This window comes from Micromonospora sp. WMMA1923, from assembly GCF_049179195.1.
GTDB classification, from domain to species: domain Bacteria; phylum Actinomycetota; class Actinomycetes; order Mycobacteriales; family Micromonosporaceae; genus Micromonospora; species Micromonospora yangpuensis.
Genome location: NZ_JBMHLZ010000001.1, coordinates 3,890,426 through 3,946,344 on the forward strand (window position 1 = coordinate 3,890,426; position 55,919 = coordinate 3,946,344).

Here is a 55,919-nt window from a genome sequence, read left to right on the forward strand (position 1 = left end):
CGGCGCTGGCCGCGGTGCTGATCCACGCCGGGGTGAAACTGCTGCCCCTGCGGGCGGTACCGGCACTGTGGCGCACCGAGCGGGGTGAGGTGGTGATCCTGGTGGTGACCGCACTGGCCATCGGCACCACCGACATGTTCACCGGGGTCCTGGTCGGCCTGGGCCTGGCCATCGTCAAGGCGGCCTGGGAGACCTCACACGTCCGGGTCACCGTCGACGACGCCGGCACCGGTCCGATCGAGGTACGCATCACCGGCAACGCCACGTTCCTGCGGCTGCCCACCATCCTCACCGCACTCAACGAGCTGCCCACCGACCGCACCGTCCGGTTGGACCTACGCGGCCTGCGGCACGCCGACCGCGCCTGTCGTACCGCCCTGGAAGAGTGGGTCGAGACGCACAACGAGGGCACCACCACCCCGGTCCAGATCCTCACCACCGACTGACTCGGGCAGGGCAGGGTGCCGCGGGATGACGCACAATGGTTGCCGGCGGGCCGTACCGGGCACCCTAGGAGTCGACGGGCTGCCGTGCCGTGGAGGTGGTGCAGGTGTCCGAGATGTTGACCTTCGTCGCGGGCTGGGGCTGCGTCGTGCTCGGCCTGTTCGGCACGGTCCAGGCCGTCGGGCTCATCCAGGAGGAACGACGCCAACGGCGTACGTCGACGACCCCGGACCGGTTCAGCGGCCGGGAGATGCTCGCGGCGGCGCTGGCCACCGGGATGATCGGCGTGGCCAACCTGCTCGGCGGCTGGTGGAGCGCGCTGATCCTGCTGGGCGTGACCGTCCTGGTGGTACTCCTGGCCCGCATCCTCACCCGGTCCCGCAACCCCCGCCCCGAATCCAGCTGACCTTCCCGACCGGCGGAGCCGGCTTCGGGTGCGGGTTTTTTCGCATGATCGACTCGGTTGGGCCGATATGGCGGTATCCCGGGCCGGTCGACCCAGCCATTTCAGCCCAACCGAGTCGATCAATGGGGTGCGCCTCGACTCCAGCACACCACGCTGAAAGATCTTGGAAGAATTCGGCCCCCATAGGGGCACATTTCTTCAAGTCTTCACTGTCGTCACCTGCCCGGCCCGCTGGCTTGTCCGACGCGGTCGCCACCTGGAAGCATGATCGTTGCTGAAGTCCAGGAGAGCTGACCCATGGCAACCAGGCCGCCGCACTACCGACGCGTCGCCGACGACATCGAGGGCAAGATCCGATCGGGTGAGTACCCGAGCGGGCACCAACTGCCCTCGGTCTCCGAGATCGGCGAGATCTACCACGTCGCCCGCTCCACCGCGTACCGCGCGGTCAAGGAGCTGCACGAACGCAACCTCGTCTACGGCCAACAGGGCCAGGGCGTCTTCGTCATCGAAGACCTCGACGACGCTCGCCCCCAACAGGACTGAACGAGTGCGTGAACCCCTGATGGGTGCATACGAGATCGCGCAGCGACTGGGTGTCTCGCGTCAGCGCTTTCAGCAGCTCACCCGCTACCCGAGCTTCCCCGAGCCGTACGCGGTGCTGCGGGGCGGCAAGGTGTGGCGTACCGAGGACATCGAGCAGTGGATCCGTGACCACCGGCAACCGGGACCGGCCGACGGCGACGAGCAGCACTGAGCATCACCGGCAGGGGCAGACTGAGCGCCACCGGCCGGGGCAGACTGGGCACCATGGATGTCCACCTTGAGCCCTGGTCGGAGTCCGCGCTCGATCTGCTGCGGCAGATCAACACCCCGCAGATGCGCCGGCACGTCGGCGGACGGCCGCATCGACCACGGCACGCCCATCGAGATCCGGCAGGGCGTCGAGATGGGGCGGCCCTCGACGATGCTGGCGACCGACTGGGGCCACGGGGACCGGATCGACGCCGTGAAGGTGGCCGGGGCGGCGGTCGTCGTCGGACGCGGCGAGTTTCTCATCACCGGCGCCGAGGTGACCGCCACCGCGTGAGATGGGGGCCGGCCGCGCGGTCACGTCGTACCGTGGTCCGATGGCGGCGGGATGTCGCCCAGCGCCGGGACGGTACCGGCCGGCGCGTGTTGTTCGTGGTGGTGGCGGTTTGTCGGGAAACAGGTGGTTGCTGTGGCGTTGGTAGGTAAGGTCATCCGCTTCGACGAGGTACGCGGCTACGGGTTCATCGCCCCGTCGGCCGGGGGCGAGGACGTGTTCGTCCACGCCAACGACTTCGGCGAACGGCGGCACGAGGTCCACCCGGGCACGAGGGTGGAGTACGAGGTCGAGGAGGGTGACCGTGGCCTCAAGGTGGCCACCGTCAGCATCCTCGACGGACCGACGACCCGGGTGGAACGTCCCGCCGGTGAGTGGGCACCCGCGCGGGCCGCCCCAGGCGACGACGACGGCCTCTGCGACGTGCTCTCCTCGCGGGAGTTCATGACCGAGGTGACCGAGTTGCTCATCGAGCGGGCCCCGACGTTGACCGCCGGGCAGATCTCGACCATCCGGCAGGCGTTGACCGAGCGGGCCCGCGCCCACGGCTGGGTCGAGGCCTGAGGCCGATGGCCCACTTCACAGAAGCTGGTCGAACCTGAACGGCCCGTCGCCCGTCAAGCAGGTGACACCACCCGGGTACGCCGCCGTCGACCTGACTGGAAGAAAATATGTCTACATTCACCCCCGAGAACCTTGCTAAACGCCTGGGCGAGAAGCAGGCGGAAAACTACGCCGCACTCAAACCAGTGGACCGCTTGTCGGTACTGAATGATGACGATGTCAAACGCCATCTGGCGCTGACGGAGACCGCCCTCGCGAATTGGAAGAACGCCGACGAGCAGAACATTTCCTCAACTGAAGACGCCTATGACAGAGCTGGTAGGAAACTCGACAGGCACGTGTTCTTGGCGATAGCCACATTAGAACTGCGGGCGAGGCAGGCGGAGATCACCCAGACCCGGCAGGCGGAGATCGCCCAGGCGCGGCACCCAGGCTATCAGGAATCGACCAACAGCAGCGCAGCCCAGCCCGCCCACCCGGGCCCGCCCGCACTCCCCTCCAGCCAACCAAAGCGATAACCCCGCCGGCACAGTCGTCGGTTACGACGACTACGCGGTGCCCCGGGGAGCTGCCGTCACAGCGGCTCCGCCACCCCCAGGGACCGCAGCCGGTCAAGCAGGAGAACTCACCGAGTACGCCACTTCGGTACGCACTACCTCGGAGTGGACGCCGAGAGACGAGCAGGAGCGCAGATGCCACAGAAGAAAGTCAACGTGGCCAACCTCAAAGCCTTCCTCAGCGAGAACGTTGGCCCTCAATTCGATGAGCTCGAACCTGACGAGCAGAAAGGAGTCCTGAAAGACACCGCCGTGATCAATAGCCTTTTGGACTGCATGAAGCCCGGCACAAGCTTGGCAGACGCAGACCAACGAGAGTTGAACCGGCATGTGGGCCTGGCAATCGGCAAAATAAGCCTGGAGAACCGACGCGCCGCAGCCGCCCAATCACGGCATCCGACCTATGAAGATTCAGGTTCCAGCACACAGGACCAGAAACCGCACTCGACGCCCTCCTCCTCACAGTCCCACCGACCCGGTAGAGGGTGATCACAAAGCTTCGTCCGCCCTCGACCCGCTGCGGTCGATCAACACCCCGCCGGTGCGCCGGCACGTCGGCAGAGCCGAGCCCGCCGACGACCGCACCCGTGCCGTCCGACTCCCACCGGCCAGGTTGTGCCTCATCTCACAAAGTTCGATCGAACCTGACAGGGCCGCCGCTCGTCGAGCCCCTGAACGGCGAATCCCGCGAGATGTACGCCGCACCATCGACGCCGACCAGGGAGCACGCATGCCGCAGGAAGAATCACCAGGAATTGCCGACATCCTACCTCTTCTGAACGACAACCAGTACGCCAGATGGCAGAAGCTCTCCGTCAACGAGCAACTCGCGGTGATTTCCGACGCCGAGGTCCAAACTCGCCTGAAGTCCGCCATGACCACAGCGAAAACTGCCGACGAGGCGCCGGGCAGGTCAGCCGGGAGGGATACCGAGGGGGCCGAGACCAAACGAGACTTTTCCAAGGTGAAGCTCAACCTGCAGGTAGGTCGGACCATCGACCAGATCAGGAACAACAGCCAGTTGGCGGAAGTGGCGCAGTTGCGGCATCCCAGCCACCAGGACCCGGGACAGGGCACCGGCAACCTGGGCAGCGACCAGATGGAGGCGCGCAGATCAACAAGCGAAGACATCTCCCTCGTGAGAGCAGGAGCAGAAAAGCCGCAGCAGTCGGAATTCACCCCTGATGACCTCGAAGAAAGACTGTCCACGAAGCACCACATGAAGTGGTTTCAGCTTTCCGACAGCGAACAGGTCCGAGTATTCAAGGACAGTGACGTACAGAAGCATCTTGGGTCCACCTGCGAGGCAGAAAGGAAGCTGGAGTTCGCGAGGAAGCACTACTCCAGGGAGGAAATCGACAGGCACGAGGCCACCGTCGCCCTATTCACGACCCGCCTGAACAGGTGTGCGGGCCTGGCAATCGCTGAGATCAACATAAGCGAACAGAAGAGCGAGTGGGCGGAAATGGCACAGTTGCGGCATTCCAGCCATCAGAGCACGGCACAGGCCACCCCCACCTACAGTCAGGTTGCTGCGCGCGGCCTACCCGCTCAGTCGCCGGCCGGCCCACCCAAGAGGTGACTGTCCCGCAACTCGCCAGGCACCGATCAAGCTCAAGGTGAAACCGCGCCGCCGGCCAGATCTGGCCGGGTGGGACCTCTTCCGGGAGCTACTGACCACCGCTCTCGACTGGATCGGGTGCAGCTGGTGGGCGACGGACGAGTCGACCTGTACGCCGGATTATGAAGTTGACTCACGCCCTGAGCAGGCATTCTGTTCACCAAGTGCCCACTCAGGGCGTCGCCAGGGCGTCAGGGCTTTGAGGGTCACGTTGGGCTGGGATCCACACACCACTTGGACCACTCGGGGTCGATCTTGCGAGCGAGCGACACTCCAAGAGCACCGTACAAACTGGTGATCGTCCTCTTGGCACGGTCGAGTGACTCAGGATTATCAAGATCCAACGCCCGAGTAAGCCGCTCGATCTCTATGAAGCGTGCATGGGCTTCACGCACCAAGACCGACTTGGACAGCACGAGCTCTTCATCGTCAGGGTCGCGGTTGAATACCCATCCCGACCAGAACTTCCACTGCCGGTCGACCATAGGACCATCCCTAACAAACGAAACGGCCTCTTGTGACTCTTTAATGTGCCGCATCATCCTGTGGCAAACAGGACAAAGAGGAACTAGGTTCTCCGGAAGAACCGACCCTCCACGCTCATGCGCGCGCAGGTGCGCCTTCTCCAGCCAACCACTTGCCGAGTTCCAGCGACTACTTAAGCTGGATCCCAGCGAGACGCGTGGCGCTGGCCATGCACACCTGAAACAGAAGGGGTCAGCCCAATTCCCCTCCTTACCCGGGATGCCCGGGAAGACGCTCCTCCAGCGGTCCTCGGTCATCCAGTACTCAACGATCCGGTACAGGCTCGGCGTACCACTACGCGAACGACCCACAACTCATCCTCTCCAGCCACAGGGGCTCTCCAGGGCGGGATGCTACTGAGGGTCACTGACAAACTCGGCGGCTCTGAACGGGTCTCAAAGACGAAAGCGCAGCTCATCGAGTCAAGACCTTTCTACGACCCCCTGCTGGAAGGTGGCATCGATGAACCGGCGAGTCCGTTCCTCGCTGGCCGGCATCAGGTGGGTGTAGACGCGGAGGGTGAAGCCGGGGTCGGCGTGGCCGAGGTACGACGCCAGGGCCTTGATGCTCTCCCCCGCGTCGAGCAGCGACGAGGCGTAGAAGTGGCGGAGCGCGTGCATCCCGGTCGCCCTGGTCGGCACGATGCCGGCCGCCACGACAGCCGGTCGCCAGCTCTTGCCGTCGAAGGTGCGCCGGTTGATCGCGCCGCGCCGGGTGGTGGTGAACAGCAGCGGCACCGTGACCCGTTCATCGCTGGCCGGGTTCTCCCATAGCAGGGTGAGTGACGTCGGGGCGAAGTCGTCGACGTGCTGCCGCAGCACCAGGGCGACGGAGTCGGGCAGCGGCACCCGGCGGTCCCGGTCATTCTTGGGCAACCCGAAGACCAGCCGGGAGCGGACGAGCTTGACCTGACGCGAGACGTGCACCCAACCGGCGTCGAAGTCGATGTCGTCAACGCCGAGCCCAAGGATCTCCCCCTGCCGCAGCCCGCACCCGGCGCCGAGGTCGACCATGGGTCGGTATCGCTGGGCGAGGCCACCGCGGATTGCCGAAACCTGGTCGTACCGCCACGGCACCACCCGGCGCTGAACAGGTCGCGGTGGCTTGACCGACTTTGCCGAACACGGGTTCTTCACGATCCGTTCGTCGTCGACGGCCGCGCCGAGAATGGTCCGCAGGTGCGCGAAGACGACGGACCGAGTCGACGGGGCCAGTCTGCCGACCATCGCAGCGTCCCACTCCCGGATGTGGCCCGGCTTGATCGAGGCCAGTTGCCGAGAGCCGAAGAACGGGAGCAGGTGCTTGCGTACCCGAAACTCCGTGGTCTCCCGGGTCGACTCGTCGAAGGAGCGGGTGCGGAGCCAGGTTTCGGCGTACTCCATGAAGGTCATCCGGCCGGCGAGCGGGTCGACGTAGGAGCCCCGGAGCTTGTCCGTCTCGGTCGAGACGAGGAACGCCTCAGCGTCCCGCTTGGCCCGGTCCGGGAAGGACTTCTTGCGCTCCTTGCCGTCCGGCCCGATGTACCGCACCCGGTAGCGCAGCCCCTTGCCGAACAGATCCGTCTTGACCCGCTCCCGTCGCCCGCCCGGATGGTGTTGGGTCTTGTACCAGCGGTCTTCCACGTGTCCCATCAGGCCGCCGCCTGCTCCCGGAACCAGGCCCGGACCGCTTCCGGCTCGTACCGCAAGTGCCGACCGATGCGAGCCGCCGGCGGACCGTACTTGACCTTGCGCCAGCGGTAGAGCGTTTCCTGCGGCACCCGGAGGTAGTCCGCCACGTCGCCGATCGTCCAGAGCCCTTGGTGCGTCGTCATAGCCCCTCCCCCGTCCTGCCGTCCGTCCCCGTTGTCGTCGCGTCGTCGGGCGTCTCTTGGGCGGCCCGGTCCTTGGGCGAGGAGTTCGGTTCGCCAGCGGGCGCGTTCGCTGATCGAGCGCATGAGCCGGTGGGCGAGAGGTCCCACGTCGGGGTCGTCGGGTCGGGCGAGTTCCCAGGCGTGGCGGACGGGTTCGGTGGTGGCGCCCTGGTCGTCGGCGAGGGTTCCGGCGGTGGTGCTGTCGGTGGTGACGCCGAGCAGGGCGCGGACCCAGGCGCGTACGTCGTGTTTGTGGTCGGAGAGGGTCTTGCCGGACCAGTCGCGGGAGATGAGGACGCGCCGGCCGCCGATGCCGAGGGTGTCGCGCTGGTGGACTTTGCCCTTGCACCGGCCGGGCTTGAGTTTGGCGTTGGCCTTGCGGGGTTGGACGCCGTAGAGCAGCCAGTTGGCGCAGCGGTCGGTGCAGGGGGTGACCCGGAGTTGGTGCCACAGCCGGTCGAGGTGCTTGCGTTGCCGGTCGGTGGCCGCCTTGTGGACGTCGCCGGTGTGTTTGGTGATGTATTTCGTGACGTACCGGATGGTGCGTTCGGCGTCGGTGGTGCCGGGCATGACGCCGCGTGCGTCGACCTGGGTGCCGAAGCGGACCACGTGGACGGGTTCGGGGTCGGGGTCGTCGTCGATGGCGTCGAGGGCTTCGGTCCACGTGGTCAGCGGCTGTCGGGTGTCGGGGTCGACCCACGCCGAGATTCCCTCGTCCCAGACCGGCGGGCGATCGGCGGTGTACCGCTGGACGTCAACGGCGGGCCACCACACCTGATGGTAGGTGGCCGCCGCGACAGTGCGGAGGGTGTCCCGGGGGATGGTGCCCCGGATGGCGAAGTGGGCGTGTGGGGCGAGCCGGCGTTGGGGTTCGACGCAGCCGGCGTACTGGACGTTCCAGCCCTCGCAGCGGCGCAGGTTCTGCCAGAACCGGTCTAGGAGCCGGGGGAAGTGCACGGCGTCCCAGGCGGCGCGGCGGTAGTCGTACCGGTCGGGGTTGACCGGGGTGCCGTCGGGGCGGACCGGGCCGTAGGAGTCGAGGGTGAGGGTCAGCCACATCGAGGGTCGGAAGGTGGAGCCGTCGGCGGCGGTGTAGGTCTTGCCGACGGTGCGCCGTTCGACCTTGCGCCGGGGCAGCTCGGGTGCGTCCTGCCGGCGTTTGGTGGACCGCTTGCGGCGGGGGCCGGGGTCGTCGTCGCCCTGGTCGTCGTCGGCGGTGGCGTGAGGTGGTCCGACTCGGCCGCGTAGGCCCTCGGCGGCGATGGCTTCCTCTACCTCGCGGATGGCGTCGTCGAGGTCGGCGAGCTGGTCCCACTGGGCGGCGCGGTCGGCTTCGTCGCGGGCGAACTCCAGGTGCGCGCGGAAGAGGATCAACGACTTCTGTGCGTCCGTGGCGGGGTCGGGGGCGGGTAGGGGTTCGTCGTCGCGGTGCCAGCCTTCCCGGATCTGGGCTTGGCGCAGCCGGCGGTTCTTCTTGGCGCACGGCGGGCACTTGTCTTCCCGGGTCGCGCCGCAGGGCAGGTCGATGACCTCGGTCAGGCCGGTGGCGAGATCGGTGCGGCGCATGGCGAGCGGGCGAACGCAGACGCCGTACTCAGCGGCGATCTCTTTGAGGACGTCGACGGAGCGTGGGAGTGCCATGCGGGCCGCCCGTGACCCCGGCCGGGGAGGGTCAGCCGGGGTCGGGGCGGGTTCGAGGCCGGGCAGGGTCGCAGCGGTCAGGGTCGAGGCCATGCGCCTCCCCGAGATCCGTTCGGGCCAACAGTGGTGGGATGCTTCGTCCGTGGAGTCGCGTGCCTGGCGGTACAGGTTCGATGAGGTCCCGTGGCACGACATCGATGACTGGTTCCGGCATCTCGCGCAGCGACACCCCACCTTCCAGCACATGGCGGCGGTGGTGGAGAGCGTTCTTTCCTGCGACGGTCCCGTCCGCCTCGCCGCCCTCACCTCCATGCACGACCTGGTCGTGACTCCTCGACCGGCACCCGATCAACCGCCGATCGAAGTGGTGATCGTTCGGTCGCCCTCGTCCGGACGGGTCGAACCGGGCCAAGTTCTGATCGAGTACCGCAGTACCTCCGGGCACGACGACACGGTCACTGGCCCCTCGGAGGAGGCAGTACCGCTGTTCTGGCGCTTCATGACTGAGAAGTTCGACGTTGCGCAAGGCCCGTAGAGCTACGGCGCCCCGCCCACCCAGCCTCATCGGATGATCCCGACGACGTGGGGCCGGTTGGGCTGAATCACACCGCGCGGGGGCAGCACCGCAGCCGGGGCCGGGACGGTGGCCGGGACCGGTGCCAGGACGGCAGGCGAGGTCGGGCGGTGGTCCGGTTCCGGTTCGGTGGTGACCTGCTCCGGTGCCTCACGCAGGTCCACCGAGGGCCGAGCCGAAGCCGGGGCGGGAATCGGTGCCGGCGGTGGGGTGGCAGGGGCGTTGGAGAGGACGACCTTCACCAGGGCGAGGAAGGCCAGGGAGGGTACGGCGGCGACGATCCAGCCCCACACGGACGGTTCGGCTTCGGCGACCTGCGCGGCGAGGGAGAGCAACGCGAACGCGACCAGGAGCGAGGCGACCAGGCCGACCGGACGGCCGGCGCGTCGACGGGCGCGTAGTTCGAGGCCGAGGTAGATGGTCATGAGTTCGACGGCTACGGCGTTGGCCCAGCCGATCCAGTGGGGTTGGCCGTGGGCTACGGACAGGTCGTGGACGTGGGTGAAGGCCGCGGCGCCGGCCATGGTGCCGATGGCGAGCAGGATCACCAGGCGTACAGCCGACTCGGTACGCTCGGTCATCACTGCGCCCCCTTCGGCTTCTCGCGGATGGTCAGGTCGATGCGGATGCGCCGGCCCTCCATGTCGGGGCGACGGTTGATGAGGTAGGCCAGGCCGTGCAGGGCGGCGGCGCTCTGGTCGGCCGGGCCGACGAGTCGGACGTACAGCGGGCGGCGGAGGCGGTTGGTCGAGCAGGTTGCGCAGCGCATCAGGCAGCAACGGCCCGGACGGCTTACGCGGCAGCGGAAGGCGGACCGGTTCGGCGGCGGTTTCCCGGCCGACCTGGGCGAGGATGTCCGCCGCGTCAGCCGGGGCCGGGCACCGCCGCGCCATGTCGCGGATGTCGTCATCGCTGACGTAGGAGAACCGGACCCGCATAGGGTCGGGGGTGCCGTCGAGGATCACGTACCCGACACCCTTCGCCCATCGGGGCATCTGATCCGCGAGAGCGCCCCGGTTGCGGGCACCGTCACCAAGGACCATGTCGACCTGGGACGCCTCGGTCAGCCCCAGCGCGATCCGGGTCGGGAACAGGTCCCGGAACGGCAACACCTCCTTACGTGGGTCCTGCAACGCCGCCACCACCAGCACCCCGACCCCGGCACCCTGCGACAGCAACAACCCCAGCGAGCCCGCGATGCGCTTACGGAGGTCGACGTCTTGCAGGTACGCCGTCAGTGCGGCCATCTCGTCGATGACGACCACGACCAGGGGGTCAACCTCGGTCGGCGTGTGCACCCGAACCGTGCCGGCCAATCGGGTCTGGCGCTCCCGCAGGACGGTCACGGCCTCGTCGAGCAGATCCGCCATGGCCTCGAAGGACTTGCAGGCGAACCGGGCGAACATCGGCCGACCGAGCGCGAACTCCATCCCGCCCTTCGGGTCGATCACCCAGAGCCGCATCAATCCGGAGGCGATCCCGTCGCCAAGGACCCGAACGAGCGACCACAGCACCGAGCCCTTCCCCGACCGGGTCGCCCCGCCCACCAGGACGTGAGTAGCGAGCAGGTGCAGCGACCAGGTACGCAGGTCTTCCCGCCGGGCCAGCGGCAGCGCGGTGAAGTCCGGCACCGCCGGCACCGGGAACGGCGGCACCAGCGTGCGCAGGGCATCGGTACGTACCAACGCCAGGTAGACCACCGTCGGCCGATCCCGGTACCGCACCCGGTCGACCAACCGCAGCACCCAGGCACCCCCCCCCGACCGGTACGGGTCGGAGCGTCGTCGGGACGTTCCGTGTAGACCCGGGCGTACCGCCGGCCGAAGGCGTAGGCCACCGCGCCTGGTTCGACAGCCTGTGGGGCACCATCGCCCGTGAGTACGCCTCGTGACCGCCGCCGACCTGGCGAAGGTGATCAACCGCGCCCGCGTGATCCTGCTCGACTTCGACGGCCCCGTGTGCAGCATCTTCTCCCAACACCCGGCGTCGACCGTCGCCCACGAGTTGCGCCGGCTGCTCGTCGACCAGGCGGTGACCCTGCCGCCCGAGATCCTGGCCGAACGCGACCCGCTCGCCGTGCTCCGCTTCACCGCCACCGTAGGGCGCCCCACCGTCGTCCGCCTGGTCGACAAGGCCCTGACCCACCAGGAAGTCACCGCGGCCCGCACCGCCGAACCCACCACGTACGGCCGGGAAGTCGTCGTCGCCGCTCACCAGACCGGCCGCAGGGTCGCCGTGGTGTCGAACAACTCGGCCGACTCGGTTCACGCCTACCTACACGCCCGTCGACTGATCGGATACGTGCACCCGGTCATCGGCCGACCCGAAGCCGCCCCCGAGCGGATGAAGCCGGACCCGTCCCCGGTGCTGGACGCTGTGCGGGAACTCCGTGCCGATCCAGCGGAATGCGTCCTGGTCGGGGATTCGGTCAGCGACATTGAGGCCGCCCACGCCGCCGGGGTCGCCGCCATCGGGTACGCCAACAAGCCCGGCAAGCGCGAACGGTTCGCCGCCGCAGATGCCGTCATCGACAGCATGGCCGAACTGGTGGCCGCCTTCGCTGTCGACGAGCTGTAGCACTTTCTAAACTGACAGAGCATTACAAACAATTCCATTTGGAAAAAGGGACCGCAGATTACAGAATGAAACGACCATTATCATGATCGAAGCCACATCGCGACCAGCCCGGACCCTGGACCGCCTCACCCCTGCCCAGGCGCACCCTCTCCGCTCTCGCGAGCCAGTCGTAGGATCGAATCATTAGATTCGGGCGAGAAAGAACCAGTTCCGATATGCGCTCATTGTCATCCAACGTGCGCTTATGTGCACGCCCAATAACTACCACACCGACCGCCGTAGTATCCAAATTTGGATAGGAGGATGAAAGGGAATCCCGACCTGTCCTCCTCAGCCAACCTCGCCACCTTTCAATCTGGTCGATACCCTCCCTCAGTTGCCCGGACGGCTCACCCCTACGCCTACCAGTGCCGCGATCCGGGTTGCCGATATTGAACAGATGAGTATCAGGACGTTGCAACTCAATTATGTACCAGGAAAGCCCTCCGCTGTTCAGGCGAGCCACCATAAAGTCAAGCTCGAATTCACGCGCAAACCAGGGGTGGGGCTTGACCCAACAACATCCTAGACCTAGGTCATCTGGAGCGACAAGATGCGGGTGAGAACCAAGAACGCGCTGCATTTCCAACTCACCCTTAGCCGCATTCAGGGTGCGGTTATAAAGCTCAAGCGGGCCGGAGTCTGTTCCTTGGTCGCAGACCCTTACAAAGCCGCTTCTCCGCAACGTTTGATCGTAGCCTCGAACAATTAAATCCCAATCCATTGCTGGCAGCTCTCCTAGCAAAGTAGAAGCTGTTACCGACGCGGCATCTTACAGCAGATACGACCACCGCGAGATAAGGCGAGCGAGCGGCACCGGTCAGGGTGCGGGCTGTCCTTCAAAGCCTCCACACCCCGACCGATCACGAAGGAGAGCGAGATGCCCAACTTTCCCCATAACCGTGCAGCGAGGAACGTGGCACCTCACGAAGGCCGAAAGCCACAGCCTCCGAGAGAGTACGAAGAAAGCACCGAGCGCTATGTGATACACCTTCCCTTCAACGCTTCAACGCTCGACGACGCCATGACTTTTGCGGCGCAGATTGCAGGCGTAATGGCGTTCGCACCCAGCGTTGAGCACACCGAAATTACTATCAGCTTGGAGGATGAGCAAAATCGACATTATCGAATAATCTGCGGCCTCAGAACAGCCGCAGGTTCTCGTTGCGATCGCCGCGAGGGCCACTTGCCCCCCTGCCTCCCCCTATAGCAGTACGAGGAGAGGGAATGCTGCCGGGCTTGATGAGGTCGATTTTGGCTAACGCAACACCCAGTCCAGCCCCATGGATAGCACGGACCGCAAGGTCGAGATTTACCTTACTGAAAAAGAACAGCGAATCAGCGATCCTTCCCGGCCTGTCCGTAGCTATTGCAAAGACGACCTTCCAGCTCTCAAAGTCTCCGACGCGAGGAACTCCCACCAATCGGCCAAGGTGCTGGAGGACGACACCCCGGTATTGCCTATTGTCCCTGAAGAGCCGCGCCGACACCGACCCCTGGGCAAAGAGATGCGAAAGAGTAGGCGACGATCGGTCCATCTTTTTTACACAAATCATTTCTTTACGCTTCGTCAGCAAATCACAGATTTCCACTTTTAGGTTCTTGCCACCTTTGGCGTAGAACAGTGACTTATCTAGCACGACATGATCGTTGCCCGCCAACGCCTCAAGGTTATATTCACCCTCATCCTCCGCCCCCGAAACCCAAGAACGAAGAGAAAGATCGCCAGTCAAATCAGGTATGCTCCGGACGCGTTCTTGCAGATTACTAAGGTGGTCTTTGTCAATACGGTACCAAGCGCCAGAGCAAGGCGCGTACACCTCCTCCCCCAACTCAATCTCAGTCACCACGTAAGGCATGAGCGAGGTCTTGACTGGCTTCTCAATTCCATCAAAATAGGCGTGCACTTGGAGAGACCTCATCGGGTCAGGAATCTCCCACCGCGACATAACCTCCAAGATGACGCTCCTGCTTAACTCACCTTGGACCTGAAGAGATTTCCTTCCCCATTTGAGAAGAAAACGGTCAGGGCTAGCCAAACGATCCGAGTCAGGGTTCATGAAATCTACTCCCTCGCCGCCAGAAAGAAGGAGTTCATCCACCTTCGCTTTAAGCTTCGAGTGGAGTTCACCTCTTGTCCGAGGGACGCGAGTGAAGTAGTCAAGGAAAGGGAACTTCTCCTTGTACTCCCGAGACTCATATGCTGCAACTACCTCATCGAGCTTCTGGGGCAACGACGTATAGCTGAACGATTTCATTGTGAGTCGCAGGGAGTCGCCACCTGCAATTCCGGTACCAATCTCTTCCGGCGGCTTGCCTTCCAGGTACCGCACAAGGTCAACCGTGGGTTCAATGCCAAGACGGTGCAGAGAGCCGGCCGACGGCATCGAAACCACTTGACTACGCCCCGACCCGGCAATCGCGCGCGTATCAACGCCTTTTAGCGCCTCAGCATCAATTACGTTCGCCGCCACCCTCAGGCCAAACCCAGCTTCAATTTTGCTTGAATCAACCGCGTGGCGACCAGTCCCATAGACAAGCAGGAATTTATGCCCATGACGCTTAACTTTGACCACCGCGCCCGTGCTTTGATTCTTAAGCCCTATTATCTCTTTAGCCTTTTGATTAAGCGCTATCAACATCAGGTCTTCCTGCCATTTCGGCACATTCACCTTAGAAGATTTTACGTGTAATCCGATTTCCAAGCCTTCGATCTCCCTGACCGCAACCTCTTTATAATCTTCATCGATTACAGCCCTCAAACCCCACTCACCCTCGTCAAGATCATCGCGAAGCTTGAACAGAACCAGATCCACTCTTCCCCCTAAAGACAAGGAACAGACCAGGTTATCGAACCAAGCGGAGCCGGAATATCCAGATAGCGGCCTTGACAACACAGTGCGGCATCTTCCGGATTTGACAGAGGAAGAGATTAGAATTCAGTCGGATTTGCGACGGGCCGTTGACGTGAGGTGAGCGCGTCAAGCGCACTCACCTCGCGAAGAGGATTCAGCCGGCAAGGTCAGCCAGGTGAGAGTTGCCGAATAGTTCTTTTGTAGATCAAGGCACCGCGCTCCGCGCGGTGCGGGGCGGCAAGCCCGGCCGGCGGTAAGCCGCCGACAGCCACCGGGACACCGCCCCATCAACCAGAGGGACCAGACCCGGCGAGGCCGTGACGGAAGCCGGCCGGTCGGACTGGTCGCGTGGTCGGGGCTTCCGGCTGCCGCACCAGTCCAACCCCGGGACTGGCTTGCCACTGGCTCATCCCATCGCGGCACGCAGCTCCACGGCCAGGACGTGCCCGGCCCTCCCCCGCAGCCACCGGCGCGCCCGCACACGGAACCCGCGCTGGCCCCGCAGAGACCCCACGACGGGAGCAGCACGGCCGACCCGAGGCTAGGCAACTGAGCCGGCGCTCAGGGCGTCTCCAGGGCGTGAGGGCGTCGTCAGGGCGTCAAAAGCCGGCCAATGTTGACCATGAACGACCATCGACGCCCGAACATAGAACCAGCTCAGAGCCTTGATCACGGCTCTGAGCTGGTGGGCGACGGACGAGTCGACCTGTACGCCGGATTCTGTGCGCGACGCGTACCCCTTGCGGGGTCCGCATCGGCGGCGGCCATCCATCTCGGCCTACCGTTGCCGGCAGGCTCCAGCGGCCTACCCGCAGACATCGGGCGGGCAGCCCTCAAGCGTCTGCGCCGGGTCGTCAGCTTGCGATGACGACCCTTGCTTGGCCTTGCTCCGGGTGGGGTTTACCGAGCCACCCCGGTCACCCGGGGTGCTGGTGGGCTCTTACCCCACCGTTTCACCCTTACCGTCCCCGTACGGGGTCGGCGGTCTGTTTTCTGTGGCACTGTCCCGCGGGTCGCCCCGGGTTGCCGTTAACAACCACCCTGCCCTGTGGAGTCCGGACGTTCCTCGGCGACGGGCCGGAGCCCGTCGACGCGACCGCCCGGTCGACTCGTCCGTCGCGTCCTCATCCTAACGACCGGCCGGGCCAGCTTATTGCGGCCCCGCCCCGGCGGGCGCTGAGGCCCGCCGCGCTCAGGTGGCCGGTACGGAGTTGCGCATCATGGTGCCGACGAGCACGGTGGCCTGGCGGCGGCTGAGCAGTCGGCCGAAGACGTCGGTGGCGATCCGGTTGGCCCAGCCGGCCACCACGCTTGGCGGCGGGTTGCGGCGGTCGAGGGCGGTCAGGGCGGTGCGGACCACCTTGGCGGGGGGCATCCGTCGGGTGCCGCCGTCGGCACCGGAGCCGGCGACGTCGAAGAACTCGGTCTCGGTGGCCCCGGGCAGCAGGGTCAGCACGCGCAGTCCGGTGTTGCGCGACTCGTACCAGAGGGCCTCGGTGAAGCTGAGGACGAACGCCTTGGTGGCGCCGTACACGGCCATGGTGGGGTCGGGTTGGTAGGCCGCCACGCTGGCCACGTTCACCAGGAAGCCGTCCCCGCGGCGGCGGAGGCGTTCGATGAAGGTGCGGCTGATCTCCACGACGCTGGTGACGTTGAGGGCGATCTCGGCGGCGAGGCGGTCCGGGGCCTCGGTGTGGAAGAGGCCGTGGGTGCCGAAGCCGGCGTTGTTCACGATGCTGGTGATCTCGATGCCCCGACTGTGCAGCTCCCGGTCGAGCAGGCCACCGATGTCGGGCGTGGTGAGGTCCAGGGCGAGGGCGGTGGCCTCGACCCGGTGTCGGGTGGCGAGTTCGGTGGCGAGGGCGGTGAGCCGGTCCTGGCGGCGGGCGACGAGCACGACGTTGGCACCCCGGGCGGCGAGTTGGCGGGCGAACTCGGCGCCGATGCCGGCGCTGGCGCCGGTGACGAGGACGGTCTGGTTGCGGTAGTCGATGGCGTTCATGGCGGGCCTTCCCCGAGCCGGGCGGTCGGTCACTGTCGAATGACACCGTACGACTTTCTGGCACTGAGTGTCAATGGGACACTTGGGGTCATGGTGGCTAGACTCGTCCGGAGGAGGCGAGAGCATGAGCAGTGAGGGCCTGTGGAGCCGCACCCGGCGTACGGCGATCGCGGAGATCACCGAGGTCGCGATGGAACTCTTCCTGACCAGGGGATTCGAGGCGACCACCTTCGACGACATCGCCGCCGCCTCGGGCGTCTCCCGGCGCTCGGTGCTGCGCTACTTCGGCACCAAGGAGGACATCGTCCTGGGCCGGTTGGCAGGTGAAGGCGCCCACGCCCGAGCCGTGCTGGCCGCGCGGCCCGACGACGAACCCCTCTGGACCGCGCTGCTGAACACGATGGTGACCCTCAACGAGGACTCCGGCGTCGACCAGGAACGGCTGCTCAAGGTCTCCGAGATGATGTACGGCACGCCGTCGCTGCGCGCCCGCAGCGTCGAGAAGCACCTGCGCTGGCAGACCGACCTGCTGCCCGAGGTCACCCGCCGGCTCGGCGGCGACCCCGACGACGACCTGACCGCCCTGCGGGCCGCCGCCGTCGTGGCCGGCGCGGTCGCCTGCCTGGACGCCGCTGGCGAGATGTGGACCCGACAGAAGGGTACGGTCCCCCTCCGCGACCTGCTGACCACCGCCTTCGACTCGCTGCGGGACGCCGCCTGAGGCGCACCGCCCGCGCGGCCTATGCTGTGCCGGCTGTCCGAACAGGATGAGGAACGATGCGACGTCGAATCGGTGGTACGGCACTCGGGCTGCTGGTGGGCGTACTCCTGACTGGTTGTGGTGCGGCGGACGGTGCCGCCGACGACGCGGTCCGGGCCGGCGCGGCGGCCGGGAGCCCCACCCCGGGTGACGCCGCGCCGTTCGTGCCGGAGGCGGGGGTCTGCCACCCGGAGGTGGAGACGATCGGCTACCGGGCGCTCTACACGGTGGTGGACTGCGCGAAGGTGCACAAGACCGAGACCGTGCACGTCGGGGCGTTCACCGGCGAGGATGCCGAGCGCCGGACCACCCCGGCGGTCGGCTCGGATCCGATGCGGGAGGCGTTCGACGCCTGCGACGCCAAGGTGCGGACGTTCGTGGGGGGCGACTGGCGGGACGGGTTGCTGACCGTGCAGGTGGTGGTGCCGGAGCCGAAGGAGTGGGAGGCCGGCAGCCGTTGGTACCGCTGCGACGTCTTCGCCCTGCCCGCGGTGGACGGCAACACCGCCCGGAAGAACCCGGACGACCGGCCGGTGGAGCGGGACGGGTCGCTGCGCGGGATCCTGACCAGGTCGTCGCCGCTGGCGCACGGCTGCTTCACCGGCGGCGAGGACGAGTGGCTGGCGCCGGTGTCGTGCAGCAAGCCGCACCGCTTCGAGTACGTCGGGGTCTGGACCGCGCCGGACGGACCGTACGAGCAGGCCGACCGCGACCCGGACGCCGTCCACGACCGCTGTGGCGCGGTCGTCGTCAAATACACCAGGGGTACGCCGAACGCGAAGCTCACCCGGGCATCCGGTACGACGTTCCGACTGCCCTCGCCACAGGCGTGGGAACGGGGTGACCGGGGCATCCGCTGCTTCCACTGGTCCGCCGACCGGGACCGGACCCGCTCCCTGAAGGGCTGACCGGGTCCGGCGTACTAGCCTTCCGGACCATGGATGTGCCCGACGCCGGACTGCTGCTCGACGGCCTGCTGCTGGTCGTGGCCGGGTTGGCGGCGGGGACCGTCAACGCGGTGGCCGGCGGCGGCTCGCTGCTGACGTTCCCGGCGTTGCTCGCGGTCGGGCTGCCGCCGGTGGCGGCGAACGTCAGCAACTCGGTGGCGGTCTGCCCCGGATACCTGGCGGCGGTGGCGGGCAGCCGGACAGATCTGCCGCCCCGGCGGGACTGGCTGCCGCTGCTGCCCACCGCGGTCGTCGGCACGCTGGGCGGGTGCCTGCTGCTGTTGGGTACGCCGGCTCGGGCGTTCGAGCTGGTCGTACCCTTTCTGGTGCTGGCGGCGACGGCGGTGCTGGCCTTCCAGGGGCCGTTGCGGCGGCTGGTCGGGCACCCCCGCGACCTGGGGCCGCGTCGCCGGACGGTGACGCTGCACCTGATGGTCGCGGTCGGCGCGGTGTACGGCGGGTACTTCGGCGCGGCGCTCGGGGTGATGCTGGTGGCCGGGCTGGCCCTGGTGCTGGACGCCACGATGGCCCGGGTGAGCGCGCTGAAGAACCTGCTCTCGGCGGTGATGGGGCTGACCACGATCACGGTCTTCGCGCTGTTCGGGCCGGTGAACTGGGCAGCCGTCGCGCTGGTCGCCCCGGCCACGCTGGTCGGTGGGTACGCGGGGGCGCGGTTGGCGCGACGGCTGCCGTCGGCGGTGCTCCGGGTCGTGATCGTGATCTTCGGTACGGCGATCGGCGGCTACCTGTTGTTCCGCGCGTTGCGCTGATCCTCCCCGGCCGCGGTGCGCGCCGCCGGCGGTGCCGGCGTGTCCGCCGTCGGCGGTGCTGTGCGCGGTGCTGGGGTGTTTGGAAGGGACCCTTCCTCTACAGAATCCGTTAACAGGGGGCCCTTCCTTACCTCCGACTCGGTGAAGTAGTCGTCGGGGAGGGTGTGGTCGCCGGTGTCGGTGCGGCCGGCGGCGCGTAGGGCCAGGGTGAGCAGGGCGGCCACGGCCAGGTTGACCCCGACGGCGACGATGCCCACGTAGATGGTCCGCCGGGTGTCGAGGCCGAAGTCGGCAAGCGGGAAGGCCGACCCGCCGAAGTGCCGGCGGCCGGTCGCCGCGTTGGGGATCTGGTAGAGCATCCACATGCCCAGGCCCATGCCGGCGGCCCAGCCGGCGATCAGCGCGCCCTTGTGGAACCAGCGGGTGTAGAGGCCCAGGGCCACCGCCGGCAGGGTCTGCAGGATGATCACGCCGCCGATGAGCTGCAGGTCGATGGAGAACTGCGGGTCGAGGAAGACGATGCAGGCCACTGCGCCGACCTTCACCACCAGCGAGGTGATCTTGGAGACGTTCGCCTCCTGGGCGGCGGTGGCGGCGGGGCGCAGGTACTCCTTGTAGATGTTGCGGGTGAACAGGTTCGCCGCCGCGATCGACATGATCGCCGCCGGGACCAGCGCGCCGATGCCGATGGCGGCGTAGGCCACCCCGGCGAACCAGTCCGGGAACTGCTGGTCGAACAGGACCGGTACCACGGTGTTGTTGTCCACGCTGCCCTCGGTGGCCCCGGGCAGCGGCGTCACCCCGGCCGCGATGGCCATGAACCCCAACAGCGCGATCAACCCCAACAGCAGCGAGTACGCCGGCAGCGCGGACATGTTCCGCTTGACCACGTCCCGGCTGCGGCTGGCCAGTACGCCGGTGATGCTGTGCGGGTAGAGGAAGAGGGCGAGCGCGGAGCCGAACGCCAGGGTGACGTACTGCAGCTGGTTGTCGGCGGTGAGCAGGATGCCGTCGTTGGGGTTCGGAGTCGCGGCGAACTTCGCGTCGGCCGCGTCGAAGATCGCACCCCACCCGCCGAGCTGGTACGGCAACCAGATCACCGCCACCAGGATCACGACGTAGATCAGGGTGTCCTTGACGAAGGCGATCAGCGCCGGGGCGCGCAACCCCGACTGGTACGTGTACGCGGCCAGAATGGCGAACGCGACGATGATCGGCAGGTGCCGGGCGAGGGTGCTCTCCCCGGTCACGCCCATCGTCTTGAGCACCGCCTCGATGCCGACGAGCTGCAACGCGATGTACGGCATGGTGGCGACGATGCCGGTGATCGCGATCAGCAGCGCCAGTACCGGCGAGTCGAACCGCTTACGGACGAAGTCGGCGGGGGTGACGAAGCCGTGCCGGTGCGAGACCGACCAGAGCCGACAGAGCACCAGGAAGACCAGCGGATACACCACGATGGTGTACGGCACGGCGAAGAACCCGGCCGCCCCCGCGCCGAACATCAGCGCCGGCACCGCCACGAAGGTGTACGCGGTGTAGAGGTCCCCGCCCACCAGGAACCAGGTGATCCAGCCGCCGAAGCTGCGCCCGCCCAGCCCCCACTCGTCGAGGTGCGCCATGTCCTTCGGCGCGCGCCACCGGGCGGCCACGAACCCCATCCCGCTGACCAGCCCGAACAGCGCCGTGAAGACGATGATCTCGGTGAGGTGTTCCCGCCACATCAGTTGTCACCCGGCTTACGGGTCATCCGGTAGACCAGCGAGGTGGTGCCGACCCCGAGCAGGATGAAGGCCAGTTGCAGCCAGTAGAAGCGGGGGAACCCGAACAGGCGCGGCTGGTCGGCGTTGAACAGCACCGGCAGCAGCGGAACCAGGATCGGGACGAAGAGCAGCCAGTTCCACCGGCTGTGGTCCCTGGCCCGGGATCGGCGGGCCGACCGGGTTCGGGGTTCCGGCTCCGGCGCTTCGGACATCTGACACTCCTCCGGTGGGTGGCGAATCGGACCGCCGGAGGCTACGACCGGGTGACCGCCGTCACGTTACATCGGAGGGTGATGGTGCGCTCAACGGAGCGCATTCTGCGCCGAACGGCATCCGTCGATCTCTACCCGGTCAGGCACGGGCCCGGGTGGCTGGCTTGCCGACCCGGGCCCGGCTGCGTCCCGTGCTTGTTTGGAAGGGGCCCTTCCTATACAGAAAGCGTTAAGAGGGGGCCCTTCCTTACCGGTGGGCGGGGCGGACGGCTACGCCGCTACCGGGTCCGCGCCCCCGCTGCCGACCATCACCGACTCGACCGGCTCTGCCTCGACCGGGCCGGCACCCCACCACTGGCGACAGGTGCGGTCCTGCTGGTGGGGGCGTTTTCCACCGGTGACGTCCCGGATCGCAGCGCCGCTGCCGCACTCGACTTCACCGTATGGCTGGCGGCCAGCTGATCCGCCCGCTCGTTGATGGACCGCTGCCTCACCTTCAACCTGTACATCGGAAGCGGCGTCTCGGTGACGCTCTCCGGACGAAGCGCGACCGCAGCCGCGTGCAGGACTTCGGTCAGATGTTTCAGCTGTGACTTCGCCACGTCCCGCACCACTGCGGCGGCCTGTGGTCTGTCCGCGGCCAGCCACTCCTTCTCACACTCCCGGAGGAACTTGATGGCCTCCACGTGGAAGACCGACGTCCGGGCCAACACCGCTACGGCTGCTCCTCGGTCCTCGACCAGGTCGATCTCCTCCAGGCGCGCCTTGGCCGCTCGTTGACTGTCGGCGGCCATTTCCACGTACCTGCCGGCGTTGTAGGCACTTGTCCGGTGATTCTCGGCCGCTGTGTAGCGGAGCTCACCGAAACGCCTGTTGAAGCCTTGCAGTGCCTCCCACGCGTAGGAGAGCTCCTCCTGCTCGAACTCCTCGAACAACGTGCCCGCCCGATCGATGTTCGGCATGTCCTGCCCTTCGCTCCTGGGGTCGCACCTGCACGACCGTCTGAGCCAACGACGACTCCCGCGTCCGCCAGTTCAACCCTGACCTGGGAAAACACGGTTCGCCGATCGGCGGTTACCCTCGGCGACCGGCCCCGGTCGGGCGCGTTACGACGTCCAGAGCAGGGCGCGGCCGAGCTGGGGCTGGAGGCCCTTGGGGTGCAGGCGGAACGTCGGGGACGTACCGATCAACACCACCGGGTTGCCGGCGGCGGCGAGCCCCCGGACGATGCTGGCCTGGCCGGCGGCGGCCGACCGGCCGATCCCGCCGTCCCGGGCCCACCAGCCGGCCAGCAGCGGATCGGCCGCGTACGACTGCTCCACCACCGCGTTGCCACCGAGGTTGGTGAACCAGACCGGCTGGCTGACGAACGAGTGCGGGATCGCGCTCGTGCTCACCGGGCCACCGTGGTTGACCACGTTGACCACCCCGCTGGCCAGGCTCGGGCCGGCGGTGGCGGTGGCCGACAGCAGACCGGTGTCGGTGCTGACCCGGGCCCCGGCGGTGCCCAGGCCGACCAGGCCGCCGCCGCGGGCCAGGAAGGCGTCCAGAGCGGTACGGTTCTCCGTGGTCAGGGTCGCCACGTTGAGGGTGCCGGCGACCAGCAGCACGTCCACCTCGGCGGTGAGCGTGCCGGCCAGCGTCGCGGCGGTCACCGGGCGGGCCTCGAAACCCAGCGCGCCGAGGGTGTCGCGGGCCTCGACGCCGCCGAGGTAGCCGACGACGACCTTGTCCAGCCGGGTGCCCCGCCAGCCCTTCGGCGCGGCACCGAAGGTGACCCCGTGGGCGCGTACCGCCTCCCGGGCGAGCTTGCGGTTGGCCGGGGTGCCGGGCACGACCACCGAGCCGTCGGCCAGGCGGTGCACGGCCACGCCCCGGTCGAGCAGCCAATTGACCACCCTGAGGTCGACCGCGTCGCGCAGGTCCAGCCGCAGGTCACCGTTGCCGCCGGGCAGGTCGCCGGTGGCGACGCCGTCGTACACCCGGTCCAGCTTGACGTTCGGCAACTTCTTGTCCCAGAGGGTGTCCACGGTGGCGCCCCAGGTCAGACCCTGACTCCAGGCCGCCGGCCCGGCGTACAGGTCGTCGACCCGGTCGGTGAGATCGATGCCCGGCTCCAGCAGCGAGTTGACCAGTCCGCGCTTGGGCTGGTGCAGGTCGACGACGTACGAGCCGGCCGGGTAGGACTTTCCATTGACCTTGAACGACTTCTTGGCCTGCCACACCCGGCCGCCACTACCGATCAGCAGGTCGACCAGGCGGGCCGCCGCCGGCTCCGAACGCTGGGCGGTGCCGACCGGGATCACGTACGCCCGGGGAAAGGTCGTGTTGTAGTTGTCCTCCGGGCCCCAGCCGGGCACGAACCCGTCGGGGATGTCGCGCAGCGGCTCACCCTGCCAGCCACGCCGGTACACCTCGGCCTGGTCGTGCAGCAGTTGGGCCCGGTTGTCCTGGATGTAGCGCAGCGAGGTACGGATCGCCACCTCGTGCACGTCGGTGTTGATCGCGGAACGGCGGACCCGCTCGGCCGGCGACAGGTTGCTGCCACGCGGGTTCAACGGGGCCTCGATGGTGTACGGGATGCTGCTCTGCAGCAGCGCGAACGACGGCACGTAGATCGGCGGGAAGTCGTCCCACACGCCCGGCTCGTCGTCGCGGAACGGGATCCGGGCCCGCTGGGTCTCGGCGTACCCGAGGTCGCGCAGATCGGACTCGATGGCCAGGGCGTTCGGCAGGGCATGCTTGATGAAAAGGTCGTACTCGTTGTTGACGTTGTGCGGCGGGGTGCTCGGGTGCAACAGCGTAGGGCTGACGTACCCGTGCAGGTCGAGGGTGATGATCGGCTTGCTGTCGATGGTCAGCTCGCGGATCAGGTTGGTCTCCGGCTGCGACACGTTGGTCAGGTCGCGGTTGAGGTCGTACCCGTTGCCGTTGGCCCGGGTGCCGGCGACCCGGCCGTCCGGGTTGGCGGTGACGTTGAAGACCAGCCGGTTGCGCTCCAACAGCCGTGCCACCTCGGGGCTGCGGTCGGTGGCCAGGTCTTCGATGACCCGCAGCGCGGCGTCGGTGCCCTCCCACTCGTTGCCGTGGATGTTGGCGTTGACGAAGAGCGGGGTCTTGTAGCCGGTGAGCAGCTTGCGGTCGCGTTGGGCCTTGACCGGTTCGTCCTCGATGAGCCGCTTCCAGGTCTCCTGCTGCTGGGCCTCCTTGCGGCTCTCCGGCGCGGTCACGGTGACCGCGTACAGGTCGTACCCGCCGGAGGACTTCCCGGCGACCCGGGCGGAGACCCGGTTGCTTGATCGCTGCAGGGCATTGAGCTTCGGGGCGATGTCGTCGTAGGCGACGGTGCCGATCGGCAGCGAGGCATCGGCCGGGTTGTCCGGCCAGACCGGCAGGACGTTCTGCTGCGGATAGCCGCGTACCGCGGAGACCTTGACCGGGCGCGGCGGGACCTCGGGCAACGCGGCGGTCGCCGCGGACGGCGCGGTCGCTGCGGACGGTGCGGTCGCTGCGGACGGTGCGGTCGCTGCGGACGGTGCGGTCGCTGCGGCCGGTGCGGTCGCTGCGGCCGGCGCGGCGGTCGCCGCGGGCGGGGCCAGGCCGAGGGTGGCGACCAGGACGGCACCCACCGCCGCCCCGGTCAGCCGCCGCAGCCGGGCCACCGTGGACGGCCTCGGGTCGGGTGTCGTCGACGGAAGCGGACCGGCCGTTGCCGAACTGGACGGATCCCTCCGACTGAACGAGGCCTGGCTGGATGAGATCGGGCCGGACGGATCCGGGCTGGACGGGGTCGGGCCGGACGGATTCGGGCTGGGCAACAAGGAGTGTTCTCCTGTCGGGGGCAGCGCGCAGGCGGGCGTACCCGGGGGGCCGGAGACCCACGGGAGGATAGAGACGGCGACGGCGTGCGCGCGGAGGGAGGATGACCCGGCGTCAGAGGGAGCGTCGACAGGCGGCGCTGGCGACGCGCAGGAGGTCGATGTGACCCCGCTTCGTCAGGTGAACGCTGCGCACGAGTTCGATCCTCGGCCGGACCGGGGCTGACTGTCAACGGTTTCCGGCCGGCAATCCCCTCCGAAGTGGTAGGGATTACCGGCCGGGGCGTTTGGAAGGGACCCTTCCTATACAGAAAGCGTTAAGAGGGGGCCCTTCCTTACAGGTGGGCGGTGTCGTTCACGGTGCGGACGGCCACGCCGCCGTCGGGGTACAGGTCCACGATGGAGATGCCCGCCGCGTCCAGGAAGAGCCGGTGCAGGAACGCGTCGTCGGCCGCCAGGGCGTCGCGCAGCGCCAGCTTGATCGGCGAGACGTGCGAGACCACCACCACGGTCTCCTTCGGGTACGCCGCACGCAGCGCCTCGACCGCCCGGCGCACCCGCAGGCCGACGTCGGTGAAGGATTCCCCGTCCGGCGGCGCGACCCGGGTCGAGGCGAGCCAGGCGTCCAGCTCCCCCGGCCAGCCCGCCCGCACCTCGGCGAAGGTACGCCCCTCCCAGGCACCGAAGTCGCACTCGATGAGGTCGGGCTCGGTGCGTACCGGTGGGTCACCGACGGCGGCGGCGATGGCCTGCGCGGTCGCCGTACACCTCGACAGCGGGGAGCTGACCACGGCCGCGACCGTCGGGGCGAGGGCGGCCACCCGCTTGGCGGTGGCCTCGATCTGGGCCCGGCCCCGCACGGAGAGCGCCACGTCACCGCGACCGGAGTAGCGGCGTTGCTCGGTGAACTCGGTCTCGCCGTGCCGGACCAGAATCAGCCGGGTGGCGGTGTCGCTCGGCCGGGGCTCCCACGAGCCCTTCGCCCCGCCGGTGGCGCTCGACGCGCCCTCGCCGGCAGCCGGTGCCCCCGTGGTCCCGCCGGTGGCCGATTCGGCGGCCCCACCGGTGGCCGGTCCGGCGGTAGCGGTGGTGGTGGCCGGTTCGGCGGTATGGGTGCGGCCGGTGGTCGGGTCGGTGGTACGGGCGGTGGCCGGGTCGGTGCCGGCGGTCCGGGCGGTCGTGGCGCGGGCGGCGGCCTCCCGGGCCTGCTGGCGGGCGGCGGAGTCCGGGGCGGCGACCTCACGCGGCGGCTCGACGATCCGGGGGGCCGCGACGGTCGGGCGGGCCGGCGTCCGGCCGGCGGCCACGTCCATCGCGGCGTTGGCCAGGGCGTCGGCGTGCTTGTTGCGTTCCCGGGGGATCCAGCTGAACCGGACCGCGTCGAAGCGGCCGACCAGCGCCGCCGCCTGCGCGGCCAGCGGGCGCAGCCCCGGGTGCTTGATCTGCCAGCGGCCACACATCTGCTCGACCACCAGCTTGGAGTCCATCCGCGCGTCGACCTCGGCGGCACCGGCGTCGGCGGCGGCCTCCAACCCGGCGATCAGTCCCCGGTACTCGGCGACGTTGTTGGTGGCCACCCCGATCGACTCGGCGCGCTCGGCGAGCACCTCGCCGGTGGCCGCGTCGCGGACCACCGCGCCGTACCCGGCCGGGCCGGGGTTGCCCCGGGAACCACCGTCGGCCTCGATGACGACCTTGCGTCCCGCCACCGGACTACAGCCCGGACTCGTTGGTACGGACCATGATGCGCCGGCAGTCCTCGCAGCGCACCACCTCTTCCGGGTCGGACTTGCGGATCCGGGCCAGGTCCATGCCGGAGAGCTCCAACCGGCAGCCGCCGCAACGGCCGGCGGTCAGCAGCGCCGCGCCCAGCCCGGTGTCGGCCCGGATCTTGTCGTAGAGGGTCACCAGCTCCGCCGGCAGGTCGGCGGCGAGCGGCTGACGGGACGTCCGCTTGTACTCCTCCTCCTTGGCGATCTCGGCGAGGGTGTCGTCCCGACGCTGCTCGGTGGCCGCCCGACGCTCACGCGCCTCGGTCAGTCGCCGTTGGATCCCGTCCAGTACGCCCTGGGCGTCCTCGCGCTGCTGCATCAGCTCCAGCTCGGCGTCCTCCAGGTCGGACTGCCGCCGGTTCAGCGAGACCAGCTCGTGCTGCAACGCCTCCAGCTCCCGGGCCGGGCCGGTACCGGCGGCGAGCCGGTCCTCGTCCTTGGTCTTGCGGGCGCGTACCTGGTCGACATCCTTCTCCAGGCGGGCGATGTCACGATCCAGATCGTCCACGGTGACCTGGGCCCGGACCCGCTCGTCCTCCAGCGCGGACAGCTCCCGGGCCAGCGCGTCCAGCTCGGCGTGCTCGGGCAGCGTCCGGCGACGGTGCGCGAGCTGGGCCAGGTTCGTGTCGATCGCCTGAAGATCGAGCAGGCGACGCTGGACCTTGGGGTCTGCCTTCACGGGCGGGGCTCCTTGTCGTCCACGAGGTGCGGGTGGTGGTGTGCGGTGGAGCTGGCGGCGTGCACCGTCCACGGGTCGGTGGCCAGGTCGGAGACGTACCCCTCGACCCCGAGGGTGGCCCGCAGGTGGGCCGCCACGTCGTCCAGCCAGGGGCGTTCGGTAGCCCAGTGTGCGGCGTCGAGCAGGGCCGGACCACCGGCGGCCAGCTGCTCGCCGACCGGGTGGTGCCGCAGATCGGAGGTGAGGTACGCATCCACCCCGGCGGCCGTGGCCGCGGCCAGGAAGCTGTCCCCGGACCCACCGCTGACCGCCAGGGTACGGATCAACCGCTCCGGGTCACCGGCGGCACGTACCCCCCAGGCGGTCGGCGGGAGCACGGCAGCGGCGTGCCGGGTCAGCTCGGCGAGCGTCATCGGCCGGGGCAGCTCACCGATCCGGCCGATCCCCCGGCCCCCGGCGGGACTTCCCGAGCCACCGGCTGGGGTGCCGCCCCCGGCGGAGCCGACCGGGCCGGCGGGGCCAGCGGGGCCAGCGGGGCGAGCGGGGCCAGCGGGGCCAGCGGGGCCGCTGGTCGCGGCAGAGCCGACCGGGCCGCTGGTCGCGGCGGAACCGACCGGGCCGCTGGTCGCGGCGGGGCTGCCGGGGGTGGGTGGGTCCAGGGGGCGCAGGCCGGTCAGCCCGAACCGGGCCGCGAGTGCGTCGGAGACGCCCGGGTTGGCGACGTCGGCGTTGGTGTGCGCCACGTACAGGGCCACGTCGGCGCGGATCAGCTGGTGCACGATCCGCCCCTTCCAGGTGGTCGGCGCCACCGAGGAGACCCCGCGCAGCAGCAGCGGATGGTGGGCGACGATCAGGTCCGCACCGGCGTCGAGGGCCTCGGCGACCGTCTCCGGCACCACGTCGACCACGTACGCCACCCGGCGTACCGGGCTGGCCGGCTCACCCAGCACCAGGCCGACCCGGTCCCACTCCTGCGCCCAGGACTGCGGATACCAACGGTCCAGCTCGGCGACCACGTCAGCCACGGTGACAGCCTGGTCCGCACCCGAGTCGCCTGGACGGTCACTCAGGGTGCTCTGGTCGCCGGTCCGCGGTGCACTTGTGCTCACGGCGGGTCAGCTTACCGGCGTACCCCCGCCCGCCCGGCCACCCGGCCCGCCCCGCCCCGCCCCGGTCAGGCGAGGCGAGCTCCCGTCCGGGCGAGCTGTACCGGCCAGGCCGGCTGCCCCGGGCGGGCCGTCAGCCACCAGAGCGCCCCGGGCGGGCAGACCGGCCGCGCCCGTAAACCACCAGCCCGGGGTGGACAGGACCCGGGCGGTCCGCCGGCCGCCAGACCCGCCAGGCAGACCGGGCGAACCCGACCAGCCAGAGCCGGGCGGGCAGAACCGGGCGGGCAGACCCGGGCGGGCCGTGAGCCTTCAGACTTGGGCGGGCGGGCCGTGAGCGGCCTTGATCGACTCGGTTGGGGCGATATTGCGGTATCAACCGGCCCCGGACACCGCCATTCCAGCCCAACCGAGTCGATCAACCCACGACCACCCCCAAAACGCGCTCCCCCAACGACCACAGCGACGACCGTGGCAACGACAGCAGCGACAGCAGCGACGACGAAACGTGGCAACGACAGCAGCGACGACGACAGTGGCGACGACAGCAGCGGGGGCAGGGTTCAGCGCAGTGGAAGGCGGTGCTCAGTGTAGGGCGGCCAGGGGGGCCTGCCAGGGGAAGGCGTGCAGGTGGGCCTCGCTCTTCCCGGGCGGATACAGCGGGAAGACGTGGTCGCCGAAGAGCACCGTGATGCCCCACCGGTCGAGCCGGGCCAGCGCCTCCTGGAAGGCCGGATGGACCGCCATCGCCGAGTTGGTGAACGGTACCGCCACGATCGGTAGCCCTCGGCCCTGCGCCTCCACCAGCAATCCCAGCACGAGGGTGTCGGTGATGCCGGCCGCCCACTTGGTGACCGTGTTCACCGTCGCGGGACAGACGATCATGGCGTCCGCCGGGGGCAGCAGGTCCGGGTCGCCCGGGTGCTTGTAGCGGCTGCGGACCGGGTGACCGGTCTGCCGGGCCAGGGTCTCGTGGTCGATGAACTTCTGCCCGTCCGGGGTGGTGACCACGCAGACGTCCCAGCCGTCGGCCTGGGCGGCGGCAACGAGCTGGCCCACCTGCCGGGCCAGGGGCGAGCCGCAGGTCAGCACGTAGAGCACCGAACGCCGGTGCGCCGGCCGGGCCCGGTCGCCGGGCCGCGCCAGCGCGCTCGACCGGACCGGCTCCCCCGACCCGCCGGACGCTCCGGAGCCCAGCGCCGCATCCGAGCCCAGCGCCGCATCCGAGCCCAGCGCCGCATCCGAGCCCAGCGCCACATCGGAACCGAGGGCCACATCGGAGCCCCGCGCCGCCCCGAAGCCCAGGGCCTCCGCACCCAGCACTGCCCCGAAGCCAAGAGCCATATCGGAGTCAAGAGCCGTGTCGGAGCCCCGGGCCGCCCCGGAGCCCCGGGCCGTTCCGGAGCCCCGGGCCGTTCCGGAGCCGGGGGCGCCCGGTGGGGTCGGGACGGTCACACGCCCACCCCCATCTGCTCGGCCAGTTCGGCGAGGTGGCTGGTCGGTGCGCCCCGGGTACGGCGTAGGACGTCGGCCATCACCTCGTGGGCGATCGGCCGGCAGCGGATCTCCGACGGGGAGAGCCGGTCGGCGCGCAGCAGCATCTCCCCGGCCGGGCCGACCTCGCCTACCTGTGCGTAGGCGCGGGCCAGGTCGAGCAGGTGGTGGGCGCGGCGCTCGGGCAGCAGCGCGTTGAACGCCGGCTCCGGCAGCCGCTGGTGGATCAGTACCGCCCGGCCCCCGTCACCCAGCTCCACCGCCGCGGCGGCCCGGTGCAGCTCGATGTTGGTCGGGCCGAACGACGTCCAGTAGTGGTTGTGGTCGCCGCCCAGCTCGGTGGCGGCCTCCTGGGCACCGGTGAGCAGGTCGTCGACGGTGGCCGAGTCACCGAGCCGGGCGGCGGCCATCACGGCCTGCAGCAGCAGGGTGCCGAACACCGACAGGTTCTCCGGGGTGACCTTCCCGGTGTCGGGGGCGAGCAGGTTGGCGATGTTGACGTTGAGTTCCAGGGCGGGCCGGGGCCGGCCCATGGCGACCAGCGCGTTGCAGACCCGGGAGGTCGCAATGCCGGCGAGCAGGGGGTCGTTGGCGCGCTGGGCCACCGCCGTGGCCCGGTCGGCGGCCAGCCAGGCCAGCTCGCCCTCGCCGATCCTGCGCAGCACCGAGGAGGCGATCTGGTACGCCTGGCCGAGCAGGTGGGCCGCCTCCTGGGCCTGGTCACCGGTGCACCCGGCATCGGCGGCCTGGGCGTCCCGCAGGAGTTTCGGCAGCGCCCGGGTGAGCAGTCCGTAGCGGCCGTACTGGTAGGTGAGCCAGGCGTGGTTGACCGCCTTGGTCATGTCGGCAAGCGGCGGTGGGCAGGGCGCCCCGGCGAAGTACGCGCTCATCGCGTCGTACCGTTCCAGGGCGGCCCGGATCTCCTCCACCTCGACCTGGTCGATGAAGCTCATCCCGTCGGTACGGCGCTCCGGGTCCTTGCCGAGCAGCAGCTGCACGTCGATCTCGAGGATGTCGGCGATCTCGTGCAGGACGGAGAACTTGTCCAGCCGGCGGACGCCCCGCTCGACCTTGTCCACCCAGCTCTTGGACTTGCCCAACCGGTCGGCGAACACCTGCTGCGACAGTTTGCGTCGGCTGCGCCAGTAGGCAACTCGTCGGCCAATAGGCAACTCGTCCATATCGGTCCTTTCCGGGCTCCGGTAGGGGCGGAGCTGGTCGTCTGCGGCGGCTCGCGCCATCCGCCTTGTGCAGGTATTCGCTGGTCGCACTGCCTGTACGTCACCCTGCCAGGCGGTCCTCATAACTTCGTGCAAGTTGCATCAGCCGTTCGTCGACTTAACGACGTCGGTTCAGGCGCAGTCACGGGCGCCCTATATGTGACCTGGCACCCAGACGGACGAAACGAGGGGAGATCGGCCATGTGGCGGAACGTGAAACCGCACGTCGCGCAGCTGTCGCCGTTGGAACGGGTCCGGTTGCGGAGGGTCGCCGTGCGGTACGCCCTGCACGGCTGGGAGGTGACGCCCGGGGCCTGTCTGGCCCGCAGCCGCTTCGTCTGCGGGCGGGCCGGCTGTCCCACGGTCGGCTGCCATCCGGCCCTGGAGAACTGGGAACGCGCCGCCAGTGCCGATCCGGCCCGGGTGGCCACCTGGTGGCACACCCGGCCACACGGGGTGCTGCTGCCCACCGGCCGGGCCTTCGACGTGCTGGATGTCCCCACCAACCTCGGCCGGTACGTCCTGGACACCGCCGGCTCACACCCGGCCGGTCCGGGCGTACGCGGTCCGGTGGTGGTGACCCCGACCGGCCGGTGGATGTTCCTGGTCCGTCCCGGTGACCCGCTGCGCCCGGAGTTGGAGCACTGCTTCCACGTGATCCGGCACGGCCTCGGCTCCTGGATCCCGGCCCCGCCGACCCGGCTGCCCGAGGGGCCGGTCCGCTGGGCGGTCGCCCCGGAACAGGCCCGCTGGCGGTTGCCCGACTCGTACCTGGTGCAGAACACGCTGATCGACGCGCTGCGCGCCACCGGCGTCACGTTCGGAGCCGAACTCCTGTCCAGCCATCTGCCCCTCCCCCGCCGCGCCACCTGATTCCGCACACCGCACAGGCTGTCCCGCCGAAGGGGCCGTACCGTCGGACAACGTCGCACTTCCGGACCGATCCGGCCGCCCCGCCACCGCCGGACCGCCGGAAAGCACCCGGCCCGCCACCGCCGGACCGCCTGGCAGCCCCCGCCCCGGCGATGCCGGGCCGCCGCACCGGCACGTCTCACCCGGCCAGCGGGAGGTCGGTGGAGTGCAGGCAGCGGCCGTCGTCGGTGACCACCGCGTGCCGGTACCCGGCGAGGCGGTCCAGCCAGCCGATCCCGGCCGGCCCCATGGCGACGGCGGCGGTGGCGTACGCGTCGGCCGGGCCGAGGTCCGCACCGACCACGGTGACCGACCGCAGCCCCCCGGCCGGCCGGCCGGTGCGGGGGTCGCGCACGTGGGGGCCGCGTTCGTAGCAGCCGGAGGTGGCCACCGCCAGGTCGGTGCCGGTCAGCACCAGGCAGGTCGCCGTGGCGTCCCACGGGTGCCGGATGCCGATCCGCCACGGCCGGCCCGCCGACGAGTGGCCCCGGACCCGCAGGTCACCGCCGGCGTTCAGGCAGTGGTTCGACGCGCCGGCGGCGAGCAGCCGGTCCGAGGCGACCTGCACCGCCCAGCCCTTGACGTAGCCGGAGGGGTCCAGCCCGCCGGTGGCGTACGCGTCGAAGAAACCGTCGGTGTCGCGCCACAGGTCGGCGCAGCACGCCAGCACCTCCCGCAGCTGCGGTGACGCCTCGGGCAGCGGCAACTCCCCCCGGTCCACCCGGCACACCTCGCTGTCCGGGCGGTACGTGCTGAACCGGGCGTCGACCGCGCGCAGCCAGTCGAAGACCTCCTCGGCCAGCGCGTGCAGCTCGGTCGGGGGCAGGTCGTCGGCGAGGTCCAGGCTGATCGCCGTACCCATGATCTGCTCGACCCGCCGCAGTCCGGGCCGGACCGCCGACCCGCGCAGCCCGGCCGGCACGGACCCGGCGGGCGGGCCGGCCGACGCGGACCCGGCGGGCGGGCCGGCCGGTGCTCCGGCGGGCATGTCAGCGGGCCCGGTCGAGGGCGGCCTGCAGCGACTGCCGGTACGACCCGCTGGTGGCGGTGGCCCCGGAGACGGTGTCCACCTCGGCGCTCTGCCGCTGCACCACCTGCCCGGAGGTGCCGCTGTACCGGCCGTCCACCTCGCTGCTGCGGCGGTCCGACTGGGCGGTCTCCCGGGGCAGCTCCAGCGCGGTGGCGTCGACGATCCGGCGGCCGTCGAGGGTGATCCGCACCTGCACGTTGCCGTACTCGTTCTCCACCACCGGCCCGGTCACCGTCCGGCGGGTCGGCTTCGGCGCGGCGCTGGTGGTACGCGGCGCGTCCGGGGTACGCGGCGCCGCCCGGGTGGTCGGCGGGCGGGTCGTCGTCCGGGGAGCGGCGGAGTCCTCGGCGGTCGTCCGGCTGGGATTGGGGCTCTTCCGCGTCCGGCTCGGCGTGGGGGTGACCGGTGGCGTGGCGGTGGGTCCGGTGCCCGAGGGGACCACCGGCGGCCGGTCGACCGGCAGGTCCCGGGCCGCCACCGTGGTGTCCGGGGCACCCTTGAGGACCACCAGGGCGGTGGTGCCGGCGGCCAGGCCGGTGATCGCGAGCAGGGCCCGACGCATGGCAGCCTTCCTACAGTTCGAACGTGGCGAGGTGGATCTGTCGGCGGGGCACCCCGGCGGAGCGCAACGCCCGGACGGAGTGCGCGACCAGCCCGGCGGGTCCACAGAGGTAGACGTCGCGTTCGGTGAGGTCCGGCACCAGCCGGCGCAGCCCGGCGGCGCTCATCAGCTGCCGGGGGCCGGGATCGTCGCGGGAGCCGATGACGTACCAGATCGAGGTCTGCCGGGCCTGGGCCAGCCAGTCCAGTTCCCGGTGCAGCAGCACGTCGTCGGGGGTCCGGGCCCGGTAGATCAGCGCGGCACCGGGCGGCAGCTCCTCCAGCATGGCGCGGATCGGGGTGATCCCACTGCCACCGGCGATCAGCAGGGCCCGGTCGGTCCGGCGGTGCGCGGCGGTGAACGTGCCGGCCGGCCCGCTCACCCAGACCCGGGTGCCCGCGTCCAGGTTCCGCAGGTCGCGGGTGTGCGTGCCGACGACCTTGACGGTGATCCGCAGCCAGCGGCCGTTGGCGGCGGCGGAGACCGAGAACGGGTGCGACTGCCCCCAGCAGCCCCGGGTGAGGAATCGCCAGCGGAGGAACTGCCCGCCGAGCAGGTCCACCTGGCCGAGCCGCTCGCCGGTCAGGTAGATCGAGACGGTCTGCGGGTTCTCCGCGACCACGTCGGCCACCCGCAGCCGGTGCCGCAGGTTGAACCGGAGCGGGCCGAGCACCCGCCCGACCAGCAGGGCCGCCAGCACCGCCGCGTACATGCCGAGCCACCAGGTACGCGCCGGGCCGGGCGGGAAGAGTTGCGCGCCGTTGCTGAACTGGTGACCGAAGCCGAGCAGCAGCACCAGGTAGCTGGCCAGGTGCAGGCGGTGCCAGAGTTCGTAGGGCAGCGCCCGGCGGACGGCCCGGACACCGGTGAGACCGAGCAGCACGATGATCCCGGCGGCGGTGAACGCCGACACCATGTCCTCGTAGTCGCGCAGCAGCAACCCGACCTGGGTGAGCACCGGGTGGCCAGCGGAGCGGGCGTAGCCGACCACGATCAGCGCCAGGTGGGCCAGCACCGCGACCAGCAGCGTGGCCCCGACGTCGCGGTGCCAACGGACCAGCCGCTCGGTGCCGACCCACCGTTCCAGGACCCCGAGCCGGCTCATCAGCAGCACCTGCACCAGCAGCAGGTAGCCGGCGACCAGCCCGGCGATCCGGCCGGCCGCGGTGAGGGTCGCGGCGGTGCTGTCCAACGACCCGGCGGGGGTGTCCCGCCACCACGGCGACACGCTGACCACCAGCCCGGCGGTGGCGGCCACGACCAGCAGCCGCCGGCCGCCGGGTCCGCGTCGGGGCGGTGCCGGCGGGGGTAGCGGTGCCGACCGGCCGCCGGCCCGGGTGGCGGTCCCGGGTCGGCGGCCGGCGGCATGGGTGCCGGGGTACGTCACGCGTACAGCTTCATCGGGGTGTACGTGCGCCGGGGGAAGATCCGGTCGACCTCGGCGTTGGTCAGCCCGAACCGGCCCTGCGCCACCGAGCCGTAGACGTCGAACATGTTGTTGTACTCGGGCACGTCCCCGGAGTCCAGGTCGGATAGCCCGTTCCAGCGGCCCAGCAGCGAGCCGGCCAGCTTGCGCCCGGACAGGACGGTGACCACGCCACCATGGCCGTGGTCGGTGCCACCGCCGTTGGAGGCGACCCGCCGGCCGAACTCGCTGGAGACCATGACGGTCACGTCGGCGGCCCGGTCACCGAGGTCGGTGAAGAACGCCGCCATCGCCCCGGCCAGCTCGGTGAGCCGCCGGTGCAGCTGGCCGCCCTCCCGGGTGCCCTGGTTTTCGTGGGTGTCGTACCCGCCCATGCCGACGGTGGCGACCCGCACGTTCGCCCCGCCCTTGATCAGCTGGGCGAGCTGCTGGAAGGCGCTGCCGACTCCGTCGGTGTACTCGACGCCCCCGGCCGGCTCGTACGGCTTCGCGGCGAGTTTCTGCGCGGTGCCCAACGCGCCCAGGCCGGACCGGACGGCCTCCTGCACCGGGTGGTTGATGCCGGTGAAGAGGCCCCTGATCGCCTTCTCGGTGGCCTCCCGGTACCGGTCGTCGCCGTTGAGCCGCAGCGACCCGACACTGTTGAGCGACAACGCGCCGTTGGTGCCTACCAGCGACCGGGGCAGGGTGCTGCCGATGCCGACGCTGCGGAAGGCGGTGCCCTTGCCCAGGGCGTCGACCAAACTGTCCAGCCAGCCCCGGCCGCCGGTCTCACCGGGCAGGCCGCCCAGGTTGCAGGCGTCGGCGGCCTGGAAGTGGCTGCGGGACAGCCGCTCGTCGGAGACCGCCGGGACGAACCCGAGCTGCCCGGCCCTGAGCCACTTCTCCAGCGGCCGGAAGGCGCTGGTCAGCTTGAAGTCCCGGCCCAGGGCCAGCGAGTCCGCGCCGAGCAGCAGGTCGGGACGGGCCTTGGCGAGCACCGGCTCGTCGGCCGGGGCGACCAGGCTCAACCCGTCCAGCCCGCCGTAGAGGAAGACGTGGATCAGGGTGCCGGTCTTCGTCGCCGCGAACGACGCCGAGGTGGTGACGAACTGGGCGGTGGCCAGCGCGGTGGCGGTGGCGGCGGCACCGGCCACGAAGGTACGCCGGGTGACCCCGCGACCGTCCTGCTGGGCCTCCTCCAGCTCCTCCAACCGGCGGTACCGGTCGGCCTCGGCGGCGTTCTCGGCGGCGACGATGTCGGCCTCGGCCCGCAGCAGCGCCTCGGCCGGGTCGTCCGCCAGTCGCCGTACGTCGGGGCACTCGGGATGCAGGGGGTACGGGTGCACGGTCATCTCCATCGCTGGCTTCACCGGAGGTGGTGCTGGGGGGAGGCGAGGATCGCCCGCGCGACGGCGACGACGGCACCGCCGAGCGTGGCGTCGACCTTCGCGCCGGCCGGGACCCCGGCGATGTCGAGGATCAGCTCCCGCTCCCGGGTGGTCAGTTTCTGCTGCACCAGCCGCCTGGCCAGCGCGTCCACGTACGCCCCGGCGGTGCCCGGCGGGTCGGCGACCAGCCGTTCGGCGGCGGTGTACGTGAACTGGGTGCGCCTGCCGGTGAGCAGGTCGCCGGCCTCGTTCCAGCCGTTGACCATGGTGCCGGCCGAGGTCCAGGCGAGGTAGACGTCCGGGTAGCCGTCCGGGGTGGGCTGTCCCATCGGGTGGTGGCCCAGCTCGCGCAGCTTGTCGTGGACCTGCCGCAGCCCCTGGGCGTACGGGGTGCGCCGGTTGTCCCGGTTGTCGTGCCCCGGCGAGGCGTCGGGGGCGACGCCGAGGACCCGGTAGGTGGCGACCAGGTACTCCAGCGGCCGGCGGACCTTCTGGCCGACGGCCGCCCAGAACTCCGAGGAGCTGAAGAGCGTCATCAGCACCGGCCGGATCCGGCCCCGGTTCGCCGTGTACGTCTTGGCCAGCCGGTCCACCAGGGACTTCGGCGGGGTGTCGGAGACGAACCGGACGGCCAGGTTCTGCGCCACGTACTTCGCCGTCGACGGGTGCAGGGCCAGGTAGGTGAGGTACGCGTCGATCGCCGCCTCGGCCTTCTTCGGATCGGCGGAGTCGTTGGCGTGGCTGAAGCCGAGGATCTTGACCTTGCCGACGTAGTGCCGGTCCGGGCGGAAGACGTACTCGCCGTCGTCGACGCCGCGGCCGGTCTGCAGGAGGGCCGCCTGCCGGACGTCCTTCTCGCGGTAGCCGCCGTCCACGCCTACCGAGTACAGCTCCAGGTTCTCCCGGGCGAGGTTCTCGTTCACCGCGTCGGCCCGGGAGTCGTTCTGGTTGAGGTAGAGCAGCAACGCCGGGTGCCGGTTGGCGGCTACCAGCATCTCCGGGTAGCTGCCCAGGGCGTGCGCCCGGACCACGTCGCGGTCGAAGGCCGTCCGGTACGGCCCACCGCCGTCGAAGTCGGCGGCGACGTGCAGGAAGTCGTTCCAGAAGTCGACCATCACCTCGAAGAGCTGCCGGTCGGACCAGATCTGCCGGGCGATGGTGGCGTCCACCACCTCCTTCTCCGGTTGGGCGCCCCGCTGGTCGAGCTGCTCCCGCTGGTCGCGCAGCTGCCGGCTGTTCAGCTTCAGCGTCGGCAGGTCGGCGAGCTTCAGTTCACCCCGGGTCGGGGCGATCTTCGCCGGTTCGAGCTGGGTCCGGATCCAGGCGTCGATGCCGACCTTGCGGATCTCGGCGACCAGTCGGGGTGTCGCGCCGAAGGTGGCCCGCCGAGCCAGGTGCAGGACCGGATCCTTGGCCAGCACCGTCTTGACCGTGACCTTGGTCGCCTCGGCGGCGGCGGCCGGCCCGGAGTAGGACCGGCCACCGGTCGGGGTGTTGCGGCGCAGCTCCTTCCCGGCGCGCGAGCCCATGTAGCTCTCGTTCTGCTCGGTGTAGGTGCGTACCGTGCTGGCCTGCTGGCCGCTGGGGCGGGCCGGGGTGCCGTCGGTGACCGTGGGACCGGTGGCGTCGCCGGCGACCGTCGGCCCGGCGTCGCCGAACAGGCCGCGTACCTGGGGGCTCAGGCCGAGCGCCACCCCGCCGGCGACCACGGCGGCGGTCCCGCCGAAGGCGGCCAGGGCCCGGCGGCGACCGACCGGGCGTTGCGGCTCGTCGTCGTCGAGGTACGGCAGCCCGACGCCGTCGGACCTCAACGGGGTCGGCTGGCCGAGGCCCTGGGGGCCGATCCACTGCGGGCCGGTCCACCGCGGTTCGGGTTGGACGGTCGGGCCGGGTTGGTGGGCGGGGGGTGGCTCGTTCTGGTCGGCCATGTACCGATCCGATTCCTGGTGAGGCGCCGACACGGTCACGACCGGGTGGGGCGACGATGTGGATGAGGACTGACCTGGGCGGTTGATACGGGAAGGTAGCCAAAGCCCTCCGGCCCCTTCAAGATGCGGCTCCGCCGGCGAGTGGGACACTTAAGACAGCGCTCATCGACAATCCCAGGGCCGACAATTCCCCGGCATCCACGCTCACCGCCCCGAGCAGGGCGGACACCGCCCGGGGTGGACCGCAGGCGGCGATACCGGTCACGCGGATGATCAGCGGGTCGTTCACCGGCACAGGGAAAATTAAGGTGCCGATAAATCTGGGCTGAGTTGTTCCCGAGTCGACCCGCGGATCCGTTTCGCCCCGCTTTGCCGATCCGGGGAGGAAAAGTAGCAGCAGCAGGAACGCATTGGCCGCCACCGCAGCGGGTAAGCCGCCGAACCGCTGAACCGCATGAGGGGAAGGCAGCGCCATGCTCAGCAAAGAGGATCAGCGCAGGTTCGACGAGATCACCCGACAGTTGCGGGAGAGCGATCCGGAGTTCTTCAGCCGGTTGGCCCGGCGTACCCGTTCCCGGGTCCGCCGCGGCCGGTACCTGCTGCTGTTGACCATCGTGTTGTGGGCCTCGCTGCCGGCCGTCACGGTGCTGGCCGGCCGCCCCACCGGCGCCGTCTTCGCCGTCGTGCTGCTGGCCAACGCCGGACTCCTGTGGCGGTACCGGCACCGGCTGCTCTGAGCCGGCCAGCCCGGTCGGTAGTGGTCAGTCGGCCGGGTCGGTGCGACCGAGTTCCCGGTACGCCCGGCGGAGCCGTTCCAGCAGGCCGGGACCGCCGATGGCGGCGGCCGGCGGGCCCAGCTGACGCAGCACCAGCTCCGGCTCGGTGGCCAGGGTCGGTGGCCGGTCCGGCAACGGCACCGGGGGCAGCCAGAACCGGTCCACACTGTCCGCCAGCGACACCGACGGCTGCCCGGCGAGCGCCCGGTACGCCCCGACCGCCGGCACCGCGCCCCCACCTGCCGCCGCACCCGCCACCACCGCGCCGGCCCCGGCTCCTGCCGTGCCGGTGCCGGGGTCCGTGGGTTGTCGGCGGGCCCGTAGCCGGGTCAGCAGGTCCGCGCGGCTGCGACCCCGCCAGTGCAGCAGCTCGAACGGGTCGGCGTCGAAGGTCTCGGCGAGCAGGTAGCAGCTGGCCGCGAGATGTTTGCAGGGCACCGCGAAGTCCGGGCAGGAGCAGTCCAGCTCCAGCTCGGCCAGCCGCCGGGGAAACAGCGGCGTGCCCGCCGTGGTGAACAGTTCCTCCAGCTCCGCCGGCAGGTCACCGGCGAGCAGCCGGGCGCTGAAGAACGCCTGCCCGGCCAGGTCGGCCTCGATCCGGTCCCACTGCGCCGCGGAGAACGGCGTCACCGCGATCCGTACCCGGTACGGCCGGGGTCGGGAGCCCTGCACGGTAGCGGTGACCACGCCCGGCGTCACGGCCAGGGTGAGCACCTGACCGGCGCGGGCGTAGGCGCGTCCCCGGGTCAGCCGGGTGCCCAGCGCGAACGACTCCAGCACCTCCAGGAAGCGTCGGGACCACCAGGAGACCCCGATCGCGCCCCGGGTGCTGCGGGCCCGCAATCCCCCGTCGACCCGGCGGGGCGGGCCGAAGTCGGCGTACCGGTCGGTCACTCGACCACCGCCTGGTCGCCCAGGGTGAACAGCTCCCGCAGCTGCCCGGTGGACAGCTCGGTGACCCACTGCTCGCCGCTGCCCACCACCTGCGCCGCCAGGTCGCGCTTCTGGCGGATCATCTCGGCCACCTTCTCCTCCACGGTGCCGGCGCAGACGAACTTGCGGACCTGCACCCGGCGGCGCTGGCCGATACGGAACGCCCGGTCGGTGGCCTGGTCCTCCACCGCCGGGTTCCACCACCTGTCGACGTGCACCACGTGGTTGGCGGCGGTCAGGGTGAGCCCGGTGCCGCCGGCCTTGAGCGACAGGACGAACAGCGCCGGCCCGTCGGCGGACTGGAAGCGGGTGACCATGCTGTCCCGGTCGGCCTTGCCGACCCCGCCGTGCAGGAAGAGCACCTCCCGGCCGAAGCGGGCCGACAGGTGGGCCCGGAGCATCCCGCCGAACTCGGCGTACTGGGTGAAGAGCAGTGCCTTCTCGCCGGCCGCCAGCACCTCGTCGAGGATCTCCTCCAGCCGGGCCAGCTTGCCGGAGCGGCCGGGCAGGGCGGAGCCGTCGCGCAGCAGCTGGGCCGGATGGTTGCAGATCTGCTTGAGCCGGGTCATGGTGGCCAGTACCAGGCCCCGCCGTTCCATCCCGTCGCTGGTTTCGATCTTGGCGAGCATCTCGTCGACCACCACCCGGTACAGCGATGCCTGCTCGGCGGTCAGGTTGCAGACCACCTCCATCTCCAGCTTCTCCGGCAGGTCGGAGATGATCGACGAGTCGGTCTTGAGCCGGCGCAGCACGAACGGGCCGGTCATCCGGCGCAGCCGGGCAGCCGTCTCGGTGTCGCCGTGCCGCTCGATCGGGACCGCGTACGACTGCCGGAAGCTGGCCGCCGGACCGAGCAGGCCGGGATTGGCGAACTGCATGATCGACCAGAGGTCGGCGAGCCGGTTCTCCACAGGCGTGCCGGTGACCGCCACCCGGTGCCGGGCGGGCAACGTCCGGACCGCCTCGGCCTGCCGGGTCGCCGCGTTCTTGATCGCCTGCGCCTCGTCCACCACCACCCGGTGCCAGTCGGTCCCGGCCAGCTCCACGGCGTCGCGGGCCGCCACCGAGTAGGTGGTCAGGACCAGGTCCGCACCCTGCACGGCCTCGGCGAACGCCGCGCCACGCGCCCGCTCGGCCCCGTGGTGCACGTGTACGCGCAGCTTGGGGGTGAACGTCGCCGCCTCCCGTTGCCAGTTGCCGACCAGCGACATCGGGCAGACCAGCAGGGTCGGCCCGGTGCCCGGCGGGTCGTGCGCGAGCAGGGCGAGCAGCTGCACCGTCTTGCCCAGCCCCATGTCGTCGGCGAGGATCCCGCCCAACCCCAGCGACTGCAGGAACGCCAACCAGGCCAGACCCCTACGCTGGTACGGACGCAGCGTCCCGACGAAGCCCGGTGGCGCGTCCAGCGGGGTCAGTCGCTGCTCGGCCCGACCGGTGAGCAGATCGCCCAACGCCCCGTCGGCGGTGATCTCCAGCACCGGCAGCGCATCAGTCTCGTCGGCGTCGGCCAGCCCGAGGCGCAGCAGGTCGGCGACGGTCAGCTCACCACGGGACCGGAGCAGTCGCAGCCCGGTGGCGAGCCGTTTCTGGTCCAACTCGACCCACTGGCCGCGCAGCCGTACCAGCGGGGTCTTCAGCTCCGCCAGCGCCGCCAACTCGTCGGCGCTGAGCAGCTCGTCGCCGAGGGCGACCTCCCAGCGGTAGTCGACCAGGGCGTCCAGTCCGACGCCCCCGCCGGCCCCGGCGACCGTACCCGGCGCGGTCCGCCCGCCCGCCCGCAGGCGGGCGCCGAGGCGGGCCGACGGGCGACGCCACCAGCCCGGCAGCAGCACCCCGAAACCGGCCGCGTGCAGCACCGGCGCACCCTCGCGCAGGAACCGGTGCGCCCCCTCGGTGTCCAGGTCCAACCCCTGCGGGGCAGCGGTACGCAACGCGCCGTCCAGCTCCGGCCAGAGCCGACTGGCCCGACCCAGCTCGGCCAGCAGCAGCTCCTCGACCTGCTGGTCCGGCCGGATCCCCAGCTCACCGGCCGCCTCGGAGCCGGCCGCCCAGATCTGCCCGGCCCCGACGTGCAGCCCGGGCCGGTCGGCACTCTGCAGACCGAACTCGACCCGCCACGTCCCGTCCGCGACCAGCATCGCCGCCTGCCCGACCTGCTCGTCTCGCTCGGACTGCCCGTCCTGCTCGGCCGCCCCGGCCAGCGCGGTGGTCTGCCCGTCCTGCTCGGTCAGGTCGGAGAGCGCGCCGGCCAGCAGTTCCAGCGGCACCTCGGGGGCCGGCTCGACCAACCGGAAGCTGGCCCGCACCGCGCCACCGGCGGCGTCGCGCTGCCAGGCGTCCAACTCGGTACGCAGGGTGTCCAGGGCGGCCGGGTCGGCGGTGAACCCACCGTCGGGACCGGTCAACGCGGCGAGCCAGGCCGGTGCCGCGCCTCCGCGCGGGCCCCCCGAGGCCAACCCGGCCCGCTGCAACCCGGCCCGGTGCAACGCCGCGCGGGTGGCGGCGTCGGTCAACTCGTCCAACACCTCGGCGACCAGCACCGACCCCTCGTCCGCCCGCACCGGCACCGTGGTCCCCGCCGGCGCAGTGGTCCCCGCCGGCGCAGTCGTCCTTGCCGGCACGGTCGTCCCCGCCGGCACAGTCGTCCCCGCCGGCACAGTCGTCCCCGGCGGCACGGTGGGGTCCGCCGGCACGGTGGGTCGCCGGTCGGGCCGGGATCCGGCCGGCAGCGCGGATCGGACGACCGGAGGCAGCGCGAGCGCCAGCGACCGGGCCCAGGCGGCGTCCGCGCCGGTGAGCAGCGGTCGCCACACCGCCCGGCCCGCTGTCTTCCTGCCGCGCGCCCCTGTTCGCCCGGCCCGCCCGGCCGCCCCCGGTCCGGCGACGGTTGGACCGACGGCGGCTGACCCGCCGGCAGCTGGGCCGACGGCAGCTGGGCCGACGGCAGCTGGGCCGACGGCAGCTGGGCCGACGGCGTCGGCGGGTGTGCTGGCCACGCCGGGCAGGACCCGCCCCCGGCCGACCAACTCCTCGGCGAACCGGGCAGCCGACACCAGCCAGCGCAGTCCGGCCCCGGCCACCCAGGGCCGCTGCCCTACCAGCGGCTCGGCGAGCACAGTCAGCAGCAGGTGGTGGGCGGCGTCCGGGGCGTACCGCAGGGCGGGTGCCCGCCAGGCGGCGAGGGTGACCGGACCGCGCGCCGGATCCCCGGCGTCGGCCCGGACCAACTCCGGCGACTCCAGCGGCGAGCCGGCCCGGGTCGGCAACGCGCACAGTACGGTCGTCGCCTCGACGGTCCCTGGTGGACCCACCGACTCGGTGGCGGCACCGGACGAGCCCTGGTCGGTGGACGAGCCCGGCTCAGCGGCGGCACCGGACGAGCCCTGGTCGGCGGCGGCAGCGCCGAGCACGCCGGCCAGCGTGGCGTGGTCGGCGGCGAACGGGTGCGGACGTTCCCGGGGCGGCCGACCGGGACGACGTGGCGCACGGGCCGGTCGGTTGCTGTCCTCCGCCCAGACGGCGAGCCCGGAACCCGGCAACCACACCCCGTGGACGACCAGCACCGGACCCCCTCCACACGACGAGAGGAGAGGATAACCGCCGGCCCGGCCGGCCGGTCGAGGGACGCGCCCCGGGGGCCGGGATCGACCCTCGGGCCAGCCCTGCGATGAGCGACCCACTCGTTTCCGGCGGGGTAGGTACTCGGGGCGCCTCCCCCGATCTTTCCCCGATCTCTCCCCGATCGTCGCCGATGGCGTAGATGACTCAGCTCGACACTGTCTCGAACAGCATCCTCGCCGGCATAACCATCAGGTGGGCCCAGCCGACAGCCCACCGAATGGCGACGACGCCACGCGGCATCGCCACCCGGGAACACCGCACGAACACCCCGACGGTACGGACCGAACCCCGGTCACACCGCCCCGGTGGCTCCGTCGGTCTGTTCGCGCAGGATGTCGGCGTGGCCGACGTGGCGGGCGGTCTCCTCGATCAGGTGCACCAGGACCCACCGCAAGGAGATCTCCCCGATCAGCGGATGCGTCACCACGTGGTCGAGGTCGTACGCGGCGCTGACCTCCCGTGATCGCGCACACGCCTGCCGGTACGCCTCGGCGAGCCGGTCGACGGTCTCCCCCTCGCGAACGGTGAAGCTTTCCCGGCCCGCCTCGGCGGAGTCGCCCCGCGGGTCGTCCGGAGCCGGCTCGAACAACCTGGGCAGCCAGTTCCGCTCGACCATGGTCAGGTGCTTCACCAGCCCGGCGACGGTCGTGTCGGAGGGCACCAACCGACGGGTGGCCTCGGCGTCGGTCAGCCCTTCCAGCTTGCGCAGCAGCACGCCCCGGTGCAGGTCGAGGAAGGCCTCCAGCACGGCCCGCTCGTCACCGGTACGGGCCAGCATCGGGGGAAGCATCGGATCGATCGGAGCCTGCGTCATGCCCTCGGACCCTAGCTCCGCCGCCCTCGTCGCGCTGCCCCAGACCCGCGCTGCCCCAGGCCCGCTGCCCCAGGCCCGCGCTGCTCGGGATCGGCTGCGGGGTGGCGGTGGTCGGGGCAGGATGGGGCACATGGCATCCACGGTGCAGATCCCCCTGGTCGGCGGCAGGGCCGACGGCGAGACCGTCAACGTCGAGCTGGACCCGAACGGCCGCCCGCCGTTGACGCATCACCACCTGGGTACCGGCGGACTGGCCGACGCCGAGATCTACGAGCTGGAGTCGACCCCCGACCCCGATGCCTGGCGGTACCACTGGCGCGGCCCGGCCTCCTGACCGCGCCCGCCACCGCGTGGTGGCACCGACCCGGGGTTGCATGGGCATGCAGTTGGGTGCATACTTTTGCTCGTGTCTAAGGTTCTTACCTCCCTGCCCAGTGGCGAGCGTGTCGGCATCGCCTTCTCCGGTGGCCTCGACACCTCGGTCGCGGTCGCCTGGATGCGCGACAAGGGTGCCGTCCCGTGCGCGTACACCGCCGACATCGGCCAGTACGACGAGCCCGACATCGCCTCGGTGCCCGGCCGGGCCCTGGCCTACGGGGCCGAGGTGGCCCGGCTGGTCGACTGCCGTGCGGCCCTTGTCGAGGAGGGTCTGGCCGCGCTTACCTGCGGCGCCTTCCACATCCGCTCGGGCGGGCGGGCGTACTTCAACACCACGCCGCTGGGCCGGGCGGTCACCGGGACGCTGCTGGTCCGGGCGATGATCGCCGACGACGTGCAGATCTGGGGCGACGGGTCGACCTTCAAGGGCAACGACATCGAGCGGTTCTACCGGTACGGGCTGCTGGCCAACCCGCACCTGCGCATCTACAAGCCCTGGCTCGACACCGACTTCGTCACCGAGCTCGGTGGGCGTACCGAGATGTCGCAGTGGCTGCTCGCCCACGACCTGCCGTACCGGGACAGCACCGAGAAGGCGTACTCCACCGACGCCAACATCTGGGGGGCCACCCACGAGGCCAAGACCCTGGAACACCTGGACACCGGGATCGAGACGGTCAACCCGATCATGGGGGTCCGGTTCTGGGACCCGGCGGTGGAGATCCCCACCGAGGACGTCACCATCGGGTTCGAGCAGGGCCGGCCGGTGACGATCAACGGCAAGGAGTTCGCCAGCGCGGTCGACCTGGTGCTGGAGGCCAACCTGATCGGCGGCCGGCACGGGCTGGGTATGTCCGACCAGATCGAGAACCGGATCATCGAGGCCAAGAGCCGGGGCATCTACGAGGCGCCGGGCATGGCGCTGCTGCACGCCGCGTACGAGCGGCTGGTCAACGCGATCCACAACGAGGACACCCTGGCCAACTACCACACCGAGGGCCGCCGCCTCGGTCGACTGATGTACGAGGGACGCTGGCTGGACCCGCAGGCGCTGATGCTGCGCGAGTCGCTGCAGCGCTGGGTCGGTACGGCGATCACCGGCGAGGTGACGCTGCGGCTGCGCCGGGGCGAGGACTACTCGATCCTGGACACCACCGGTCCGGCCTTCAGCTACCACCCCGACAAGCTGTCGATGGAGCGTACCGAGGACTCGGCCTTCGGGCCGGCGGACCGGATCGGTCAGCTGACCATGCGCAACCTGGACATCGCCGACTCCCGGGCGAAGCTGGAGCAGTACGCCACCCTCGGCCTGGTCGGGGCCAGCGGGCAGCGGTTGGTCGGTGCCGCCCAGGCGGCCTCCACCGGGTTGATCGGCGCGATGCCGCAGGGCGGCGCCGAGGCGATCGCCTCCCGCGGCATGATCTCCGAGGAGGACGCGGCCCTGGACCGCGCCGCCATGGAGTCCGGCACCGACTGAGGTGTAAGGAAGGGCCCCCTATTAACAGCCCGCTGGTGAGAAGGGTGCCCTTCTCTACCGAAAGCGTTAACAGGGGGCCCTTCCTTACGTGCGGGTGCGGAGGCTGTCTAGCACCGCCCGGGTGACCTGCGAGGTACCCAGGGCCTGGTCGCACACCTCGGCCACCCGGCGCGCGGTGGCCGCCGCCCGTGCCTCGCGCTCGTCCCAGAGCCGGTCCACCTCGGCCAGCAGCGGGCCCTCCACCTCCCGGGCCACGCCCTTGAGCGCTGGCACGCCGAGCCGGTTGGCCAGGTCGAAGACCTTCCCCGCGTACGGCAGCGGCAGGAACGGGGTACCGATCATCGCGGCGAAGATCAGGAAGTGCAGGCGCATCCCGACGGCGAGGTCGAAGTGGCGCATCAGTCCGAGCACCTGCTCGGGTGAGTAGTCGCCGTGCAGGATCCGCCCCCGGTCGGCGGCGGTCATGTGCGACATGACCCCGTGGGAGTGCCGGATGTCGTCGCGTTCCATCGGCACGAAGAGTACGTACGCGTCGACCCGGTGCACCAGGAAGTCGGCGATCTGGGCCAGCAGCCGGTGGTACCCGTCGACGTCGAGCCGTTCGGCGGCCCGGCCGGGTTCCCGTACGCTCATCCCGATCAGCCGGGTGCCGGCCGGCACGCCCTCCTCCCGTAGCAGCTGTGCGGGGAAGTCCGCGGGTTGCAGCAGGAACGCCGGGTCACCGGTGACCGTGATCGGGTTCAGCAGTCCCGCCTCCTCCAGCACCACCCGGGACTCCTGGTCGCGTACCGTCACCTCGACGGCGCTGGCCAGCGTCTCGCGTACCATCGCGGTGTCGACGCCGTCGGTGAGCGGCCCGACGCCGACGGCGTAGGTCAGCAGCGGCAGCCCGCGTTCCTGGGCCACCCGGACCACCCGCAGGTAACGGCGGGCCTCGCGGTCGTAGAGGATGCCGCCGCCGCCGAGGATCAGCAGGTCGAGTTCGCCGAGGATCACCGACGAGTCGACCCGGCTCACCCCCTCCCACGGCACCGCCTCCACGTCGGGGTGGGCGGCCCGGGTGTGCGCGGGGTTGCGGGAGAACACCACGATCCGGGCGTTCGGCTCCTGCTCCCGCAGGTCGTTCAGGAGCCCGGTGAGAATCGCCTCGTCGCCGAGGTTGCGCCCACCGTACGAGCCGAGTACCCCGATGGTCAGTCCGGTACGGTCCGTCATCCCTCACCCCTTTTCGCGCGTCGCGCCGGGCACGATCGGGATGACTTCCCACTGCCGGAGGCGCCATGCCCGGCGGCCACCACGCGTCGGGCCGGCGGGGCCGGGCGGGCAGTCGGCCGGGCCAGGTCGCGGTCAGTCGGACGGGGTCGGCTGGTCGGGGTCGGTCGGGTGCCGAGGGGCGGCCGGGGCCGACGGCGCGGCGGCGACGAGGCGGGACACCAGGGCCGAGACCACCTGGTCGGAGTGGTGTCCGGCGTCGATCGAGGTGGAGAGCAGGTCGAGCAGGAAACCGTCGATGGCGTAGTGCAGCAGGGCGACCTCGAAGGCGCCGCCGGGCAGGCCGGCCGCGACGTGGAAGGCCACGTCGTCGCGGTACCCCCGGCGCAGCGTCCCGCCGAGGATCCGGGCCAGGTCGGGCCGGCGTACCGCCTCCAGGCGCAGCTCGATCAGGGCCCGGGTCAGCTCGGGTTGGGCGGTGGTCCGCTCGACGATGTACCGGACGTAGTCGGTGAACAGCTCCACCGAGGGCTCCCGGGCGGCGAGTTCGGCGACCCGTCGCTCGTCCGGCGCGATGCGTTCCATGATCCGCTCCCCCAGCGCGCCGAGCAGCGCGTCGCGGGAGCGGAAGTAGTTGGACGCGGTGCCGACCGGCACTCCCGCCTCGGCGTCGACGGCCCGGTGGGTCAACCCGCGCGCCCCGGTCGCGGCCAGCACCCGCAGCCCGGCGTCCGCCAGGGCCGCCCGCCGCTGCGGATTCGACGCCATGGTCCCCACCCTAGCAACAACCACAACACCTGTTGTACGTTAAACCACGACATCAGTAGTGGTTAGCCTGGAGGTCGACCGTGCGCAAACTCGTGTACTACGTGGCCAGCACGCTGGACGGGTTCATCGCCGCCCCCGACGGCTCGTACGACTTCTTCCCGCTGGAGCCGGACGTGACCGCCCACCTCGGCGCGGCGTACCCGCAGACCATCCCGACCTTCGCCCACCCGCAGTTCGGCATCGAGCAGCCCACCGGCCGCTTCGACGCGGTGGTGATGGGCCGGACCACCTACGACCCGGCCCTGGCCGCCGGCATCACCAGCCCCTACGCCCACCTGCGGCAGTACGTCGTCAGCCGCAGCCTGCCGCCGTCGACCGACCCGGCGGTGGAGATCGTCGCGGGTGACCCGGTCGCCTTCGTCCGTGACCTCAAGGGCCGCGCCGGGGGCGACATCTGGCTCTGCGGCGGCGGGGACCTCGCCGGACAACTCCTGCCCGAGATCGACGAGCTGATCGTCAAGCTGCACCCGATCGTCGCCGGCAGCGGCGTGCCGCTGGTCCGCCGGGACTTCGACCCGCACCGGTTCACCCTGGCCGAGACGACCCCGTTCGACAGTGGACTGATCATCCTGCGCTACCTCACCCGGTGAGGTGGCAGGTCAGGTCGGTTCGCGGACGGGGTGGGTGAGGAAGGGCAGGACCGCCGCCGGCAGCGCCGGGGCGTCCAGGATGTCGTAGTGGGTGAGACCGGGTAGCACCGCCAGCCGGGAGGCGGGCCGGTCGGCACCGTCCCAGCCACCGTCGCGGTGCCCGCCGCCGAGCAGTCCGAAGAACTCCGCCGCGTGCCCGACCGGGATCGAGTCGGCGTCGGCGAAGACCAGCAGCGTCGGGACCGTCAGGGCGGCCACCTCGGCCGACCAGTCGTACTCGCGACGCATCAGCTCACCCGAGCGGGCCCAGAGCCGGGGCCAGTCCTGCGGCCGGGGCGCGATCCGGGCGTACGTCTCGTGCGCCGGCGTACCCCTCATCCGCTCGCCGGTCCGCTCGTCCTGGGCGGCCATCGCGGCCAGCACCGCCGGGTACCAGCCGCGCCGCCGGAACGGCGTCGACACCAGCACCAGCCGGCGGAGCAGCCGCGGGTGCTGGATCGCCAGCCGCAGCGCCACCGCACCGCCGAGCGAATAGCCCAGCAGGTCGGTCTCGCCCAGATCGAGCTGCCCGACCAGCGCGGCGACGTCGTCGGCCATCGTCTCGTACCGCAGCGGCCGGTCGGCGTCCGCCGTCCGGCCGTGCCCCGGCAGGTCCACCGCGACCAGCCGCCGGCGGGCCAGCAGGGCCGGCCGCAGCGCCGCGAAGGACTCCGTCGAGCCGAACCCACCGTGCAGCAGCACCAGCGGCCGGCCGCTGCCGGACACCTCGTAGTACAGCCGCACCCCGTTGACCTGCGCGTAGCCCACGGACCCCTCCATCCCGCCGCTTACGCTGCCCGACAGCGCGGCTGAGCACAGCGTGGCCGATCCAGCGGATTCGTGACCCGGTTCGGCCCGAGTCAGTCCCGCCGGGTGATCCCACTCGGGTCCAGCACGGCACGGGCGACGTCCACGAACGAGTCCCGGTGACTCGACCGTTGTCCGATCGCGGCCAGGTGCCCGGCCCGTTCCCGTACCGCCAGCGGCTCGTCGCCCGGCTCCCCACCGCCGAGGCGACGCTGACCGGCGTACTCGGCGTTGACGCTGCGCACCACCGCCCCGGCGGCCTCGGCGACCCGCGCCGGCCCCTCCAGCAGCACCAGGTTGTACGCCTCGTCCAGCGCACGCAGCGCCGGATAGGGCCCATCGTCGCCGGCCGCACCGGCCCCCAGCCAACCCCGGTCCAACCGCCGGTACGCCCGGTCGCAGGCGGCCAGGAACCCCACGTACGCGTCCCGGCGTACCTGCTCACGGCGCAGCGCGCGCTGCTCGGCGCGGTCCTCCCGGACGGCGGCGAGCTGCCCCGCGACCTGCCGGCGGACGGTCAGGGCGGTGACCAGGCCGGTGAGTCCGGCGGCGGTCAGCGTGGCTAGCGACGTGATCAGGGCGATGGCGACCGTGTCCGGCATGCCGCCCATCATCGCCGGGGCGGGCGTGGTGATGTTCCGGCCGGGGTCACGCCGGGGCGGCCAGGAAGGCGCGTATCCGCTCGGTGACGGCCGGCCAGTCCGGGCCGTACTCGTAGAAGTGGTGGTGGGCCCGGCTCTCCAGCAGCTCGGCCCGCCGGATTCCGGCGACCAACGCCTCGGCGTGCGCGAACGGCGCCCCGGCGTCGTGCCGGCTGGCGACCACCAGCGTCGGCTGGCCGACCTGGGCGGTGAGATCCGGGTGGGGTCGCAGGTCGTTGCGGAAGCCGGTGCCGGAGCGCATCCGGGAGAAGAGCCAGACCAACCGGGTACGCTGCTCGGCGCTCAATCCGGCCAGCACCTGCCCCGGCGGCAGGGTGGAGAGGCCGCGGAACAGTTGCCGCAGCCCCGCGTCCGGGGCCAGGCGCAGCAGGGCCCGCATCCCGCCCCAGGTCAGGCCCTCGGTGTACGGCGAGAACAGCAGACCCGCCAACAGCCGGGTACGCCGGTCCGGATAGGGCAGCGGACCCAGCGCGCCCTGCGTGATCAGCCGCTCGACCAGGGCCGGATGGCGGGCGGCCAGGGCCACCGCGGTCGGCCCGCCGGCGGAGATCCCCACCACCGCGGCGACCCGCCCGATCCGCAGGTGCCGGCACAGGTCGGCGAGCACGTCGGCGAAGCCGGTGACGCTGGTGCCGGTGGTCAACGGCGTGTGGCCGTACCCGGGACGCGAGGGTACCAGCACGGTGAGGTCCGCCTCGGCGTACAGCCGCTCGTCCAGGGCCAGACCGGCCCGCAGGTGCCCGCCGTGCACCACCACGACGACGGCGTCCCCACGCCGGTCCAGCCGGTACTCCACCGGGCCGGCCGGTAGGTGCGCGATGCTCGTCGGATACTCGGTCGTCGATGCCACCACCCGCCAAGCGTAGAAGCCCGGACGCGCCACCGGGTGCCCGCTCCTACTCCCCGAGCGGGCCGCCTGCCAACTCGACCACGATGTCCAGGTGACCGACGTGGCGGGCGTACTCCTGGACGAGATGGAACAGCACCCGCTCCAGCGGCGGCGGCTCGGCACCGTCCCACCGGGGGCTCGGCGCCCCGACCGTGGACAGGTCGTGGGACAACACCACGGTACGGGTGTGCGCCCCCTGCGTGCGGAGCGCGTCCAGCAACTCCTGCCGGGTCTCCGTCGGTACGACGTGCCAGCGTTGCCCGTGGCGGTCGCCCCACGGGTCGCCGACGTCGCGGCCCTGGAATCCCCACTCGATCCAGCGCAGTTCCACGTACCGCAGGTGTTTGACCAGCTCCAACGGGGCCCAGCCGGACGGCAGCCGACTGCCGCGCAGCTCTGCCTCGGGTAGCGCGGCCACCTTGGCCACTACCTGCTCGCGGAAGTAGTCCAGGTACCGCACGAAGACCTCGGCACGCCCGGCGGCCGGGCCCGTCGGCTCGGGGAACGGCAACGTCATCCGCCCATTGTCCCCGCGCTCGCGGGTCTGCCGCTGATACCCCCGGGCCCGCGCGGCTGCCGAGCGGCCGGTCCGAGTGTGAGAGGGGGCCCCTGCTATACCGAAAGCGTTAAGAAGGGGCCCTTCCTTACCGGTGGGCGCGGCAGGTTTCGAACCTGCGACCCCTCGCTTGTAAGTTCTGGGCGCTCCGTCCGGGCACGTCCGCGCACGTCCCTGACGTCGGCCGTCGGTCCGTAGCTCTCTGCCTCTGACCCCGTGCGTCTGGCCCTGTTGCTGTCACCGTTGCTGTCGACAGCAGCAGGGCCATCGCCGCTTAGCGCTGGTCGGCAATCGACACTCGCTGCCCAAGGAACTCGCGGAGGAGCCGGCAGAGGCTCGAAATGGCCCGCGTGTGGTCGTCATCGCTGGTAAGGCTGTCCTCGGTCGCACCCTCACCGAAGGTCTCCGCCAGCACCAGCGACCAAAAGGCAAGGCTGCTGCCACGGTGGCGGGAGGACATCCACCCTTGGAACGCTGCCAGTTCGCCCCGGCCACGCGCGAGGTCGAACCCTGTCAGCGCCGAGAACGCTCGCTCGTACCTTGGCCGTCCGACGTACATACCTAGCCGGTGGTCCACATGCCAGAGGAACTCTTCCCAGCCCACCAGAGCATTGTTCCTGATCACGACCGCTTCGGCGTGAAGGAACGAGGCCGGTCTGTTGAGCTGTAAGCCAGCGGTCTTGAGAGGTTCGGACGGTCCGCTGGCGTCCACGGCCGCTCGTCGTAGGCACCACCCGTCGTCACTCAGTAAGTCACTCTGCCCGCTCTTGTAGCAGTCGGTTCAGCCGCCGTCGTGCGTGCACGTCGTTCTGGCCCAGGGCCGCAAGTTCATCGTGCCGTCCGGCTCGGGCAAGCAGGTCCATGTGCCATAGATGGGCGTTATGCCGGGAAGGATCGGAGCTGTAACACCCTGCTACAGCGCTGACCATCGCAATGGCTCGAACCCAGTCGCCACGCTCCTCGGCCATACGCGCGGCTTCGTACCAGTGGAGCACGAGAGCCATGGTAGGCCCTCGCGTACTGGCACTGTCAGCTTGGGAATCGGATTGATCACGGTGGTGAGTGGTCGTACCACCTGGCTGTAGAGCAGGGAAGAGACAGGTCAACATCATGCGACAGGCCGTTGTTGGCCCCTGCTGACCGCCCCATCGGGCACGGTCCGGGCACGGCGGCGTGCGGACTTGAACCCTTAACCTGGAAACGCGGTGGCAAATCCTGCTAAAAGTGGACAAATAAGTGCGTTGGTCTAGCCCGTGGCTCTTGGCAACTCTCGACGTCTCGCACGGGTCCTCGCTGTCGGCTGCGCCAGATCTGCGCCCGATAATCTTGGAGAGACTTCGACTACCCGGCAACGACCTGGCGTCCCATGAACCCACCCCCCTGGGCATCTGTCATCCCAGCAGAGCTCCGATAGGATCACAGCCGACCCCTACGAGATGGACACCGAGACCATGAAGGATTTCTTCGGTCGCTTTTGGACGATGGTAGTTTCGATGGCTGGCCTTGTCGGTCTCTACCTCGGTGCCGTTCAAGTCGATCTGACATGGGCGTTCTGGGCCGTCATAGGATTGGCTGCGGTTGGCACTTCCGTTTCCCCGATACGCCGATGGGTAGCCGATACCCGTGCGAGGATTCGCAGCTATCCGGCAATGGAAGCCGAATCCGCATCTCTGAGAGATCAGCTAGAAGCTCTTGAGAAAGAACTGGCCGACGCACGAGCATCGGCCGACGAGAGGTATGCAGCCGGCCTTAACGAGGGGGCCGCCCGAATAGTCGGAACTATCATGTCCGCCGATGCAAAACCTCCAACTATTATCGCGTTAGCCGAAAGGAATGGAGCCGTCGCACTTGTCGCACGCTATGACGGATCAAGACCCGATCGGCGGCTGCGCTTTACAGTAGTCGCATCCGGATCGGGAGAAATCAAGGGCGCGGTAGGCGTGCTGAACGTCGACGAATCTCGGAGAGTTGCATATTTAAAGTGCATAGATGCAATCTCTCATCAATTCTGGTCGCACCTTGAACAGCGAATGGCATACGATTCCAGCGCTCCCAAGGGAATCGAATTAGTCCGGTACATATACAACGGTGACCGGCTTATCGTTGACGAGGTTGCTCTGACCGAAGCGGTTGAACCAGCACATCCGGAAGGAGAGAAGTGAGCGAGATTCGGGCGAAGGTTGCGACGATAGTGTCTGAGCACCAGTTGGCGCTAAATGCCGGAAGCGACCAAGGTGTTGAACTCAACGATGTCGTTCATGTCATCCGGGAGGTTGATGTCGATGATCCCGACAGCAACGAGCGGCTGGGGACGGTCCGCATCGTCCGATTGCGACTCAAAGTTAACTACATTCAGAATAAACTCTGCGTCGCGATTGTAACTGATCAGTACGGCAGAGATGAGTCAGGTGTCGGAACAATAGCGGCCCTTCTCGCAGCGCGCCGAATCAGGAAAGTCACCTCTCAGCATCGAGAGGGGCTACCAGGAGAGTACTGTCAAATCAGTCCGGGCGATACGGTCGTGATCAAAAAGGAACCACCTGCCGAGAATGAAGAATCAGATGCCTAATTTGGTCTGAAGCAAGGCCCAGCCTCTGCTAGCCATCCCGTCTGCCGTCGACCCGCCCTCCTGGGGAGCGGGCCGCCGCCCGGCCCGCCACGTCAAGACGGCCTTGACGCCCGTACGGACGCTGGCGGGTCGGGCGGTGGTCTGCTCGGCTCGTCCGGGTCGACGGCGGGCGGGATGGCTCCCCACCGCCACCACCCACAAACCGCAAGCCGCCGACGGACCCCCGGCCATCCTGGAGCCGGAGCGCCCCCGCCGGAGGCGCAGTAACCGCAACCCCACCACCCACCCGGTAGCCGCCTACGGGCCCGGCGTGCGCTCCACTGCGCCGCGCGGTGCTCGCCGCGCGGCCCGGCCGGCTGCCGGCCCCACCACCCCACCGGCAACGGCCCGTCGTCATCCGGCGGCCCACCGGGCTACCCGCCCTCCGCGCCAGCCGCCGGGCGTGTTGCGTGACCGGAGTCGGAGCGACAGCGGAGCGACGGGCACGCGCCCTGGCGGCGGCGCGTGCGGCCCGTTCAGGGCCGCCTTGAAGACGTACAGAAACTTTGAACCACTTCGCCGGCAGCCGGCCGGCCCCGCCTCGCCGGGCGTCCGGACACGGGATGGCGTGGGCCGAGTGCGCTCCGTACCCTGACGGCATGGCCGCCCTCGTCGATACCGCCCGGGAAGTTGCGCGACACCTGCTGGAGACGCCGTTGCCTCGGCGGTGGAGTCACGTCCAGGCGGTCGCCGCCAAAGCGGACCGGATCAGCGAGGCGGTCCCGGCCGAGGATCGGGAGGTGCTCGTGGCGTCGGCGTGGCTGCATGACGTGGGCTACAGCCCCAACCTCGTCGACACCGGCTTCCACTCCCTCGACGGTGGCCGCTGGCTTCGCCGCGAGCGGTTCAACGAGCGGATTTCCGCTCTCGTGGCGCACCACTCCTGCGCGTGGCTAGAAGCGGAGGAACGCGGGCTCGGTGACGTCCTGGCCGCCGAGTTCCCTCGGGAAGAGACGCCGGTAACCGACGCGCTCTGCTTCTCGGACATGACGACCGGACCCGACGGCCAAGACTTCGAGGTGCTGGACCGACTCGCCGAGATCCGGTCGCGGTACGGGCCGGAGCACCTGGTGACCCGGTTCATCTGCCGAGCGGAGCCGGAGATGGTCGCCGCCGTGCAGCGGACTCAGCGCCGGCTCTCCGGCAGCGTCGCTCAGCCGATGTAGGGCTCGGGGCG

At 70.1% G+C, this 55,919-nt stretch carries 56 protein-coding genes and 1 other RNA gene (2 of these 57 running past the window's edge); 22 read left to right on the top strand and 35 right to left on the bottom strand.

Annotated elements, in window-relative coordinates; genetic code table 11:
- From ACN28G_RS17395 to ACN28G_RS17435, 9 genes are all read left to right on the top strand, one after another.
- Positions 1-446 carry the 3' end of a SulP family inorganic anion transporter gene (locus tag ACN28G_RS17395; RefSeq protein WP_421479717.1) on the top strand. It extends 1,030 nt beyond the left edge of the window, so 446 of the gene's 1,476 nt are visible here — the last part of the coding sequence; the start codon falls outside the window, past its left edge; its stop codon occupies positions 444-446.
- A 104-nt stretch (positions 447-550) separates the two neighbouring features.
- A complete protein-coding gene (locus ACN28G_RS17400) occupies positions 551-850 on the top strand; it encodes a hypothetical protein (protein ID WP_139135730.1) in 300 nt (99 codons plus the stop codon).
- A 297-nt stretch (positions 851-1,147) separates the two neighbouring features.
- The gene (locus ACN28G_RS17405; protein ID WP_091441562.1) at positions 1,148-1,396 is read left to right on the top strand and encodes a GntR family transcriptional regulator; all 249 of its coding nucleotides are present in this window, start codon (positions 1,148-1,150) and stop codon (positions 1,394-1,396) included.
- Positions 1,397-1,400: 4 nt separating this feature from the next.
- Positions 1,401-1,607 carry a helix-turn-helix transcriptional regulator gene (locus ACN28G_RS17410; protein WP_421479719.1) on the top strand — a complete coding sequence of 69 codons (207 nt, stop codon included), beginning with the start codon at positions 1,401-1,403 and terminating at the stop codon, positions 1,605-1,607.
- A gap of 192 nt (positions 1,608-1,799) precedes the next feature.
- Entirely contained in the window at positions 1,800-1,940 is a 141-nt protein-coding gene (locus ACN28G_RS17415) for a hypothetical protein (protein WP_421479720.1), read from the top strand.
- A 132-nt stretch (positions 1,941-2,072) separates the two neighbouring features.
- A complete protein-coding gene (locus ACN28G_RS17420; protein WP_229688220.1) occupies positions 2,073-2,501 on the top strand; it encodes a cold shock domain-containing protein in 429 nt (142 codons plus the stop codon).
- Positions 2,502-2,608: 107 nt separating this feature from the next.
- Positions 2,609-3,019, top strand: a complete 411-nt coding sequence (locus ACN28G_RS17425; protein WP_421479722.1) for a hypothetical protein — start codon at positions 2,609-2,611, stop codon at positions 3,017-3,019.
- Positions 3,020-3,193: 174 nt separating this feature from the next.
- Positions 3,194-3,547 (top strand): hypothetical protein, encoded by a 354-nt coding sequence (locus ACN28G_RS17430; protein ID WP_421479724.1) that lies wholly within the window; start codon positions 3,194-3,196, stop codon positions 3,545-3,547.
- Between the two features lie 241 nt (positions 3,548-3,788).
- A complete protein-coding gene (locus tag ACN28G_RS17435) occupies positions 3,789-4,640 on the top strand; it encodes a hypothetical protein (protein ID WP_421479726.1) in 852 nt (283 codons plus the stop codon).
- Positions 4,641-4,885: 245 nt separating this feature from the next.
- Here ACN28G_RS17435 and ACN28G_RS17440 read toward each other — a convergent pair whose 3' ends face one another.
- The 3 genes from ACN28G_RS17440 to ACN28G_RS17450 all read right to left on the bottom strand — a co-directional run bounded on the left by ACN28G_RS17440 (position 4,886) and on the right by ACN28G_RS17450 (position 8,778).
- Positions 4,886-5,164 (bottom strand): hypothetical protein, encoded by a 279-nt coding sequence (locus ACN28G_RS17440; protein WP_139135732.1) that lies wholly within the window; start codon positions 5,162-5,164, stop codon positions 4,886-4,888.
- Between the two features lie 462 nt (positions 5,165-5,626).
- Positions 5,627-6,835: a tyrosine-type recombinase/integrase gene (locus ACN28G_RS17445; protein WP_421479728.1), complete on the bottom strand. Its 1,209-nt coding sequence runs from the start codon at positions 6,833-6,835 to the stop codon at positions 5,627-5,629.
- On the bottom strand, positions 6,835-8,778 hold the full coding sequence (locus ACN28G_RS17450; RefSeq protein WP_373868325.1) for a replication initiator: 1,944 nt from the start codon (positions 8,776-8,778) through the stop codon (positions 6,835-6,837). The genes ACN28G_RS17445 and ACN28G_RS17450 overlap by 1 nt, the downstream gene beginning before the upstream one ends.
- A 10-nt stretch (positions 8,779-8,788) precedes the next feature.
- On the opposite strand from ACN28G_RS17450, the gene ACN28G_RS17455 reads away from it, so the two are divergent.
- A complete protein-coding gene (locus tag ACN28G_RS17455) occupies positions 8,789-9,232 on the top strand; it encodes a hypothetical protein (RefSeq protein WP_091441584.1) in 444 nt (147 codons plus the stop codon).
- A gap of 26 nt (positions 9,233-9,258) precedes the next feature.
- Here the strand turns inward: ACN28G_RS17455 and ACN28G_RS17460 are convergent, their stop codons facing one another.
- Positions 9,259-11,016 (bottom strand): DUF2637 domain-containing protein, encoded by a 1,758-nt coding sequence (locus ACN28G_RS17460; protein WP_421479729.1) that lies wholly within the window; start codon positions 11,014-11,016, stop codon positions 9,259-9,261.
- 142 nt (positions 11,017-11,158) lie between these two features.
- Between ACN28G_RS17460 and ACN28G_RS17465 the strand changes: the two genes are divergently transcribed.
- Positions 11,159-11,848 carry an HAD family hydrolase gene (locus ACN28G_RS17465; protein WP_091441586.1) on the top strand — a complete coding sequence of 230 codons (690 nt, stop codon included), beginning with the start codon at positions 11,159-11,161 and terminating at the stop codon, positions 11,846-11,848.
- 58 nt (positions 11,849-11,906) lie between these two features.
- Here ACN28G_RS17465 and ACN28G_RS17470 read toward each other — a convergent pair whose 3' ends face one another.
- From ACN28G_RS17470 to ACN28G_RS17485, 4 genes are all read right to left on the bottom strand, one after another.
- On the bottom strand, positions 11,907-12,611 hold the full coding sequence (locus tag ACN28G_RS17470; RefSeq protein ID WP_373868315.1) for a Shedu anti-phage system protein SduA domain-containing protein: 705 nt from the start codon (positions 12,609-12,611) through the stop codon (positions 11,907-11,909).
- A gap of 418 nt (positions 12,612-13,029) precedes the next feature.
- Positions 13,030-14,703, bottom strand: a complete 1,674-nt coding sequence (locus tag ACN28G_RS17475) for a DUF6119 family protein (protein WP_175440614.1) — start codon at positions 14,701-14,703, stop codon at positions 13,030-13,032.
- A gap of 732 nt (positions 14,704-15,435) precedes the next feature.
- Positions 15,436-15,854, bottom strand: an RNA gene (gene rnpB, locus ACN28G_RS17480) — RNase P RNA component class A.
- A gap of 80 nt (positions 15,855-15,934) precedes the next feature.
- Complete coding sequence (locus ACN28G_RS17485; protein ID WP_091441589.1) at positions 15,935-16,744, bottom strand: SDR family NAD(P)-dependent oxidoreductase; 810 nt, start codon at positions 16,742-16,744, stop codon at positions 15,935-15,937.
- 124 nt (positions 16,745-16,868) lie between these two features.
- Between ACN28G_RS17485 and ACN28G_RS17490 the strand changes: the two genes are divergently transcribed.
- The 3 genes from ACN28G_RS17490 to ACN28G_RS17500 are packed head-to-tail and all read left to right on the top strand — an operon-like array spanning position 16,869 to position 19,221.
- Complete coding sequence (locus tag ACN28G_RS17490; RefSeq protein ID WP_091441592.1) at positions 16,869-17,465, top strand: TetR family transcriptional regulator; 597 nt, start codon at positions 16,869-16,871, stop codon at positions 17,463-17,465.
- Between the two features lie 56 nt (positions 17,466-17,521).
- A complete protein-coding gene (locus ACN28G_RS17495; RefSeq protein ID WP_091441594.1) occupies positions 17,522-18,412 on the top strand; it encodes a septum formation family protein in 891 nt (296 codons plus the stop codon).
- 29 nt (positions 18,413-18,441) lie between these two features.
- Positions 18,442-19,221: a sulfite exporter TauE/SafE family protein gene (locus ACN28G_RS17500; protein ID WP_091441596.1), complete on the top strand. Its 780-nt coding sequence runs from the start codon at positions 18,442-18,444 to the stop codon at positions 19,219-19,221.
- On the opposite strand, the gene mctP is transcribed toward ACN28G_RS17500, so the two are convergent.
- The 10 genes from mctP to ACN28G_RS17550 form a co-directional block, all read right to left on the bottom strand.
- Positions 19,194-20,945 carry a monocarboxylate uptake permease MctP gene (mctP, locus tag ACN28G_RS17505; RefSeq protein ID WP_373868316.1) on the bottom strand — a complete coding sequence of 584 codons (1,752 nt, stop codon included), beginning with the start codon at positions 20,943-20,945 and terminating at the stop codon, positions 19,194-19,196. The two genes, ACN28G_RS17500 and mctP, sit on opposite strands and share 28 nt — an antisense overlap.
- Complete coding sequence (locus tag ACN28G_RS17510; protein ID WP_091441598.1) at positions 20,945-21,196, bottom strand: DUF3311 domain-containing protein; 252 nt, start codon at positions 21,194-21,196, stop codon at positions 20,945-20,947. The genes mctP and ACN28G_RS17510 overlap by 1 nt, the downstream gene beginning before the upstream one ends.
- A gap of 308 nt (positions 21,197-21,504) precedes the next feature.
- Positions 21,505-22,158, bottom strand: a complete 654-nt coding sequence (locus ACN28G_RS17515) for a hypothetical protein (protein WP_421479734.1) — start codon at positions 22,156-22,158, stop codon at positions 21,505-21,507.
- A 144-nt stretch (positions 22,159-22,302) separates the two neighbouring features.
- Positions 22,303-24,858 carry a M14 family zinc carboxypeptidase gene (locus tag ACN28G_RS17520; protein WP_421479735.1) on the bottom strand — a complete coding sequence of 852 codons (2,556 nt, stop codon included), beginning with the start codon at positions 24,856-24,858 and terminating at the stop codon, positions 22,303-22,305.
- Between the two features lie 271 nt (positions 24,859-25,129).
- Positions 25,130-25,210 (bottom strand): putative leader peptide, encoded by an 81-nt coding sequence (locus ACN28G_RS17525; protein ID WP_355149468.1) that lies wholly within the window; start codon positions 25,208-25,210, stop codon positions 25,130-25,132.
- Between the two features lie 139 nt (positions 25,211-25,349).
- Complete coding sequence (locus ACN28G_RS17530; protein WP_421479737.1) at positions 25,350-26,723, bottom strand: bifunctional RNase H/acid phosphatase; 1,374 nt, start codon at positions 26,721-26,723, stop codon at positions 25,350-25,352.
- A 4-nt stretch (positions 26,724-26,727) separates the two neighbouring features.
- The gene (locus ACN28G_RS17535) at positions 26,728-27,465 is read right to left on the bottom strand and encodes a zinc ribbon domain-containing protein (RefSeq protein WP_091441607.1); all 738 of its coding nucleotides are present in this window, start codon (positions 27,463-27,465) and stop codon (positions 26,728-26,730) included.
- Positions 27,462-28,574 carry a Nif3-like dinuclear metal center hexameric protein gene (locus ACN28G_RS17540; RefSeq protein ID WP_421479739.1) on the bottom strand — a complete coding sequence of 371 codons (1,113 nt, stop codon included), beginning with the start codon at positions 28,572-28,574 and terminating at the stop codon, positions 27,462-27,464. Before ACN28G_RS17540 ends, ACN28G_RS17535 begins: the two co-directional genes overlap by 4 nt.
- Before the next feature lie 582 nt (positions 28,575-29,156).
- Positions 29,157-29,717 (bottom strand): flavoprotein, encoded by a 561-nt coding sequence (locus ACN28G_RS17545; protein WP_421480928.1) that lies wholly within the window; start codon positions 29,715-29,717, stop codon positions 29,157-29,159.
- 305 nt (positions 29,718-30,022) lie between these two features.
- On the bottom strand, positions 30,023-31,246 hold the full coding sequence (locus ACN28G_RS17550; RefSeq protein ID WP_421479741.1) for a helix-turn-helix domain-containing protein: 1,224 nt from the start codon (positions 31,244-31,246) through the stop codon (positions 30,023-30,025).
- 240 nt (positions 31,247-31,486) lie between these two features.
- Here ACN28G_RS17550 and ACN28G_RS17555 point away from each other — a divergent pair, with 240 nt between their 5' ends.
- A complete protein-coding gene (locus tag ACN28G_RS17555) occupies positions 31,487-32,158 on the top strand; it encodes a bifunctional DNA primase/polymerase (protein WP_091441611.1) in 672 nt (223 codons plus the stop codon).
- Positions 32,159-32,336: 178 nt separating this feature from the next.
- Here the strand turns inward: ACN28G_RS17555 and ACN28G_RS17560 are convergent, their stop codons facing one another.
- The 6 genes from ACN28G_RS17560 to ACN28G_RS17585 all read right to left on the bottom strand — a co-directional run bounded on the left by ACN28G_RS17560 (position 32,337) and on the right by ACN28G_RS17585 (position 39,027).
- On the bottom strand, positions 32,337-33,059 hold the full coding sequence (locus ACN28G_RS17560) for an FAD:protein FMN transferase (protein WP_421480929.1): 723 nt from the start codon (positions 33,057-33,059) through the stop codon (positions 32,337-32,339).
- 127 nt (positions 33,060-33,186) lie between these two features.
- Positions 33,187-33,789 carry an FMN-binding protein gene (locus ACN28G_RS17565; protein WP_421479743.1) on the bottom strand — a complete coding sequence of 201 codons (603 nt, stop codon included), beginning with the start codon at positions 33,787-33,789 and terminating at the stop codon, positions 33,187-33,189.
- Between the two features lie 10 nt (positions 33,790-33,799).
- Positions 33,800-35,215, bottom strand: a complete 1,416-nt coding sequence (locus ACN28G_RS17570; RefSeq protein WP_421479745.1) for a ferric reductase-like transmembrane domain-containing protein — start codon at positions 35,213-35,215, stop codon at positions 33,800-33,802.
- Positions 35,212-36,594 carry a DUF1501 domain-containing protein gene (locus tag ACN28G_RS17575; RefSeq protein ID WP_421479747.1) on the bottom strand — a complete coding sequence of 461 codons (1,383 nt, stop codon included), beginning with the start codon at positions 36,592-36,594 and terminating at the stop codon, positions 35,212-35,214. Before ACN28G_RS17575 ends, ACN28G_RS17570 begins: the two co-directional genes overlap by 4 nt.
- Positions 36,595-36,602: 8 nt before the next feature.
- On the bottom strand, positions 36,603-38,552 hold the full coding sequence (locus ACN28G_RS17580) for a DUF1800 domain-containing protein (RefSeq protein WP_091441620.1): 1,950 nt from the start codon (positions 38,550-38,552) through the stop codon (positions 36,603-36,605).
- A 118-nt stretch (positions 38,553-38,670) separates the two neighbouring features.
- The gene (locus ACN28G_RS17585) at positions 38,671-39,027 is read right to left on the bottom strand and encodes a hypothetical protein (protein WP_421479749.1); all 357 of its coding nucleotides are present in this window, start codon (positions 39,025-39,027) and stop codon (positions 38,671-38,673) included.
- Here ACN28G_RS17585 and ACN28G_RS17590 point away from each other — a divergent pair.
- Positions 39,026-39,289: a DUF3040 domain-containing protein gene (locus ACN28G_RS17590; RefSeq protein WP_091441622.1), complete on the top strand. Its 264-nt coding sequence runs from the start codon at positions 39,026-39,028 to the stop codon at positions 39,287-39,289. The genes ACN28G_RS17585 and ACN28G_RS17590 overlap by 2 nt on opposite strands.
- A gap of 24 nt (positions 39,290-39,313) precedes the next feature.
- On the opposite strand, the gene ACN28G_RS17595 is transcribed toward ACN28G_RS17590, so the two are convergent.
- The 3 genes from ACN28G_RS17595 to ACN28G_RS17605 form a co-directional block, all read right to left on the bottom strand.
- Positions 39,314-40,222 carry an SWIM zinc finger family protein gene (locus tag ACN28G_RS17595; RefSeq protein WP_421479751.1) on the bottom strand — a complete coding sequence of 303 codons (909 nt, stop codon included), beginning with the start codon at positions 40,220-40,222 and terminating at the stop codon, positions 39,314-39,316.
- On the bottom strand, positions 40,219-43,824 hold the full coding sequence (locus ACN28G_RS17600) for an SNF2-related protein (RefSeq protein WP_421479753.1): 3,606 nt from the start codon (positions 43,822-43,824) through the stop codon (positions 40,219-40,221). The genes ACN28G_RS17595 and ACN28G_RS17600 overlap by 4 nt, the downstream gene beginning before the upstream one ends.
- 350 nt (positions 43,825-44,174) lie before the next feature.
- On the bottom strand, positions 44,175-44,660 hold the full coding sequence (locus ACN28G_RS17605; protein WP_091446923.1) for a DinB family protein: 486 nt from the start codon (positions 44,658-44,660) through the stop codon (positions 44,175-44,177).
- Between the two features lie 166 nt (positions 44,661-44,826).
- On the opposite strand from ACN28G_RS17605, the gene ACN28G_RS17610 reads away from it, so the two are divergent.
- Complete coding sequence (locus tag ACN28G_RS17610; RefSeq protein ID WP_091441628.1) at positions 44,827-45,030, top strand: hypothetical protein; 204 nt, start codon at positions 44,827-44,829, stop codon at positions 45,028-45,030.
- Positions 45,031-45,102: 72 nt separating this feature from the next.
- A complete protein-coding gene (argG, locus tag ACN28G_RS17615; RefSeq protein ID WP_091441630.1) occupies positions 45,103-46,551 on the top strand; it encodes an argininosuccinate synthase in 1,449 nt (482 codons plus the stop codon).
- Positions 46,552-46,635: 84 nt separating this feature from the next.
- On the opposite strand, the gene ACN28G_RS17620 is transcribed toward argG, so the two are convergent.
- Positions 46,636-47,766, bottom strand: a complete 1,131-nt coding sequence (locus ACN28G_RS17620) for a polysaccharide pyruvyl transferase family protein (protein WP_421479755.1) — start codon at positions 47,764-47,766, stop codon at positions 46,636-46,638.
- A gap of 132 nt (positions 47,767-47,898) precedes the next feature.
- Positions 47,899-48,531, bottom strand: a complete 633-nt coding sequence (locus ACN28G_RS17625) for a TetR/AcrR family transcriptional regulator (RefSeq protein ID WP_091441635.1) — start codon at positions 48,529-48,531, stop codon at positions 47,899-47,901.
- An 80-nt stretch (positions 48,532-48,611) separates the two neighbouring features.
- Between ACN28G_RS17625 and ACN28G_RS17630 the strand changes: the two genes are divergently transcribed.
- Positions 48,612-49,181: a dihydrofolate reductase family protein gene (locus ACN28G_RS17630; RefSeq protein WP_421479757.1), complete on the top strand. Its 570-nt coding sequence runs from the start codon at positions 48,612-48,614 to the stop codon at positions 49,179-49,181.
- Between the two features lie 9 nt (positions 49,182-49,190).
- Here ACN28G_RS17630 and ACN28G_RS17635 read toward each other — a convergent pair whose 3' ends face one another.
- From ACN28G_RS17635 to ACN28G_RS17655, 5 genes are all read right to left on the bottom strand, one after another.
- Complete coding sequence (locus tag ACN28G_RS17635; protein ID WP_091441639.1) at positions 49,191-49,988, bottom strand: alpha/beta fold hydrolase; 798 nt, start codon at positions 49,986-49,988, stop codon at positions 49,191-49,193.
- Between the two features lie 92 nt (positions 49,989-50,080).
- Positions 50,081-50,629, bottom strand: coding sequence for a hypothetical protein (locus tag ACN28G_RS17640; RefSeq protein WP_139135735.1), 549 nt, complete (start codon positions 50,627-50,629; stop codon positions 50,081-50,083).
- Positions 50,630-50,675: 46 nt separating this feature from the next.
- Complete coding sequence (locus ACN28G_RS17645) at positions 50,676-51,542, bottom strand: alpha/beta fold hydrolase (RefSeq protein WP_421479760.1); 867 nt, start codon at positions 51,540-51,542, stop codon at positions 50,676-50,678.
- A 43-nt stretch (positions 51,543-51,585) separates the two neighbouring features.
- Positions 51,586-52,095: a DUF664 domain-containing protein gene (locus ACN28G_RS17650; protein ID WP_421479761.1), complete on the bottom strand. Its 510-nt coding sequence runs from the start codon at positions 52,093-52,095 to the stop codon at positions 51,586-51,588.
- 313 nt (positions 52,096-52,408) lie between these two features.
- Entirely contained in the window at positions 52,409-52,846 is a 438-nt protein-coding gene (locus tag ACN28G_RS17655; RefSeq protein ID WP_421479763.1) for a hypothetical protein, read from the bottom strand.
- Between the two features lie 724 nt (positions 52,847-53,570).
- Between ACN28G_RS17655 and ACN28G_RS17660 the strand changes: the two genes are divergently transcribed.
- From ACN28G_RS17660 to ACN28G_RS17670, 3 genes are all read left to right on the top strand, one after another.
- Positions 53,571-54,296, top strand: coding sequence for a hypothetical protein (locus ACN28G_RS17660; protein WP_421479765.1), 726 nt, complete (start codon positions 53,571-53,573; stop codon positions 54,294-54,296).
- Entirely contained in the window at positions 54,293-54,703 is a 411-nt protein-coding gene (locus tag ACN28G_RS17665; protein ID WP_421479766.1) for a hypothetical protein, read from the top strand. Before ACN28G_RS17660 ends, ACN28G_RS17665 begins: the two co-directional genes overlap by 4 nt.
- A gap of 638 nt (positions 54,704-55,341) precedes the next feature.
- The gene (locus ACN28G_RS17670; protein ID WP_421479768.1) at positions 55,342-55,908 is read left to right on the top strand and encodes an HD domain-containing protein; all 567 of its coding nucleotides are present in this window, start codon (positions 55,342-55,344) and stop codon (positions 55,906-55,908) included.
- Here ACN28G_RS17670 and ACN28G_RS17675 read toward each other — a convergent pair.
- On the bottom strand, positions 55,896-55,919 hold the final stretch of the coding sequence (locus ACN28G_RS17675) for an NUDIX hydrolase (RefSeq protein WP_421479770.1). Its footprint extends 447 nt past the window's final position; 24 of the gene's 471 nt are visible here — the last part of the coding sequence; its start codon lies off the right edge, out of view; it ends in the stop codon at positions 55,896-55,898. The two genes, ACN28G_RS17670 and ACN28G_RS17675, sit on opposite strands and share 13 nt — an antisense overlap.

Excerpts from the sequence above, each read along its gene's own strand:
- ACN28G_RS17590 (WP_091441622.1), top strand. The coding sequence starts at position 39,026 with ATGCTCAGCAAAGAGGATCAGCGCAGGTTCGACGAGATCACCCGACAG.
- ACN28G_RS17625 (WP_091441635.1), bottom strand. The coding sequence starts at position 48,531 with ATGGCGTCGAATCCGCAGCGGCGGGCGGCCCTGGCGGACGCCGGGCTG.
- ACN28G_RS17415 (WP_421479720.1), top strand. The coding sequence starts at position 1,800 with ATGGGGCGGCCCTCGACGATGCTGGCGACCGACTGGGGCCACGGGGAC.
- ACN28G_RS17455 (WP_091441584.1), top strand. The coding sequence starts at position 8,789 with ATGCGCCTCCCCGAGATCCGTTCGGGCCAACAGTGGTGGGATGCTTCG.
- ACN28G_RS17435 (WP_421479726.1), top strand. The coding sequence starts at position 3,789 with ATGCCGCAGGAAGAATCACCAGGAATTGCCGACATCCTACCTCTTCTG.
- ACN28G_RS17585 (WP_421479749.1), bottom strand. The coding sequence starts at position 39,027 with ATGGCGCTGCCTTCCCCTCATGCGGTTCAGCGGTTCGGCGGCTTACCC.
- mctP (WP_373868316.1), bottom strand. The coding sequence starts at position 20,945 with ATGTGGCGGGAACACCTCACCGAGATCATCGTCTTCACGGCGCTGTTC.
- ACN28G_RS17560 (WP_421480929.1), bottom strand. The coding sequence starts at position 33,059 with ATGGGTACGGCGATCAGCCTGGACCTCGCCGACGACCTGCCCCCGACC.
- ACN28G_RS17510 (WP_091441598.1), bottom strand. The coding sequence starts at position 21,196 with ATGTCCGAAGCGCCGGAGCCGGAACCCCGAACCCGGTCGGCCCGCCGA.
- ACN28G_RS17490 (WP_091441592.1), top strand. The coding sequence starts at position 16,869 with ATGAGCAGTGAGGGCCTGTGGAGCCGCACCCGGCGTACGGCGATCGCG.
- ACN28G_RS17430 (WP_421479724.1), top strand. The coding sequence starts at position 3,194 with ATGCCACAGAAGAAAGTCAACGTGGCCAACCTCAAAGCCTTCCTCAGC.
- ACN28G_RS17470 (WP_373868315.1), bottom strand. The coding sequence starts at position 12,611 with ATGGATTGGGATTTAATTGTTCGAGGCTACGATCAAACGTTGCGGAGA.
- ACN28G_RS17495 (WP_091441594.1), top strand. The coding sequence starts at position 17,522 with ATGCGACGTCGAATCGGTGGTACGGCACTCGGGCTGCTGGTGGGCGTA.
- ACN28G_RS17515 (WP_421479734.1), bottom strand. The coding sequence starts at position 22,158 with ATGCCGAACATCGATCGGGCGGGCACGTTGTTCGAGGAGTTCGAGCAG.
- ACN28G_RS17610 (WP_091441628.1), top strand. The coding sequence starts at position 44,827 with ATGGCATCCACGGTGCAGATCCCCCTGGTCGGCGGCAGGGCCGACGGC.
- ACN28G_RS17650 (WP_421479761.1), bottom strand. The coding sequence starts at position 52,095 with ATGACGTTGCCGTTCCCCGAGCCGACGGGCCCGGCCGCCGGGCGTGCC.
- ACN28G_RS17555 (WP_091441611.1), top strand. The coding sequence starts at position 31,487 with ATGTGGCGGAACGTGAAACCGCACGTCGCGCAGCTGTCGCCGTTGGAA.
- ACN28G_RS17575 (WP_421479747.1), bottom strand. The coding sequence starts at position 36,594 with ATGGAGATGACCGTGCACCCGTACCCCCTGCATCCCGAGTGCCCCGAC.
- ACN28G_RS17445 (WP_421479728.1), bottom strand. The coding sequence starts at position 6,835 with ATGGGACACGTGGAAGACCGCTGGTACAAGACCCAACACCATCCGGGC.
- ACN28G_RS17565 (WP_421479743.1), bottom strand. The coding sequence starts at position 33,789 with ATGCGTCGGGCCCTGCTCGCGATCACCGGCCTGGCCGCCGGCACCACC.
- ACN28G_RS17580 (WP_091441620.1), bottom strand. The coding sequence starts at position 38,552 with ATGGCCGACCAGAACGAGCCACCCCCCGCCCACCAACCCGGCCCGACC.
- ACN28G_RS17620 (WP_421479755.1), bottom strand. The coding sequence starts at position 47,766 with ATGACGGACCGTACCGGACTGACCATCGGGGTACTCGGCTCGTACGGT.
- ACN28G_RS17500 (WP_091441596.1), top strand. The coding sequence starts at position 18,442 with ATGGATGTGCCCGACGCCGGACTGCTGCTCGACGGCCTGCTGCTGGTC.
- ACN28G_RS17605 (WP_091446923.1), bottom strand. The coding sequence starts at position 44,660 with ATGCTGGCCCGTACCGGTGACGAGCGGGCCGTGCTGGAGGCCTTCCTC.
- ACN28G_RS17425 (WP_421479722.1), top strand. The coding sequence starts at position 2,609 with ATGTCTACATTCACCCCCGAGAACCTTGCTAAACGCCTGGGCGAGAAG.
- ACN28G_RS17670 (WP_421479768.1), top strand. The coding sequence starts at position 55,342 with ATGGCCGCCCTCGTCGATACCGCCCGGGAAGTTGCGCGACACCTGCTG.
- ACN28G_RS17550 (WP_421479741.1), bottom strand. The coding sequence starts at position 31,246 with ATGGACGAGTTGCCTATTGGCCGACGAGTTGCCTACTGGCGCAGCCGA.
- ACN28G_RS17660 (WP_421479765.1), top strand. The coding sequence starts at position 53,571 with ATGGACACCGAGACCATGAAGGATTTCTTCGGTCGCTTTTGGACGATG.
- ACN28G_RS17440 (WP_139135732.1), bottom strand. The coding sequence starts at position 5,164 with ATGGTCGACCGGCAGTGGAAGTTCTGGTCGGGATGGGTATTCAACCGC.
- ACN28G_RS17485 (WP_091441589.1), bottom strand. The coding sequence starts at position 16,744 with ATGAACGCCATCGACTACCGCAACCAGACCGTCCTCGTCACCGGCGCC.
- ACN28G_RS17640 (WP_139135735.1), bottom strand. The coding sequence starts at position 50,629 with ATGCCGGACACGGTCGCCATCGCCCTGATCACGTCGCTAGCCACGCTG.
- ACN28G_RS17405 (WP_091441562.1), top strand. The coding sequence starts at position 1,148 with ATGGCAACCAGGCCGCCGCACTACCGACGCGTCGCCGACGACATCGAG.